The sequence below is a fragment of the Anaerophaga thermohalophila DSM 12881 genome (assembly GCF_000191885.1).
In the GTDB taxonomy this organism is placed as follows: Bacteria; Bacteroidota; Bacteroidia; order Bacteroidales; family Marinilabiliaceae; genus Anaerophaga; species Anaerophaga thermohalophila.
This window is the reverse complement of the sequence record NZ_AEWI01000028.1, coordinates 1-40,819: the sequence shown is the minus strand read 5'-3', so window position 1 is coordinate 40,819 and position 40,819 is coordinate 1. Positions and strand designations below refer to the sequence as shown.

The 40,819-nt window shown below is 41.9% G+C and carries 33 protein-coding genes and 1 pseudogene; 6 read left to right on the top strand and 28 right to left on the bottom strand.

All coding sequences use genetic code 11. The annotated features are described in order from the left end of the window. Positions 1 to 225: 225 nt before the first annotated feature. The 4 genes from ATH1_RS0109860 to ATH1_RS0109845 form a co-directional block, all read right to left on the bottom strand. Complete coding sequence (locus ATH1_RS0109860) at positions 226 to 849, bottom strand: hypothetical protein (RefSeq protein ID WP_139035344.1); 624 nt, start codon at positions 847 to 849, stop codon at positions 226 to 228. Between the two features lie 150 nt (positions 850 to 999). Further along, on the bottom strand, positions 1,000 to 1,653 hold the full coding sequence (locus ATH1_RS0109855) for a DUF4377 domain-containing protein (protein WP_010420890.1): 654 nt from the start codon (positions 1,651 to 1,653) through the stop codon (positions 1,000 to 1,002). Between the two features lie 222 nt (positions 1,654 to 1,875). Further along, positions 1,876 to 2,538, bottom strand: a complete 663-nt coding sequence (locus ATH1_RS0109850) for a hypothetical protein (protein WP_010420887.1) — start codon at positions 2,536 to 2,538, stop codon at positions 1,876 to 1,878. Between the two features lie 206 nt (positions 2,539 to 2,744). Further along, entirely contained in the window at positions 2,745 to 3,923 is a 1,179-nt protein-coding gene (locus ATH1_RS0109845) for a PDZ domain-containing protein (RefSeq protein WP_010420885.1), read from the bottom strand. Between the two features lie 659 nt (positions 3,924 to 4,582). Here ATH1_RS0109845 and ATH1_RS0109840 point away from each other — a divergent pair. Beyond that, a complete protein-coding gene (locus ATH1_RS0109840) occupies positions 4,583 to 4,885 on the top strand; it encodes a hypothetical protein (RefSeq protein ID WP_162096785.1) in 303 nt (100 codons plus the stop codon). A gap of 265 nt (positions 4,886 to 5,150) precedes the next feature. Here ATH1_RS0109840 and msrA read toward each other — a convergent pair whose 3' ends face one another. Then, positions 5,151 to 5,876: a peptide-methionine (S)-S-oxide reductase MsrA gene (gene msrA, locus ATH1_RS0109835; protein WP_010420879.1), complete on the bottom strand. Its 726-nt coding sequence runs from the start codon at positions 5,874 to 5,876 to the stop codon at positions 5,151 to 5,153. Between the two features lie 128 nt (positions 5,877 to 6,004). On the opposite strand from msrA, the gene ATH1_RS0109830 reads away from it, so the two are divergent. Next, positions 6,005 to 7,876, top strand: coding sequence for a YgiQ family radical SAM protein (locus ATH1_RS0109830; RefSeq protein ID WP_044115148.1), 1,872 nt, complete (start codon positions 6,005 to 6,007; stop codon positions 7,874 to 7,876). Positions 7,877 to 8,387: 511 nt separating this feature from the next. Here the strand turns inward: ATH1_RS0109830 and mnmL are convergent. The 9 genes from mnmL to sucD form a co-directional block, all read right to left on the bottom strand. Further along, on the bottom strand, positions 8,388 to 9,335 hold the full coding sequence (mnmL, locus tag ATH1_RS0109825; RefSeq protein ID WP_010420872.1) for a tRNA modification radical SAM protein MnmL/YtqA: 948 nt from the start codon (positions 9,333 to 9,335) through the stop codon (positions 8,388 to 8,390). Positions 9,336 to 9,641: 306 nt separating this feature from the next. After that, a complete protein-coding gene (locus ATH1_RS0109815; protein ID WP_010420870.1) occupies positions 9,642 to 11,591 on the bottom strand; it encodes an ATP-binding protein in 1,950 nt (649 codons plus the stop codon). A gap of 298 nt (positions 11,592 to 11,889) precedes the next feature. Beyond that, positions 11,890 to 12,687, bottom strand: coding sequence for an amidohydrolase (locus ATH1_RS0109810; protein WP_029164064.1), 798 nt, complete (start codon positions 12,685 to 12,687; stop codon positions 11,890 to 11,892). Further along, positions 12,663 to 14,099: a D-alanyl-D-alanine carboxypeptidase/D-alanyl-D-alanine endopeptidase gene (gene dacB / locus ATH1_RS0109805; protein WP_010420864.1), complete on the bottom strand. Its 1,437-nt coding sequence runs from the start codon at positions 14,097 to 14,099 to the stop codon at positions 12,663 to 12,665. The genes ATH1_RS0109810 and dacB overlap by 25 nt, the downstream gene beginning before the upstream one ends. Then, on the bottom strand, positions 14,074 to 15,129 hold the full coding sequence (locus ATH1_RS0109800) for a DUF6340 family protein (RefSeq protein ID WP_010420860.1): 1,056 nt from the start codon (positions 15,127 to 15,129) through the stop codon (positions 14,074 to 14,076). The genes dacB and ATH1_RS0109800 overlap by 26 nt, the downstream gene beginning before the upstream one ends. An 11-nt stretch (positions 15,130 to 15,140) precedes the next feature. Beyond that, on the bottom strand, positions 15,141 to 16,304 hold the full coding sequence (locus ATH1_RS0109795; RefSeq protein WP_010420857.1) for an iron-containing alcohol dehydrogenase: 1,164 nt from the start codon (positions 16,302 to 16,304) through the stop codon (positions 15,141 to 15,143). Positions 16,305 to 16,731: 427 nt separating this feature from the next. Next, positions 16,732 to 17,478, bottom strand: coding sequence for a 3-oxoacyl-[acyl-carrier-protein] reductase (fabG, locus tag ATH1_RS0109790; RefSeq protein ID WP_010420855.1), 747 nt, complete (start codon positions 17,476 to 17,478; stop codon positions 16,732 to 16,734). 117 nt (positions 17,479 to 17,595) lie between these two features. Then, complete coding sequence (locus ATH1_RS0109780; protein WP_010420849.1) at positions 17,596 to 18,336, bottom strand: SIR2 family NAD-dependent protein deacylase; 741 nt, start codon at positions 18,334 to 18,336, stop codon at positions 17,596 to 17,598. Positions 18,337 to 19,101: 765 nt separating this feature from the next. Next, positions 19,102 to 19,971, bottom strand: a complete 870-nt coding sequence (gene sucD, locus ATH1_RS0109775; RefSeq protein WP_010420846.1) for a succinate--CoA ligase subunit alpha — start codon at positions 19,969 to 19,971, stop codon at positions 19,102 to 19,104. Between the two features lie 122 nt (positions 19,972 to 20,093). Here sucD and ATH1_RS0109770 point away from each other — a divergent pair, with 122 nt between their 5' ends. Continuing rightward, positions 20,094 to 22,061, top strand: coding sequence for a methyl-accepting chemotaxis protein (locus ATH1_RS0109770; protein WP_010420843.1), 1,968 nt, complete (start codon positions 20,094 to 20,096; stop codon positions 22,059 to 22,061). Here the strand turns inward: ATH1_RS0109770 and hemH are convergent. From hemH to ATH1_RS0109750, 3 genes are all read right to left on the bottom strand, one after another. Beyond that, positions 22,042 to 23,049 carry a ferrochelatase gene (hemH, locus tag ATH1_RS0109765; RefSeq protein WP_010420840.1) on the bottom strand — a complete coding sequence of 336 codons (1,008 nt, stop codon included), beginning with the start codon at positions 23,047 to 23,049 and terminating at the stop codon, positions 22,042 to 22,044. The two genes, ATH1_RS0109770 and hemH, sit on opposite strands and share 20 nt — an antisense overlap. Positions 23,050 to 23,079: 30 nt before the next feature. Continuing rightward, entirely contained in the window at positions 23,080 to 24,318 is a 1,239-nt protein-coding gene (locus ATH1_RS0109760; RefSeq protein WP_010420839.1) for a M48 family metallopeptidase, read from the bottom strand. A gap of 288 nt (positions 24,319 to 24,606) precedes the next feature. Beyond that, positions 24,607 to 25,269 carry an LVIVD repeat-containing protein gene (locus ATH1_RS0109750; RefSeq protein WP_010420833.1) on the bottom strand — a complete coding sequence of 221 codons (663 nt, stop codon included), beginning with the start codon at positions 25,267 to 25,269 and terminating at the stop codon, positions 24,607 to 24,609. A 123-nt stretch (positions 25,270 to 25,392) separates the two neighbouring features. Here ATH1_RS0109750 and ATH1_RS0109745 point away from each other — a divergent pair, with 123 nt between their 5' ends. Beyond that, positions 25,393 to 25,755, top strand: coding sequence for a hypothetical protein (locus tag ATH1_RS0109745; RefSeq protein WP_010420832.1), 363 nt, complete (start codon positions 25,393 to 25,395; stop codon positions 25,753 to 25,755). Positions 25,756 to 25,825: 70 nt separating this feature from the next. Here ATH1_RS0109745 and lgt read toward each other — a convergent pair whose 3' ends face one another. From lgt to ATH1_RS19295, 4 genes are all read right to left on the bottom strand, one after another. Beyond that, complete coding sequence (gene lgt, locus ATH1_RS0109740) at positions 25,826 to 26,641, bottom strand: prolipoprotein diacylglyceryl transferase (RefSeq protein ID WP_010420829.1); 816 nt, start codon at positions 26,639 to 26,641, stop codon at positions 25,826 to 25,828. A 168-nt stretch (positions 26,642 to 26,809) separates the two neighbouring features. Beyond that, positions 26,810 to 30,148: a preprotein translocase subunit SecA gene (gene secA / locus ATH1_RS0109735; RefSeq protein ID WP_010420827.1), complete on the bottom strand. Its 3,339-nt coding sequence runs from the start codon at positions 30,146 to 30,148 to the stop codon at positions 26,810 to 26,812. A gap of 121 nt (positions 30,149 to 30,269) precedes the next feature. Continuing rightward, positions 30,270 to 30,713, bottom strand: a complete 444-nt coding sequence (locus ATH1_RS0109730) for a hypothetical protein (RefSeq protein WP_010420826.1) — start codon at positions 30,711 to 30,713, stop codon at positions 30,270 to 30,272. Between the two features lie 182 nt (positions 30,714 to 30,895). Continuing rightward, positions 30,896 to 32,626 (bottom strand): cellulase family glycosylhydrolase, encoded by a 1,731-nt coding sequence (locus tag ATH1_RS19295; RefSeq protein WP_010420824.1) that lies wholly within the window; start codon positions 32,624 to 32,626, stop codon positions 30,896 to 30,898. Between the two features lie 1,171 nt (positions 32,627 to 33,797). Between ATH1_RS19295 and ATH1_RS0109715 the strand changes: the two genes are divergently transcribed. Both ATH1_RS0109715 and ATH1_RS22790 read left to right on the top strand, forming a co-directional pair. Continuing rightward, positions 33,798 to 34,589: a copper resistance protein NlpE N-terminal domain-containing protein gene (locus tag ATH1_RS0109715; protein ID WP_010420820.1), complete on the top strand. Its 792-nt coding sequence runs from the start codon at positions 33,798 to 33,800 to the stop codon at positions 34,587 to 34,589. Positions 34,590 to 34,641: 52 nt separating this feature from the next. Next, positions 34,642 to 34,704, top strand: a pseudogene (locus tag ATH1_RS22790) (ammonia-forming cytochrome c nitrite reductase subunit c552); the annotation flags it as partial. Positions 34,705 to 34,734: 30 nt separating this feature from the next. Here the strand turns inward: ATH1_RS22790 and ATH1_RS0109710 are convergent. The 7 genes from ATH1_RS0109710 to ATH1_RS0109675 all read right to left on the bottom strand — a co-directional run bounded on the left by ATH1_RS0109710 (position 34,735) and on the right by ATH1_RS0109675 (position 40,775). Next, on the bottom strand, positions 34,735 to 35,127 hold the full coding sequence (locus tag ATH1_RS0109710; protein WP_010420818.1) for a methylglyoxal synthase: 393 nt from the start codon (positions 35,125 to 35,127) through the stop codon (positions 34,735 to 34,737). Positions 35,128 to 35,682: 555 nt separating this feature from the next. Next, positions 35,683 to 36,129 carry a 50S ribosomal protein L9 gene (rplI, locus tag ATH1_RS0109705; protein ID WP_010420813.1) on the bottom strand — a complete coding sequence of 149 codons (447 nt, stop codon included), beginning with the start codon at positions 36,127 to 36,129 and terminating at the stop codon, positions 35,683 to 35,685. 15 nt (positions 36,130 to 36,144) lie between these two features. Further along, positions 36,145 to 36,414, bottom strand: a complete 270-nt coding sequence (gene rpsR / locus ATH1_RS0109700; protein ID WP_010420812.1) for a 30S ribosomal protein S18 — start codon at positions 36,412 to 36,414, stop codon at positions 36,145 to 36,147. 3 nt (positions 36,415 to 36,417) lie between these two features. After that, positions 36,418 to 36,768, bottom strand: a complete 351-nt coding sequence (gene rpsF, locus ATH1_RS0109695) for a 30S ribosomal protein S6 (protein ID WP_010420809.1) — start codon at positions 36,766 to 36,768, stop codon at positions 36,418 to 36,420. A gap of 134 nt (positions 36,769 to 36,902) precedes the next feature. Then, a complete protein-coding gene (locus ATH1_RS0109690; protein ID WP_010420807.1) occupies positions 36,903 to 37,892 on the bottom strand; it encodes a dihydroorotate dehydrogenase-like protein in 990 nt (329 codons plus the stop codon). 553 nt (positions 37,893 to 38,445) lie between these two features. After that, positions 38,446 to 39,933, bottom strand: a complete 1,488-nt coding sequence (gltA, locus tag ATH1_RS0109680) for an NADPH-dependent glutamate synthase (RefSeq protein WP_010417483.1) — start codon at positions 39,931 to 39,933, stop codon at positions 38,446 to 38,448. A 14-nt stretch (positions 39,934 to 39,947) separates the two neighbouring features. Further along, the gene (locus ATH1_RS0109675) at positions 39,948 to 40,775 is read right to left on the bottom strand and encodes a sulfide/dihydroorotate dehydrogenase-like FAD/NAD-binding protein (RefSeq protein ID WP_010417486.1); all 828 of its coding nucleotides are present in this window, start codon (positions 40,773 to 40,775) and stop codon (positions 39,948 to 39,950) included. Positions 40,776 to 40,819: the final 44 nt, after the last annotated feature.

The following is a 40,819-nucleotide window of genomic DNA, read 5'->3' as shown; positions in this document are numbered from 1 at the left end:
CGTTGTCCCGGTAGGATACTATTGGAAGAACAATAGGTTTTATCAGGGCTATTGCCCTGTAAAACAATTATATAGAGCGACTTCGTGTCGCAATAACGGCCTCGGGTATGAAACGTAGGGCATTTCGGAGCTGTTTACTTATCCAAAGAGACAAAGCTTGCTACGAATCCCTAACTTGCGGAAACTACTGTCCGCCCTATGGTTTTATACCCATTGTTATGCGCTTTATTTTATTTTAATGATTAGCTTATTCAATTCTCCTTTGTCAATTATTCCGTTCAGGTTCTTATCAATTAGGAATGCTATATAAAACTCTGTCAATTCAGTATCAGTCATTTTGACTTCTTTATTGTCGTAGTATAGGGTATTGATTTCAAATTCAAGCTCGAATAGTCCGTCTGATTCTCTTAAAAGGGTTACTCTCTTGCTCTCTGAATTTTCGTATGGTGCATAGTGGTGCCCACTATTATTGAATATTAAGGCCTCGTACTTACCGCTTCTGCTCGGTGCCATCCCTGAGCCTGGTTCAAAGCAAGGCAAGTCTGACGTTGACAAACCTGATTCTATTTTATCAAATTCAGATTTATCAGTAAAAGCCGCAATTTGAGCTGAATAGAATTTCTTGTTCTCTGAATCGTACTTCTTATTGTAAAACCTTAATGAAAACTCTTTTCTGGCAATTTCAATCGTCATTATGGGCTTGTCGATATTGATTTCATTACCAGTTTGAAATACTATCAATTGTGTTTTGAAGCTTTCTTTATTTCCTTTTCCAATTTTTAGCGTCTTGCAGCCTTGTGTCAAACCGAAGAGAAGTATCAAAATAGAAATTAGTCTCAGTGTTTTCATTTTATTCATATTTCGCATAACGTTTCGCGTATATGACTTGTGGCGGTTTTCGAAGCACTTTTTTGTCGGCTTCCACCAAATTTACTGAAAAGCACAAAGCTTGCATTTACCACTTTTCCCGCCATAAGTTATATACGCTGTTATGCGCTGTTATTCAGTATTTTTAAGTGTTTTAGATTTTATGTCAAGTAGTATATATCTAATTAAATATGGTTCAGCTTGCGTAATCTTCTTAACATTTAAGAGATACTCATAACCTTCTTCAAAGTCAAATCCTTCAATTTCAACGATAGCCAACCAATTGTCTGTACCAGTCTTCTTTGTGTGTAAAGCATTATAAATCTTTGGTGAGGATTCTGTTCCTTCGTATTCACTTGGAAATTTAGGTGTAAACTTTACTGTTTTTGATGATACAAAGAGTTCAAAGTTTTCTTCACTATCTTCAGTAATAATTTTCTCCTTTGATAGCTGTTCTAAATAAACATACTTAATCGAAGAAACGTCTTGAGGTGGCTCGTGCATCCACACTTTTTTAGCCTTTAAGGTATATTTATATCCCCTTTCATAATCCAAATCCAAGTCTTCAAAAATAATATCAACTAGCATTCGTTTCTGATTGTCATCATTATCAGAAAAAATCAAAGGTTGAGTCCAAATATCACTCATAACACTTGCCCCAAATCCAGTCTCTGGGTAAATTGTTATTTCAACGATTTTTTCTTTATCATTTTCTTCATCTTTCAGACAACTAGAAAAAAAGAAGCAAAAAACAATGAAGGCAATAAATAAATTTAGCTTTCTCATTTCGTTTAAAATTTTAGTTATTACTAAATCATAGATGTTAAAATTTCGGATTAGTTGCGTCTCTCTCCTATAATGGCGCATAACGTTGACCTGTATGCGGTCGGCCGGGGCTTTCAAACCCCATAAGATTGTGTCAAGCCGTGAGCGGGTAGCAAGGAAAAACGATGCTTGCAATATGCTGTGGAGCCCCGGCTGGCGTATACAGATTGTTATGGGGCGTTATTATTCGAACTCTAATCTATTCAAATTATAAATACGTTTGGTTGTTTTATTTTCGTCTGTCTCAAAAATAATTTCAATACAGTCATTATCAATATAATGAACATTTTTTCTCCAAAACAACGATGATATTGACATGGAATAATCATTTAAAGGAAAGGGGCTTATTTCCTCAAGTTTATATGTCTTTCTTGCATTTCCTTTCTCGTCATAGACAACAAAAACATTTACTCCATATCCAGTCGAATACCAATTATCAAAGGTCGCAATTGAAGAACCATCATTTGCCACTATCGCATAAGTAGGACAAATATCATTTAATAATGTCCTTTCCCAAATTAAAACGCTATCAGTTGTTCCTTTTACCCTATATAACTCCCCTTTACATGGTATTAAAACAGTATCTTGGGCAGAAATGCTCTGCATAAACTTTTTCTTTTTCCGTAAAATCTTTTTGGTTTGGGGATGGTTGTTACTCTTGTAGTAATTCCATAGATAATACTTGTCAGAAGTCCGTTTAGGGGTAATAATTAATATAAATTCTTTATTATCTGAGTAATATGTCTTAACACTCGGATTAGCCCAAGTATCCGCTTTTGCAATCATTGAAACTAAAAGACCAAAAAGTATCAATAAATAAATCGGATGTCTTAAAAGTCGTTTCATTTTATCCTATTATTTTATGTAATCGGTTGTTTGTCAATTTGTCAGGGTTTTTGTAATGCCCCATAACGGCTGAGGCTAAAAGCTGGCGGGCATTTCGGAGCACTTCACTGTCAACCTGCGATAAAGTTTATTAGAGGTAATACCTTTCAAATTAGCACTTTTCGCCCGCTTGATTTTAGCCTTTGTTAGGTGTTCGTACTTTTGTGTTATAGCAGATATTTTAAATAAAACGAAATCTCTATCGGTTTTTTATTTCTCAATATAGTCAGTTTTACTTGTTTTCCTTCCTCCTTCATTTCATCTTTAAATTCTTGTTCGGATAAGTCTTTTACTTTTTTATTGTTGATTGAAACGATAGAGTCACCTAATCGAATACCGCTTTTATAGGCCTCAGATTGATAATAAATAGACATTACGGTGGCAATATCATTCTTTTTCATTGCATAAAAACCTGTTAAACTCGATTTGAACACCTTACCTGATTTTGAGTTTTCAATCAAATAAAGTTTTTGATTGTAATAGTCTATTGCATAGTTATATCTGTCTAAAACTTCATTTCCAATTAATCCATCATAATCAGTGTTTGAAAAAGCACCCAATGTATCCTCCGAGAAACTTATAATTGGATTGCTAATTAGACTATTACCTAATTTAAGTGAAGTAATACGAAAATCTCCTCCATTAAAATTTCCCCCTAATGCACCTCCAAACAAAATTGTATAATAAACAATATTTTGAGGTAAGATATTCTGTAATTTTAAAGAATTAAAATATGGGGTATTTAAAATAACGGCATCAGCACAACCTAAATCCATTAACAAATAAGCTGTAATAGCCTGATTATCTTTAATATTTAATTCCACGGGGAAATAAATTCTTTCGTCACTGTACTTAAATGGAATTATCGAATTATATTTCTTAGGATTTATCCCAGAATCAATTTTCAAAACCAATCGTTCATTATCAATAATTAGTATTTTGTTATTAATGAATTCGTTACCAATAATTCCTGCAATATTCTCTCCATTTATATCTGTTAGCTTCAAAATAGGAGAAACTGTAAAATTATGATTATAACTACCGACCATTACTCTAATCGTGTCTTTAATAAGTAAAACCTGCCTAAACCCTGTTGCGCCTGCACCACGCATTTTTGCAGTATCCAAGTTTGATTTAATTATTGAGCCATGTCGTTCAACAAATGCACTATCAAGATACAAGCCGCTTGCGCCAGTATCAAAAACAAATCGTCCTTTAATTGAGTCATTGATTATTGCGTAAATGTAAAAACTCCTGTCTTTTTCAAACTTCACTTCATTTTCCTGACTTATGCAAGAAAAAAATGTAAGCAAAACAAGCTGAATTAACAATAGTATTTTTTTCATATAAGTATTTTTTTTAATATGACACCTAACGTCCCCATAGCGTCATTGTTTTTATATCCCTTAAAAACACACTTAAAATATCATCGTAAGTTGCTGATTTAACGATATTATTGTTGTTTTTGCTATAAATCGTTATTTGCTATAAAAATCATTATACGGATGTTCGTTGATTTTTTCATTTTAACAAATATAATGAAAATTTCATATTTTCTGATTTCCGCAAAAGTTTTACAATTTAATGAAACGATTCATGGCTAAGTTTGTCACAACAAGAAATATGTATAAACACCATCTAACCTCTAATCATCTAAGAAACCAAAAACAGGGAACAGATTCTTCGTCGTTACCTCCTCAGAATGACAAGTGGCCCTCTGTCATTCTGAACGAAGTGAAGAATCTAAAAAAAGCAAACAGACTAAAATGTGATTTTTATTGTTGTTAATAAAAATAAAATAATCTATGTTCATCAGCGTCATCAGCGGTGAACTCTCAACCTCAACCTCTACCTAATCCAATGAATCAGAATATGTATAAGTTCTTGCATGCGAATTCCATCAGACCAATTACATAGATAAATTTTAAATTGATGAATGATGAAATTGATTTTGGTTTGCCTATAAATGATTGTTTTATGGATTGTTCCGACAATTGTATGGGGGATGGTTCCGCTGATTATTCCGCGGGATTATTCCGGGGGATTGTTCCGGGGGGATTATTCCGGGGGATTGTTCCGGGGGATTATTCCGGGGGATTATTCCGGGGGATTATTCCGGGGATTATTCCGGGGGATTATTCCGGGGGATTATTCCGGGGGATTGTTCCGGGGGATTGTTCCGGGGGATTGTTCCGGGGGATTGTTCCGGGGGATTGTTCCGGGGGATTATACCGGGGGATTATACCGGGGGATTGTTCCGGGGGATTGTTCCGGGGGATTGTTCCGGGGATTATTCCGGGGATTGTAGAGACGCACGGCCGTGCGTCTCTACGTGCGTTCTGTGCGTTCTGTGCGTTCTGTGCGAATTATTCGTTCTGTGCGTTCTGTGCGAATTATTCGTTCCGTGCGAATCATGGGAAATTATTCGTTCCGTTTTTTTCAATCCCATTTTTATCCAAAACAATAATGGCGTGCAAATGATTTGGCATGATGATATATTCATCCAACAACAATTCATTGCGAATTTTAAATGATTTATTCCATTCGTAGTCTATTGTCTATTTGAACCCCATCTACTGCCTCTTAAGTTTATCTCTGAACGCTTTTCTGAACTTGTCCATTTTGGGATTAATTACAACCTGGCAATAAGGCTGTGAAGGATTGTTTTCGAAATAATTCTGGTGATAGTCTTCAGCGATATAGAACGGGCCGGCAGGTACCAGTTCGGTTACAACAGGATTGTTGAAAACTTTCTTTTTTTCCAGCTCGGCAATTATCTGTTCGGCCGTTTTCTTCTGCTCCTCATCATGGTAAAAAATAACAGAACGGTATTGCGTTCCAACGTCGGCCCCCTGCCGGTTTAAGGTAGTGGGATCGTGAACCGAAAAAAAGATGGTGAGTATTTCTGCATAAGAAATTATTGCGGGATTAAAAAATATCCGCACCGCTTCGGCATGACCGGTAAGGCCGGAGCATACTGCACGATAAGTAGGATTGGCGGTTTTTCCGCCACTATACCCCGATTCAACTCTTTCAACACCTCTTACTTCTTTAAAAACAGCTTCAATACACCAAAAACAGCCGCCTCCAAGTGTGGCAACCTTTTGCAAATCAGACTTCCCGGTTTGTGCCATAACAGGATATACAATTAATAATGATAAAAAAATAATACGAATCTGTCTCATAATTAAATTAACAACTGCACTTATACGAATGTTGAGTAAAATTTCGATGAACCTCACCAAAAGAGCATCTTTGTTGGCAGACTCAATTTTGTTTTTAATTTTTTGAATCGTCATTAACAACTGATTAACTCCGGTACAAAAATTAAAGAAGCCTTGATTTTGAAAAACATACGCTTTTTATGTTGCACTCATCTCAATCATCTCCCCTTCTGCATCAAAAAGCCTATCTTTGCAAAAAAAATTTGACAAATCAATATCATATAACCGACTGGTTGCCCACTTCTGCGAAAGAAGTGAAAGAGCATGGCTGGAACCAACTGGATGTCATACTATTTTCGGGAGATGCTTACATTGATCATCCCTCGTTTGGAGCTGCTGTGATCGGCAGGGTACTGCTTGATATCGGACTCCGGGTAGCCATAGTTCCACAGCCCAACTGGAGAGACGATCTGCGTGATTTCAGAAAACTGGGCAGACCCAACCTGTTTTTTTGTGTCACCGCCGGTAACATGGACTCCATGGTAAATCATTACACGGCCGGTAAACGACTGAGATCAAACGATGCCTATACCCCGGGAGGTAAGGCAGGTTTCAGACCCGACTATGCATCGGTGGTTTATACCGGAATATTGAAGGAAATCTATCCCGACGTTCCGGTTATCCTGGGTGGAATTGAGGCCTCCATGCGACGTTTTACCCATTACGATTACTGGAGCGATCAATTAAAACCCAACATCTTATCATGGTCGGGCGCCGACATGATAATCTACGGGATGGGCGAACATCCTCTGAAAAATCTGGTATCCCTTCTTGAAAAAGGGGTCCCCTTCCGGAATCTGACAACACTGCCTCAAACGGCAATATTGCTGGATAAAAATAAAAAACTTCCCAAAAACAAGAGATGGACTGACATTGAACTTTACGCCCACGACGAATGCCTGAACAGCAAAGAAAAGTATGCTTTGAATTTCAGACACATCGAAGAAGAGTCCAATAAAATGTATCCTGCCAGGCTTCATCAGATTACAGGAAACCAAAGAATTGTTGTGAATCCGCCTCTCCCTCCGTTATCTGAAAAGGAGACCGACTATGCCTTTGATCTTCCTTACACACGTCTTCCGCATCCAAGATATAAAAGCAAAGGAGACATTCCGGCTTTCGGGATGATCAAACACTCGGTAAACCTTCACAGAGGTTGTTTCGGAGGATGTAGTTTTTGTACCATTTCGGCCCATCAGGGAAAATTCATTGCCTCACGTTCCGAAAAATCAATTCTTGCCGAAGTAGAAAAAATTACGAAAACCGATGGGTTCAAAGGATATCTTTCCGACCTGGGCGGGCCGAGTGCCAACATGTACAAAATGCAAGGTTTCGATTTATCCGTTTGTGAAAAATGCAAACGTCCCTCCTGTATTTTCCCGGCTGTTTGCACCAATTTAAATACATCGCATCAGCCAATGATTGAAATCTATCATAAAGTTGATACAACCGAAGGTATCAAAAAATCATTCATCGGAAGTGGAATCCGTTACGATATTCTGCTTGATCCAAAAGCAGGAGATGAAGCAAAAAGAAGTCATCAAAAATATATTGAAGAAATCATTACCCGTCATGTTTCGGGTCGGTTAAAGGTTGCTCCCGAACATACATCAGACCGTGTCCTGCGTAATATGCGCAAACCTTCGTTTAAGCTGTTCCGGAAATTCAACGACATCTTTAACCGGATAAACAAAAAGCACGGTCTTCACCAGCAGCTCGTTCCCTATTTCATTTCGGGGCATCCCGGCTGCGAAGAAAAAGACATGGCAGAACTTGCTGCAGAAACCAAAAACCTGAATTTTACACTGGAACAGGTACAGGATTTTACCCCAACCCCGATGACTCTTGCAACAGTTATGTACTATAGTGGCCTCAATCCGTATGGTTTAAAGAAAATTTATGTGCCGCGCTCAAAAGAAGAAAAACAGACTCAACGGCGATATTTTTTCTGGTATCAGCCCCAAAAAAGAGATCAACTGAAGGCACGAATAAAAAAGGCCGGATGGACTGACATTTACAACACCCTGTTTGGAAACGATGCCGGAAATATAACAAAACGGAACAAGATAAAATAGGGGTTGGGTTTTTTGATCTAAACATCAATCAGGCTGAAGGCAGATTTGGAAACCTTTGAGACTCGACATTACAAATATCAAATGAGCCCGGTTTAAAAAGCATCTTTGTTGCCAAACTCGTTGTTGTTTTAAATTTTTGCATTCTCATTAACAGCAAGTTAACTCCAGTACAAAAATTTAAAACGCCTGGATTTTGACAAAAATATGCTTTTTATACTGCACTCATCAGGCCAATAAAGTTCTCCGATGACTTGTTCTTCAATCCGGTTATGGAAGAAGAAAAAATACGCACCGATCGCGGCGGCAAGGGTAACTGAATTACTGCGTGTCTATAAAGTCAGAAAAAGTTGTAACAAATCATGTGTCTGTTCAGAAAGTGCAAGTTGCAAGGCTTGCGAAGCCGCCAAAAACGGAGTTCACTCTTCGTAAATGAGTATTTTGGCGGCAAGCGTAACGCAGCAAATGGTATTTTATGGACAGGCACGAATTACTAAGGCGTGTTTTCGGAGATTCATGATCCAAATAAACGACCCTGCCACGTATTTCTTTGTTTCATTCTTTTCCGAACCATTTCAACCAGTTGAAAGTTTTTCAGGCCCCATTTGGGCGCTATCAAAAGATCGAAAGGAGCCTGACTTGCCAGTCTTTCCATTACAATTGCCGGATTTAAGCGTTCCAAAAAGGCAATAACCAGATCAATGTACTCATCGACATCGAAAACCCTGAATTTTTCGGTATTTTTAAGATATTGGTGCCCCAGAACTGAACCCCGGACATATTGAAGCTGATGCAGTTTCAAATAGTTTAACGGCAGATGCGACAAGATTTTGGCATGTTCCAGTATCATCTCGTTGGTTTCATCCGGTAACCCCAGAATGAGGTGACCCCCGACAGGAATTCCGGCATTGCAGAGTCGTTCTATGGTTTCCTTTGTTTCCTGAAAAGTATGACCGCGATTGACTTTTTTAAGTGTTTCCTCATTTGTGGACTCTATCCCCAGTTCAACAACAATGTAGTACTGCTCCTGAAGTTCTTGAAAATACTCAATCAGATCATCAGGAATGCAGTCGGGACGAGTTCCCACGACCATACCTTTTATTCGCGGGTGTGACAGTGCTTCTTCATAAAGCGTTTTCAACCACGTCAATGTATCGTAGGTATTTGTATAAGCCTGAAAATAAGCAAGGTAATATTGGTCTGGATATCGCTCAGTGAAAAATGAAATCCCCTCATCAAGTTGTTCTGTGATGCTCAGACCCGGTTTACAGTATCCGGGATTGAAAGTATCGTTATTGCAAAAAGTACACCCCCCTCTCCCTTTTGTTCCGTCGCGGTTGGGGCATGTAAACCCGGCATTGAGAGATAATTTTTGCACTCTCCGGTTAAATTTACGCCGGGTGTAATTGCTGTAATCGTTGATTGGATTGTCGTGTCCCCAGGAAAATGCTTTTTCGGGCATGTTTTTTTTTGCAAAGATAAAACATTCGCAGAACTCATCTCTTTTTCATTAGCAGGGCAGCGATATGTTCAAGGGAGACGATCTTATCAACCGTTCCAGGTTTTATGAAATGATTAACACCCAGAGCAACCTTGCATGGTTATCCTCCACTGCTACTGCCAGCATTCCATACCCTGAATGGTTGTCCTTTGTTTGTACAGACAAATTCTGATAATACAACATCGGTCATAATCTGAAAATGTACAGGTTCAAAAAAATGATACACGCTAAGCGGTAATGAAAATTATCGAATGTTGATGATTTGACTCACCGGCCTGCCTGTTTTACACCAATATACCGGGATATTTTATCAACCAAAACCCGGCGGTCAAAAGGCCTGGACACAAAATCATCACAGTTTGCTTCGAGCAATTTATTGCGGTCAAAAGTAATACCGGAGGCAACCTGTGCAAGGATAGGAATATCGGGATATATGCTTTTAATCTGTTTTGCAGCTGTAATGCCATCCACATCCGGCATTTTCAGATTCATCAGAACAAGATCAATTTTGCTTTTGTTACGGCATATCTCAATGGCCTGATTTCCAGTGGACGCCTTTAAAATACTGATTATTTCTTCACCAAACTCCCTTATGAGGATTTCGCGAAGTAACATAAAATTTACCTCATCACTCTCAACAATGAGAATGCAAAATTTATTTCTGAACTTTTCCCCCACCACTGCAGTACTTTCATTGGTTACCAGCGAGTCAATATCACTGTGATCGGGCCAAAGGTCAAAATAGAACACAGAACCTTTGCCGGGTTCAGAATCAACATGAATCTGGCTTCCCATCTTTTCTATGATGCGGGAGGCTATTGTCAGTCCAAGTCCATTTCCGCCAAAAGCTCTGGTAGCTCCCATGTCGAGCTGATAAAACGGTTGAAAAATGAGGTTGTACATATCCGGTTGAATTCCGATGCCGGTATCTTCTACAAAAAAGCGAACGGCTCCGCCAATTTGGTGGCAGCCGAATTTAATATGTCCTTCTTTTGTGAATTTTACAGCATTGGAAAGGAGCTTTTCGAGAACCTGCCTCAGGTGCAACGAATCGACAGATATGGTGGCCTGTTGAAGAGATTCATCAACAAAGGGCAACTCAAGCTTTACAGAAGGAACCGTTTGTTTTTTGAAAGTTTCATGAAGTCCAAGCAGAAACCCTTTCAGCCTTATAGGGCTGCTTTTAAGTGTCAGATTACCTGTTTCAAGCTTACTGATATCAACAATATCGTCGACCACGCTAAGCAACCGATGGGTTGATTCAATAACTATGGACAGGTAGTATTCCTTTTTCTCGTCGCTCGTCTCCGGCATTTTTGCCAATTCCGAAAAGCCGAGAATAGCATTCATCGGGGTTCGTATTTCGTGCGACATGTTTTGCAAAAAAGCTGATTTCAGAATTTCACTTTCACGGGCCTTTTCACGGGCTTCAATTATTTCCTGCTCAAATTTTTTCTTTTCAGTTATATCCTGTTTTATTCCGACAAAATGGGTTATTTCTCCCCGAGGATTAACGATGGGTGCAATTGTGGCCCATTCGAAATAAAGCTCGCCGTCTTTTTTCTTATTGATGAATTCACCCCGCCAAATATTTCCCGATTTGATCGTGTTCCATAACTCTTCATAATCTCCTTCAGGCACAAGACCTGATTTTAAAATATTGGGATTCTTTCCGTCTATTTCTTTCCGGCTATAACCGGTAAGCTCACTAAAGGCGGGATTAATATATTCGACAGTTCCTTTGGTATCGGTAATTACAATGGAAACCGGGCTTTGTTCTACTGCCCTCAAAAGTTTCCGGATATCTTCTTTAGCCTTGCTGTAAGACAATACATTTTCATTAACACCAACAAACGGTTGATTGAAGGCAGATGAACCGGACTCTGAAAACCAGCAAACCACGAAGTCGTTTTCAACTCTCCGGGCAGTTATCAGCATCTGTCTGCCAACTTCAGCGAAATAGTATTCTTCCATTACTTCGGTTTCGGAATGCCACAAACCGGATAAAAACGAATGCCAGTTGAACCGCACTTCATCTTCTTCTTTAACAACGTGAGGTGGTTTTCCGAACATTTTTCTGTAGGCAGCGTTGCATTCTTCACATTCGAAAACCAAAGGCCGGCTTTCAGTGTTTAACCTGGCTCTGAACAGCATACAAGGCTGCGGATTATTTTCGAAAATGACTTTGTAAAGTGGCATCCTTTCCTTTCCCTTCATGTTGATATCTGTAAATAATAAAGGTCAAATCAGCTTGAATTATACGGGTGCATACTAAATTGGTTACGGTCAGAAATGAATTCATTTATAATAATTTTTAACAATATAATTAACAAATTGAGATAAACATTACATTTTGAGGGGATATTCTTCTGTTAGATAAAAGTAACCGGCAGGCAGAAGGCAGAGAGTAAGGAGCATAGGGCATGGGGCCAGTGGTTGAACCCTTTCGGTGGTCGGTGAACCTAAAAGTGGCAGAAGAGGGTGGAAAGGTAAAAGAATAGAAGGGAGAAATTTGTCATGGTCGATCCTTCTTTATTTCAAAATCATCAGCATCCCTCCAGGCAGGAAATTTTTCTCTGAAATTCCGGAGTTTTGTCAGATCAATATCCGCATAAATAACAAAGGTATTAGCTTCTGAAGCATGGCTCACGAGCTCGCCTTTGGGAGAAAAAACCACTGAACCGCCTGAATAGGTAACCCGTGGATCTTCGCCAATGCGGTTAACCCCCACAACATAACACTGGTTTTCAATGGCGCGTGCCTTCAGGAGTGTTATCCATGCATCCTGGCGAACAGCCGGCCAATTAGCCACGTAAACCAGCAAATCATAATCGTTGCGGTTTCGGCTCCAAACAGGAAAGCGCAAATCGTAGCAAACCTGTGGAAGAATCCGCCAGTCAGCATAGTTAAATATTTTCCGTTCGTTCCCGGGTAAATAATGGTACTGCTCCTCTCCCATCCTGAAGAGATGGCGCTTGTCGTAAAAGTCGATACCGCCATCGGGCCTGGCAAAGCAGAAACGATTAAAAAAACCCTTCCCGGCACTGGTTACAGAACTGCCGCCAATGGCCATTCCATACTTTACAGACATCTTCTTTAACCACTCCGGAACGTTTTTCAGTTCCTGTTCATCCAGTTTTTCGGGATGCATGGTAAAACCAGTCGAAAACATTTCGGGCAGGAAAATCATTTTGCAATCGGGAGAGACGGCATCGAACAAAAATTCAAAGTGATCAAGATTGTCCCGGATGTTCTCCCAGTGTAAAACAGTTTCGATAAGTGCAATTCTCATTGATACAATTCCTCCAGCCATTTTTCCAATATATCACGAATATCACTATTCTTTTTCCCATGATGATTAACCATAACCGCAAAAACCAGCGGACTTTTGTTTTCCTGAAGAATATAACCCGCATACCCCAACACATCTTTCATAGAGCCGCTTTTGCCGTAGACAGCCCCTGCCAAATGAGATTTGCGCCACATATATTTTAAAGTTCCGGAACGACCGCTAACAGAAAGTGAATTTTTATAGGTCGCGAAAAGCGTTTCTTCTTCATAGATTTTTGTCAACATTTCAACCAGGAAAGCCGGCGACAAAGTGCTAAAAGGGGCAAGCCCGCTACCGTCATTGAGGCCCAGGTAGTAGTAGTCACCGGTTTTTTCTTTCCAATAATCCCTGATTACCCGGATACCCCTGTCCCATTCGGATTCTCTGGTATTGTTTTCAGATTTTCCCAATGCAATCAACAAATGGTCGGCTGCCAGGTTAAGACTGTGCCGATTGACTTCCATGATTATTTCTGACAAGGGAGGAGATTCAATTTGACCGATTAATTGTGCATTATCTCTCCACTCAGCATTGCCGGCTTTAACAATGTCAATTCCATTATTTCCCGGCAGGAGTCCGGCCACTTCCGACGCAAATGTAAGACCAGGCTCGGGTAAAGCCCCTTTGATCTCAAACCGGTCACGTCCGGCAGGAATTGAACCGCGTATTTCCCACTCATCGAGTCCCGGAAGACCGTAAATATACGCGCTGTCGCGGTTATGTGAAGCCGATAATACCCTGCAGTTGAATGTCAGATCAGAAGTATAAGGAACGACAGAAACGACACGGCACGTTTCGCCAACTTCTTCAGGTGATTGCAATACCAAAGCAAAAGAATTGTCGCGCCACGATAAAGCAGCAGGCGGAGCACCATAATAATTTCCCATGTCTTCCCAAAGTCGTTGTGAGGGGAATCGGGAACCTTGCAAATAGCTTTCGTCAACAACGATCCTGCCATTAATCCGTTCTATCCCCTTCTTTTTCAGGAATTCATCAACATTCACCAGAACAGAATCGGGAGACTGACCGGGAAAATAATGTGACCCGAGTGTAGGGTCACCGCCTCCTTCTATAATCAAATCGCCATTTAATATGCCATTGGTAATTTCTCCCGAAATCCGGAATTGAGTGGTGAACTTATAGTTTTTGCCCAAAACATCGAGGGCAGTGGCCGTGGTTACCAGTTTCATCAAGCTGGCAGTTATGAGGTTTTCATTCGGATTCTGTTTGAAGATAACCCTGCCGGTATTTAAATCTTTCACAAGGGCCGAAACCGAGGCATGCTGCGGGACACCTTGCAATGACTGAGACCGGGATGTCAAACTGAAAAGGGGAAATATCAATAAACAAAAAAGTAAACCCCTCCGTCTATTCTTCAATTCCGTATTGTTCATCAAGCTTTTTCTTTTCCTGTATGCGAACTGCCAGTTGGGTATAATACTGAACAGAAATATCTTTCTCCTTTTGCGAAACCGACAACGCTCCCAGTTCCTGATAAGCTTCCATCGAACGATAAGCCCAGGCGGCCGCTTCACGAAACTCTCCAAGTACTTCCTTCCCGAGGGCCAGGTTAAAAGCTGCTCTGGCTCTTTGTTTGTCCGACCCGTTCTCGTAAACATAATAACAAATTCTGTTGGCCTCTTCCCATTTTCCCCCGGCAATTAACTCCGAAGCTCTGGAAAACAAAGGATGTCCGTGTGTATAGTACCGTCTGATTTCGTTTTTCCATCCCGGCGCAACGTAATCGGCATATTCTTCGCCTGCATGCTGAGCAGCCATCTCCAGTGCTTTTCTGATAGGCGGAAGCTTATTGGCAACCTCCATCAAAGAAGCGCCTGCGCCTTCCCAGAAAATAGTATCCCGCAGGAAATGGACATCCATGATTTCTCCGGTTAATCCATTATGTATTCTCCAATAAGAATTGCTGCGCGCATCCAGGGTAGAATAATAAAAATCCGGTGTATCGGTAATACGAAGCGTTGTTCCGTAATCGAAATAATCAAGGGATATCACGGCCTGTGCATTATAATGCCGGAGCAGTGAGTCAATTTCGAATGATGACAAGGGAGATAAAAGATTTTCCCTTGCCGGATTCTTAAAGGAACCTTTAGCAACATGTACCGAATCAAAAAATTGTTTGCTTTCCAATGTCCCGGAAAAGGACTCAACGACTCTTTTTCCGAAATCTTCAACCCGGATTGTGTCAATCGAATAGTTACGATCGGGCAGAATAATCTTATGAACCGCACTATCTGAACTGATAAAGGGTCTTGCATTGTCAACAACCACAACGGAAGCGATCTCGACAGGTATTTCTATATCAGCAGGCTTGAGTACATCCAATTCAATGGTTGAATAAGATGCACAACCACTAAAAAATACAATAAGGATAATACCAAATATCCATTTCTTGACTCGGTACATGAATAAAAGATTTATAAGGCCCTCTTCAAAATTTCCACCACATCATCGACATCGAGGCGTTTAAAACTACCTATTTTACCAAAGATGCATGCTTTTTTGGCCATTTCTTCAAAATGATCGCCGGGGATATCAACATCAGAAAGACTGGCCGGCATATCAAGCGAATTAAAGAAATTACGGACGGCCTCAATGCCTTTCTCTGCGGCAGTCATATCATCGGCCTCATTTATATTCCAGACATTTCGTGCCATTTGGGCAAACTTTGGTGCGGTTTTCTCATCCAGGACATAGCGCATCCAAACGGGATGGATAATTGCCAGTCCGGCACCATGTGTCAGGTCGTAAATGGCGCTTACTTCATGCTCAATTCCGTGGGTAGCCCAGTCGCCCATTGATTTCCCGGTAAGGGTCAGGCCATTCAGGGCCAGACTTCCAGCCCACAGCAAGTTGGCACGAGCTTCGTAATTTTCAGGTTCTTCAAGAGCAACCGGACCGTACTTGATACAGGTTTTCAGAATTGACTCGGCAATGGAATCCTGCAGAAAAGTCCCCTCGCCGGGTGCAAAATAATTTTCAAAAATATGGCTCATGATATCTACTGTACCTGCAGCAGTATGGTAACGGTTTACAGTGAAGGTATAGGTCGGATCAAGAACAGAAAATACGGGCCGCAGCAAATCGCTCCCCATTCCCCTCTTTTCCTGTGTTTCCTCATTGGTAATCACGGCATTCCCGTTCATTTCGGAACCTGTAGCCGCAAGTGTGAGGACAGTGCCCAAAGGCAAAGGATTGGTGACTTTGGCCTTTTGCATGGGAAAATCCCAGGCGTCTCCCTCATAATTCACTCCGGCAGCAATGGCCTTGGCAGCATCAATTACGCTCCCACCACCAATGGGAAGAACAAAATCGAGATTGTGTTCACGGCAAAGTCGTATGCCCTCTCGCACCGAAGTTATCCGTGGATTGGGCTGAATACCGCTCAACTCGACAAAAAACAGATCATTATTACGGAGCTGTTCCACAACCTGATCATAAAGTCCGGTTTTTTTCACCGAACCTCCGCCATAAGCCAGGAGCACCCTGGAACCATACTGTTTAATCTCCTGTCCCAATTCATTTACTTTGTTTTTGCCAAACAGGATCTTTGTTGGTAAATGAAAATTGAAGTTCTCCATAATTTTTTTTTTTGATACAATGAAATTACACAATAGATCGATAACAGATCGATAGATTTTTAGATGTAAGATGATTCATACAACCTTGATATACTGTATTTTAATACACAAACCTCATTAAACACGAACAATTGATTTGCAGCATATTACAAAAGTTTAGCGAACTATGGCGCCTATATACCGCATTTTTCTTCACAGGATGTATCAATCTGACACCATTCATCCGTGTAAAATTTATTTATTATGGTCGGATAGAACTCGAATGCAAGAACTTATACATATTCTTTTGTGGTCATCTTTGCCATGCCCGTTTCATCTGATTATAAATGTGGCTGCTGCAAAATACCTGCCAAGCTCGTTTCATTTTAAACAACAAAAGGTGCCTTCGGTTGAAAGCACCTCCTAATATAACAAAAAACGGTTTTTTTCAGGTATTCATTCCACCACAAACATGGATCACCTGTCCCGTAACATACGAGGAAAGATCTGAAGCGAGGAATACACAAGTATTGGCAACATCTTCAGGTGTACCGCCACGTTTTAGAGGAATTTTACTTTCCCAGTCTTTTCTGACCTCATCGGGCAAAACACCTGTCATCTCGGTAATAATGAATCCAGGAGCAACGGCGTTACTGCGAATGCCTCTCGAGCCCAGTTCCTTAGCAATTGATTTGGTAAAACCAATCAAGCCGGCTTTTGAAGCACTATAGTTGGCCTGACCGGCATTTCCACTGACACCCACCACCGAACTCATATTAATAATAGAACCTGAACGCTGTTTAAGCATTGTCTTCTGAACGGCTTTTGTAAAATTGAAAGCCGATTTCAGATTGACTGTAATAACGGCATCCCACTGTTCTTCTGTCATTCGCATCAGCAAGGTATCTTTGGTAATACCTGCATTGTTAACCAGGATATCCACCTGTCCGAAATCCTTAACAATCTCTTCAACCACCTGTTGGGTTTCATCGAATTTTGCAGCATTGGAAGCATAGGCTTTAACTTTTACACCCAATCCGGCCACTTCTTTCTCTGTTGCCCTGGCTGCATCGTTGTATTCAAGATCGGTAAAAGCGATGTTACACCCCTCGGCGGCAAAGCGTAAAGCTATAGCCTTACCGATACCCCGGGCAGCCCCGGTTACAATTGCAGTTTTTCCTTCTAATAACTTCATTTCAAAATTTGGTTTATGTTTCCCAATAATTTAATGAATCAATTTTTGGAGCGTAAAGATGTTAAAAGTTTTGTAAATATGAGCGTTTTTACCTCTTTTAATTTTGTTGCCACATCATCACGATAATCTTTCGTCTAACGCGACAAGGGCTTCGGAAGCCTTTGCCACGAGGTGAACATCCACTATCGAACCGGTAAAGCCAGACGGTTTGGGATTGATCTCGATAATTGAGGCGCCGTTTCTTTTGGCTTCCCACGGTATCATGGCCGCCGGCATAACTTCACCTGTACTTCCTATCACTAAACAGACCTCTGCTTTTCGCGCTGCTTCCAGGCTTCCCGCGTAGGCCCCGGATGGAATGGCCTCTCCGAAAAAGATAAAGGCGGGTTTTACAAGACCGCCACATTCAGGACACGTGACGGGTAACTTTTCAAAATCTGCTTCGGATGCAGGAAACCGATGAGAACAGACGGTACATTCCATAGTCTGTGCATTCCCGTGGAATTCATAAACGGTTTTGCTGCCCCCCGCCTGATGCAGGTTGTCAATATTCTGGGTTATTACACACTTGAGCAGTCCCTTTTGCTCCCATTTTCCCAGCACTTTATGCGCATCGTTGGGCTGTGCCTTACCGAAGTAATCATAAAATATTTCACGAATTACCTTCCATGAATCCAGCGGGTTGGAATGAAAATAATCCAGGTCAAGTACCTGGGGATCGTACTTCGACCAGATACCGTTTTCGCCACGAAAAGGGGGAACACCACTCTCCACCGAAATGCCGGCACCGGTAAAAGCGATGGTGTACTCCGATTGGCGTAAAAGACTGACTGCTTTATCTATTTGAGCCTCTCTCATAAAAAAATAAGTTTGCTCTAAAATACAATAAAGCTGTTAAAAGACAATAGTCAGTTAAAAAAGCCTAAACGCAGAGACGCAATGACGCAATTATGAGAGGTTGAGGCTGAGGCTGAGATTGAGGCAAAGATTGAGGTTGAGAATGAGGTTGAGGTTGAGAATGCACCACGGAGAATCAGGCAGAAGTTTAACAGGCAGAAGGCAGAAGTTATAAATTTTAGAAACGCAGGAGGCCTCTTTTGTCATTCTGAGGAGGAACGACGAAGAATCTCTTCAATTATCAATTACCAATTATTAGTTGACAAAACACGAAATCCGAAACCCGGATTGAGGTTGAGGCTGAGGCTGAGGTTGAGGCTGAGGCTGAGGCTGAGGTTGAGGTTGAGGCTGAGGTTGAGGTTGAGGCTGAGATTGAGATTGAGAATGCACCACGGAGAATCAGGCAGAAGTTTGACAGGCAGAAGGCAGAAGTTATAAATTTTAGAAACGCAGGAGGCCTCTTTTGTCATTCTGAGGAGGAACGACGAAGAATCTCTTCAATTATCAATTACCAATTATTAGTTGACAAAACACGAAATCCGAAACCCGGATTGAGGTTGAGGCTGAGGCTGAGGTTGAAATGGGAGGAGCTACATATTATTTTGAAATGCCGGTAAAATTTTCCATGCAAAAGCCGCAAAACATTATCACCCAAAGGAAGCAAAGACTATAAATTGTTAACCACTCTGAGGAGATTACCTCGCGGATATCGGGTGAAATAAAAAATTATTTCAATGCACGCTTCATAGTGGCACCAATTTCGGCGGGCGATTCAACCACATGGATACCACACTCACGCATTACTTTCATTTTTGCAGCAGCAGTATCGTCTTTTCCGCCAATAATGGCCCCGGCATGCCCCATTCTACGACCTTTGGGCGCAGTTTGTCCGGCAATAAACCCGACTACAGGTTTCGAGCCATGGTCTTTGATCCACCGGGCTGCTTCAGTTTCCATATCGCCGCCTATTTCACCAATGATTACAATGCCTTCGGTATCATTATCCGCCATCAGCAATTGAACGGCTTCAAGGGTGGAAGTACCAATAACCGGGTCGCCGCCAATACCGATACAGGTGCTCTGTCCCAATCCCAGCTTGGTCAGCTGGTCAACAGCCTCGTAAGTCAACGTGCCGGAGCGACTTACAACACCTATGCTTCCTTCTTTGTGGATAAATCCGGGCATAATTCCTGCTTTGGCCTTGCCGGGTGAAATTACTCCGGGACAGTTGGGGCCAATCAATCTGCTTTTTCGCGATGCCAAATAATGCTTTACTTTAATCATGTCGGAAGTAGGTATCCCTTCACTAATCGTAACAATCAGCTGAATACCGGCATCGGCTGCTTCCATTATGGCATCGGCTGCAAACCGGGGTGGCACAAAAATAACCGATGTGTCGGCTTCAGTGGCTTCAACAGCATCGGCAACAGTATTAAAAACAGGCAATCCCAGATGAGTGGTTCCTCCTTTTCCCGGGGTAACACCTCCAACAACCGGGGTACCGTAATCTATCATCTGGCCGGCATGAAACGTTCCTTCTTTGCCGGTAAAGCCTTGTACAATGATTTTCGAGTTTTGGTCAATCAATACGCTCATAGATACTATTTTAAAAAATCTGAATCCAATACAAAAAATATTTCAATAATGTTTAATTAACATCCGAAAAGGGGAAAGGGTTTAATTTTGTGTAAGTAATAACGAAAAAACCCAAATTACTGATGAAATGGCAATCTTTAAAAATCAAGCACAAACTATTCCTTGGCTTTGGAATTGTTCTTATGGTTACAATAATCTTCGGCGGTATTCTGTTGACCGGATTATTTGCAATAAACAAATCATCACGTGCTCTTTATCACGAAAATATCCCTGCCCTGTCGAAAACCTACAAATTACAAAATCATTGGCAACAGGCTATTTTTAATCTTAGAAGTTTTTCGTCCCTGAAACAGGAACAATTTTTCGTTATGGCCAACCACCACATCGAAGAAGCAGAAAAGGTGCTTCAATCCATCACGTCGGAAGTAAAATCGTCGGGCTGGCAAACCATTGAGGATGAATTAGCCCTGTTTAAAACTCAGGCTGAAAAATCGTTTAAGTCAGCTTTGGCCGTAGAACGTTCTTATGAAATTCTTGATTCGGCCCAGCAAAAACTTCAGAAGTTATCGGATAATTATCTTCATCTTCAATACCAAAAGCTCAAACAAGATGTAGATAAGGGCGCTGCCAAATACATTATTAAACGACGCGCCGATAAAATAGACCTGATGAATGAAATTGTCAACACGGCCGAAAATCTGAAAATAGCAGTCGGCGAAACCAATTTTAAAAATGATCCGGAATTATTGAACAATTTATCTCCATCTTTTGATATAATACGAAGGAATGTCCATACCATATTGCCCATGACTACCAAACAATATGATATTGTCGCGCTCAACGAAATACTGGAACAAAACAAAATATGCAAATCGGCTTTGGATACTCTGAAAAGTAACTGGAAAATCTACAACCAGCTCAATAATCATGATTTCCTGGAAAGAGGACTGTCATTAACCATGGACATGGCCGAAAAACAAGAAGATTATCTTATCAGCAGCGCACGAAATAATTTACAACATGCTACTAATGCCCGCAATACATGGTGGTGGAGCTTGTCATTATCACTGATTGCAGGGATTATTCTGGCATGGCGCATCAGCCGTTCTCTTTCCGATCCGCTTCTTGAACTAACAAACCTTGCAGAATTACAGGGAAATGGTGTTCTGATTTCTATCCCGGATTCCGACAGAAAAGATGAAATCGGGCTTCTTATGCGTTCGATGAAATCACAGCAAGAGCAAACAAAAACCATGGTAAAAGCTTTAACCGGACTTGGTAATTCATTGAATGACCTGATGCAGCGGTTAAAAAAACGGGCCGAAAACCTCATGCAATATACTGCATCACAGGCCTCTTCAACCGAAGAAATTACAGCTTCTGTCGAAGAAATTCAAGCTCTCACCGAAAACAGCAGTTCACAAACCCAAAGTGCAACAACAAAACTAAAAACGGCAAAAGCAGAGGTCGACCAATACATCAATCAAAATAAAGAAGCCATCGGACTCATGCAGTCAATCATTAATCGTTCCAACATAATTTCAGAGCTGGCATCACAAACTTATATTCTTTCACTCAACGCATCAATAGAAGCTTCGCGAGACAATAATGCCAGCAACAGAGGTTTTGCCACCATCGCCAGGTCCATGCGCGAACTGGCCGAAAGGGTCAAAGCAGCTTCGGATGAACTAAATAGTATCTCAGGAAAAGGAAGAGAAAGCTCGGATGAAGCCATTCACAATCTCGACAGTATCAAAGAGATAATCAGCTACAACACGGAGGTACTCCAAAATCAGGTCGAAATGATTTTGCAGCAATCTTCTGAAATGAGTCAGATATCAAGTGCCATACAACATCTGAACAGTGAAACCCAAAACACTTCACAAATGGCAGAAATGTTGAATGCTGAAGCTGAACGGATGCATATTCATAGTGAAGAATTGTCTGAATTGCTCTCTTTTTACAAAGACGAAGAGCAGGATACCGGAAAACTGCCTAAGGTAAAACAATGGGAATGGGCTGAGCTCCTCTCCCGCGAAGAAGATGAAGAATCCGTGCAACAGGAAGAAACTATAATAACTCAGCAATAGTTTTCACCCAGTCGTCGTTCAGATTAAGGCAGGGAACGTGCCGGAATGTTTCTCCGCCGGCTTTTAAAAATGTTTCCCTGCCTTCCATGCGAATTTCCTCAAGAGTCTCCAGACAATCGCTTACAAAAGCGGGAGTAACTACCAAGAGGTTCTTTATGCCCTTTTCGGGAAGTTGTGCCAGTACACCGGCGGTTGCAGGACCTAACCACTTATCGTTGCCAAGACGCGACTGAAAAGATATACTGTATTTTTCAGAGGGAATATCCAGATTTTCTGCAACCAGACGAGTGGTTTCGAACACCTGATGCCGGTAACAGAACCGATGCGCTTCGGACGGTAGCCGGCAGCAATCGTCCCGCTTAAGACAGTGATTTCCGGTAGGATCACTTTTCAGAATTTGTCGCTCAGGAACACCATGATAACTAAACAGGATATGATCATATTTCTTACCGGTAAACGGCCTTATTGAATTACTCAAAGACTGAATATAAGAAGGATGATTGTAGTAGGGTTCAATCACTTTCAGATTGAACGAATAATTCCCCTGCTCCCATAATTTTCTCACATGCTCCACAGCCGTTTCGTAACTACTCATTGCATAATGGGGATAAAGCGGAAACAATACTACTTCATCGATTCCGGGATTTTCTTCACGAATCTTCTTCAAAGCCCGTTGAGGAGTCGGGTTCCCATACCGCATGCACATATACACGGGTAGTTTGGTTTCGGCGGCTACTTTGTCAACCAGCTTTTGTGTCAACACAATTAACGGAGAACCTTCTTCCGTCCAGATGCTTTTGTATTTCTTTGCACTACGAGGCGCCCGAAAAGGCGCAATTATACCATTTACCAATAAGCAGCGGGAGAAAAAAGGAATGTCGATAACCCGTCCGTCCATTAAAAACTCCCGCAGATATCTTCGCACATCGCTTACGTCAGTAGAGTCGGGCGATCCAAGATTGGCAAGAAGAACAGCTTTTTTGGTCATAAACAGAATTATTTGAACGTTTGTGGCGAACTAATCAAGAAACCTGTCCAATGCCTCCAACCGTTTTAACAGAGGTGGATGCGAATAATTAAAAAACACATACCACGGATGCGGAGTGGGATTACTAAGTGCGTTGGCCGAAATTTTCTTAAGGGCCGATTGCAGTGCCCGGGCATCGGCATATTTCGCGGCAAAAGCATCGGCCTGATATTCGTTACGGCGCGAAAAGATGGTCATCCCCAATCCCAGGATTTCACTCACAGGACTGTACAAGATAGCAAACCCAATCAGTCCGATATGGAAAACGGGCGCATCAACACCTAATGCCCGCGAAAGAGACGGTTCGCTGACAAACCAGCCTAAAAGAAACAGTGTTAGTCCGGTTTGTAAAACACTCAAAACAGTGCTCCAAATGATGTGTCTGAGTCTGAAATGTCCGATTTCATGGGCAAGTACAGCAACGATTTCACGGGTTTCAAGATCATTGATAAGGGTGTCGAACAGAACAATTCGCTTGTTTTTACCAAAGCCGCTAAAAAATGCGTTGGCCTTGGTAGATCGTTTGGAACTATCCATCACGTAAACATTTTCGAGCGTAAAACCGGCCCTTTTGCTCATCGCTTCAATGGCAGTTCTCAGCTCTCCTTCTTCAAGCGGGGTTTGCTTGTTGAAAAGCGGGAGTATCAGTGTTGTATAAAACTTGCTGAAAAAGATCATGAACAACGAGAGGCCCGCCCATGCATATAACCAGAACCAACGGCCGGCAAACTCATAAAACCAGACAACCAGCCCCAACAATACGCCTCCTATTATGGCGCCCAGTAATAATCCTTTGATCTGATCAAGAACAAATGTTTTTGGTGTTGTTTTATTGAACCCAAACCGTTCTTCAATAACAAAAGTTTGATATACAGAAAAAGGCAAGCTAATGATGAATGAAGCCAATCCCATGACCCCGAAAAAGAATAACGGACGCCACAACCAATGAACGGTAAATTGCTGCACCATTCCATCAACCCAGGCAAAGCCGTGATACCACAAAAACACAAGTAAAATAACCAGACTGAATGTAGAAGATATTTCCCCGAACCGGTGGTTAATTTTACGGTATTGCTTTTGCTTCTCAAATTTTTCCTGAGGGTAAACATCGGCCAGTCTTTCGGGAACTTTATGAGCCCAACTTCTCCGGTTCAGCTCTTCAAGTATCCAGCTCCAAACGGCATCGGCCAGCAAAATAGCTATAATGATGTAAAATAGTGTTGTATGCATTTTTTCAATGTTCAATTATATGAGCAAATCAGGTTAAGACTGAGGTTGAGGTTGAGGTTGAGAATTCACCACAGATTTGATTTGGATCATTGTTCAATTAACCTAACGACCCAACCAGCCATCACTGCTCCATCCCAAACTGTGGTGTGACGACAGAAGATGCAAACTTAATCCATAAGCTGTTTATAACCAAAAAAAGATGCTTTTAAAAAAAGTGTCGCCACCCGGGTGCATGGTTATACATCCTCAGAGTGACGACAACAGGGTCAAAAAAGGGGGGCCGGTAAATCAGTTTGAGTAGACCGGTATATAACTCAGTTGCTTAATATCATCAAGCGAAGAATAATCGTATTGATACAATCCATCCTCTCCGATCAGAAGCAAGACATTCCCCAAAGGGATGACATCAAAAGCATCTATTCCTTTGTAATGAGCAATCATATTCTTATCGATGCCAAAAGGATCCGAAGTATTGAAAATTTTCAAACCGTCCTTGCCATCGCAAACAAAGAGCACTTCATCATCAATGCCCAGGCCATAGGGTTCTGTCATGAGATAGGATTCCAGCAGTTCCGGTGCTTCTATTACGGATATATCAATTACATTCAACTGGCTTTCAATGGCGCCACACAAATTCCCGCTGCGCAATGTAACGTAAGCATAATCACCTTCCACCACCACAGGGTCGCAGGCGGTAGCATGCCTGAATTGTGAAATAAACTGCGGATTTGACGGGTCCGAATTATTGATGACGTGAATACCCTTTTGATATTCATTGATGAAGATAAAATCGTCTTTAAAATAAATTTTACCGGGTTGTTTTATGACTTCGGCGCTTTTTACTGAAAAAGAGGTTCTGAGATCGGTGTAGCTGAGATAAACCGGAGTATTAACAACATAGGTTTCTTCCACCTTATCGCTACATGAAAAATGACTGAACGCAAGGCTCATCAGTACGATGGTGAATAATGTTTTGTCTCGTATGGAAAGCTCATAGGCTCGGAGAGTGATGAAGAACCATACGTTAACTCATTTCATATTGAGCAAAATTACCGGTTTAATAAGTACCTCACTGTGGGGTTAATAACCGGGGTCGACTGGTTTGATGTTACATTGGTCCCCGTAGGACCCGATATTAAGCTGATACATCAATTAAAGAAGACCGCTTTTTACGCAGGTGGTGCTGTAGGCCATTCATTTCCACTTGAAAATATGGAGCTTGAAAATATTAACGTTCTTGATACGAAAGGCGGCCCGTTTGTAAATGCGCATCTGGGTTACATGCTTTCTACCGGCAGAAAAATCAATTTTTATGTAGCCGTAGGTTACCGTTATCAGTCATTTTCCTTTATACGTGAAGATTTTTTCCTGTCCGAAGTAGAACGTAAAATAACCTACAACCGCTTCTCTGCAAGGATTGGAGTGAAGCTGTTTTAACCTTTTAAGCAGACAACTGTTAAAAACCGTGTGCGCTAGAAAATCCACATGGTTTTAATACGGTTCCGGTTTATTGTTTTGTTACCGGTCCTCTTTTAATGGCTTTGTTAACGTAATACAGTCCGGCAATGATGAAAGGAATGCTAAGAATTTGTCCCATATTCAATAACATGCCTTCTTCAAAGGCTTCCTGATTCTCTTTCATAAATTCAATAATGAACCGGGCGGTAAAAATTCCAAGCAGGAAAATACCAAATAAAAGTCCCTGGCGCAATCGCGCATTGGTTCGCCAGTAAAGAAACAACAGGTATATAAAAACCACGAGGTATGACAGGGCTTCATATATCTGAGTGGGATGACGAGGCATCTCAGGATTATCCACGGCAGCCCGGAGAAACCGAAACCCCCACGGAACATCGGTGACACGCCCCACTATTTCCGAATTCATCAGATTCCCCAACCGAATAAAAACAGCTGCCAGTGCCACGGGAACAACCAGCCGGTCGAGTACCCACAGCATCGGTTTTTTGGTTACCTTTTTTGAATACAACCAAATGGCTATCAATATCCCAATTGCACCGCCGTGACTGGCCAGCCCGCCATGCCAAATCGCAAATATTTCGCCCGGATGCTGAGAATAATAGTCCCAGCCGTAAAAAATAACATGCCCCAGTCGTGCCCCGATTACCGTGGCAACAACCACGTAAATAAACAATTTGTCCAGCCACTGTTCGGGCACTTGTTCACGCTTGAACATACGTTCCATAATATAATAACCGATCAAAAACGCGATGGCAAAAAAGAGACCGTAATACCTTACCGACAAAGGCCCGAGAGAAAATATCTCGGGGTCGGGATTCCATGTAATGTAGTTAAGTATGAACATACCGGACAGATTGTTAGATTGTTAGATTGTTATAATGTTAGGGGTGTTAGGGGTGTTAGGTTGTTGTTTAATGGCGGCCCTGGCTGTCGTATTAAAAGCGACAGCCAGGACAGGTAAGATACTGACAATTCGTGCAACACGGTGTTATTTAAAATTTTAGTATCTGACTCATGCGTTATTACCGTGACAATGCTTATACTTTTTACCGCTTCCACAGGGGCAAGGATCGTTTCGTCCCACCTTTTTCTCGACACGTACCGGCTGAACCTTTTGCTTTTCTTTTGTAGCAGTGCCCTGCTGTGCGCCACCGGGAATTCCACCGGGAATACCGGCACCCGGCACATCATCCTTTTGCATCTTCAGTCGACCCAAATCCTGACGTTTGCGCTCTTCGGCCTGTCTAACCTGACTGGCATCGTGAATGGGAATATGAGCCTTGGCAAGAGCCGATACAACCTTGCGATTGATCTGATCAATCATACTTTTAAAAAGATTGAACGATTCAAACTTGTATATCAGCAATGGGTCCTTTTGTTCGTATGACGCATTTTGAACGGCCTGCTTCAGGTCGTCCAACTCACGAAGATGCTCTTTCCAGGCCTCGTCGATGGTCAACAGCAAAATGGCCTTGGAAAAGGATTTGGCCAGACCGGCGCCTTCACTTTCATACGCTTCCTTAAGATTGGTTGTTATCTGATAAACACGTTGACCATCCGAAATGGGAACAACAATATTTTCATATATCTGTCCTTTGTTTTCATACACATCCTTAATCACAGGATAAGCCTGTCGTGAAATTGTCTCCATCCGACGCTGATAGCTGTCCCAAACTTTTCTGTGCAGACGATCGGCCAGGTCTTCAATTTTAGCGTTCATGAATTCTTCATTTTCGAAGGGAGAATCGGCCGAAAAGGTACGAACCAGTTCCATCTTAAAGCCTTCGAAATCATTGTTTTGCTGATATTCAGCTACAATCGCATCGCAGGTATCCGTCATCATATTGGAAATATCAACCTGGATTCGCTCCCCGTAAAGAGCATGACGACGTTTGGTATAAATAACCTCACGCTGGGAATTCATCACATCGTCGTATTCGAGCAACCGTTTACGAATACCGAAATTGTTTTCTTCCACTTTCTTTTGTGCCCGTTCAATACTCCGGGTAATCATACGATGCTGAATCACTTCGCCCTCTTTAATCCCCAGGCGGTCCATGTATTTCACGATACGGTCGGAACCAAACAAGCGCATCAGGTTGTCTTCGAGCGAAACAAAAAATTGTGAAGACCCCGGGTCACCCTGGCGACCGGCACGACCACGTAACTGGCGGTCAACTCTTCGCGACTCGTGCCGCTCAGTACCCACGATAGCCAGACCACCGGCTTCACGTACTTCCTGCGACAGCTTGATATCAGTACCCCGACCGGCCATATTCGTAGCAATGGTGACAACGCCTTTTTTACCGGCATCAGCCACAATTTCGGCCTCGCGCTGATGCTGTTTGGCATTCAAAACATTGTGCTTAATACCCCGAATCTTGAGCATCCGGCTCAGCAACTCCGAAACTTCAACCGAAGTAGTACCAACCAATACAGGACGGCCGGCATTAACGAGGTTCATTATTTCTTCGATGACAGCACTATACTTTTCGCGCGTTGTTTTATAAACCAGGTCTTCATAATCCTTGCGGATAACCGGCTTGTTTGTAGGAATAACCACCACATCGAGTTTGTAAATATCCCAGAATTCTCCGGCTTCTGTTTCGGCAGTACCGGTCATACCGGCCAGCTTATTGTACATCCGGAAATAGTTCTGTAAAGTTATGGTGGCGTAAGTCTGGGTGGCAGCCTCAACCTTAACACGCTCCTTAGCCTCAATGGCCTGGTGCAAACCGTCCGAATAACGACGACCTTCCATGATACGGCCGGTCTGTTCGTCGACAATCTTTACCTTATTGTCCATCACCACATATTCCACATCCTTTTCGAACATGGCATAAGCCTTCAAAAGCTGGTTAACGGTGTGAACACGTTCCGATTTTACCGCGTAGCTCCGAAGAATTTCATCCTTTTTGGCAACTTTTTCCTGATCACTGAGTGAAGCATCCTTTTCAATTGCAGCAATTTCAGAACCTATATCGGGCAATACAAAAAAGTTGGAATCGTCGCTGGTACCTGTAATCAGGTCGATTCCCTTTTCGGTCATCTGCACCGAATTGGTTTTCTCATCGATCACGAAATAAAGGGGATCGGTAACGATGTGCATATTTTTGTTGTTCTCCTGCATGTAGAAGTTTTCTGTCTTCAGCATGCGGGCTTTTACCCCCTGCTCACTCAGAAATTTGATGAGCGGCTTGTTTTTAGGAAGACCTTTATAGGCACGCAGTAATAACAGCGCCCCTTCGTCCTGCACTTTTGAGTCGTCCGATTTGAGTTTCTGTTTAGCCTCGGCAAGAATTTTGGTCACCAACGACCTTTGAGCTTCGAAAAGTTTTTCAACCTTGGGTCTGAATTCCATAAACAGTTCGTCGCCACCCTTATCGGGGACCGGACCGGAAATGATCAAAGGCGTACGGGCATCGTCGATCAATACGGAGTCGACCTCATCGACAATGGCGTAGTTATGTGTTCGTTGCACCAAATCTTTTGGCGAAATGGCCATATTATCGCGCAGGTAATCAAAACCAAACTCATTGTTGGTTCCATAAGTAACATCCGCTTTGTAGGCCTTCCTGCGTTCTTCGGAATTGGGCTGATGTTTATCAATGCAATCCACGCTCAATCCGTGAAACTGGTAGATGGGTCCCATCCATTCGGAGTCCCTTTTTGCCAGGTAATCATTCACAGTTACCAGATGCACACCTCGCCCGGTCAGTGCATTGAGGAATACCGGCAAAGTAGCAACAAGCGTTTTCCCTTCACCGGTAGCCATCTCAGCAATTTTTCCCTGATGTAGTACCACTCCTCCGAAAAGCTGCACATCGTAGTGCACCATATCCCAGACGATTTCAGTCCCGCCTGCCTGCCACGAATTGTGATAGATGGCTTTTTCTCCTTTTATCTCAACAAAATCTTTTACAGCAGCCAGTTCCCGATCGAAATCAGTGGCAGTAACTTCAATGGTTTCATTTTCTTTAAATCGCCGGGCTGTATCTTTCACAATAGCAAAAGCTTCAGGAAGGATATCATCGAGAACGCCCTTGAGTTTTTCGGTAATTTCGTCTTCTATCTTGTCAACTTCATCGTAGATGGCCTCTCGCTCATCAATTGTGAGCTTTTCAGTTTCGGCCCGTTGTTTCAGTTCATCAATTTTGGCCTGCTCCGGCTTAACAGCATCCTGTATAATTGCTTTAAGTTTAAGTGTACGAGCGCGGAGTTCATCATTCGAAAGTTTCTCCAACTCGGGAGTAACAGCTTTTATCTGTTCAACAACAGGGAGTATCTCTTTTTGGTCCCGTTCATATTTGCTGCCGAACAGTTTTGTCATTATCTGGTTAAATGCAGACATATATTATTAATAATTAATTTTTTACAATAAAAAAACATGAATCAAACTTCCGTGGACATGCAGAATCTATGCCATAAATACCAGCCACAATTCTGATAGCGGAAGCATCAGGAAAGAACAATCATGCCAGACGGGGTCCTGCCCGTATTTCGCGAGAGATATATAATGCGGCATTATGGTAATCCGGCTCGGGTGATAAGTAGTTTTTATCGCCGGAACCTGTCAAAAACAGTCCTGATCCGTATCGTTCAGGAAGCGTAAACAATACCGGATCAGTTAAATTTTCGGGCAAAACTGATATTTCTGACAATGCAGAAATGTTGATGGTAGAAAACCCGGCAAATGATTTTTTGCATTCTCCGGGCAAAACAGACGGAGTGGAAACCTTTACAAAATAATGCTTCCCGCTTCCCGCTTTGATGGCTTTGAACACCTCTTCGGCTGAAATCTTTTTCTCCGGCCTCCGGTTTGAGTCTTCATGAAACTGATAAGTACCCACGGCCACATAAACCGTAAGCGTTACCCCCAGAAGGGTCAAACATCCTATTTCCGAATAGTTTCGCACAAAAGTTTTTCTTTGTTTCGAAGCGTAAAGATGTTAATTTTTTTACAATTACGGGGGGTATTCAGCGAATTTTAACATCGGAAGGCATGATGGATTCCTTCCACCAGTTAGTGCAATACTACAAGTTGGATTATTGTGTTGCAAAAATACTAAAAAGAAATAATTTAGGATAAAATTATCTTTTATAAAACAATGATTTTTTGGACGGCAGTTTGTCCGTTTTCTAAATAAATGAAAGCGAAGTAATAACCAGGTAAGAAATCAGTCATATTTAAATCGCCCCGTCGGTCAGAAAAAGATTCCTGCAATAAAACACGTGCGGAGATATCCAATATCTCGACTCTTTTCACAGGATTATCAGAGACAAAAAAAAGGAAATCATGAACCGGATTCGGAAAAACACTGATCCCGGCTTCTTTGGGGGAATGAACAGCCAGATTAATTGACACTTTTTCCAGCTTCACTTGCTCCAGCTCAATTCGTCCGTTGACAAGTCCCAAATCCATAACAATTCTGCTGTCAGGATCGGATGGTTCTGACATAGTAAAAGAAAAGGAACTCCATGCCGGGCTGTCATTCAGATTCAACTGAAAAGTTCCGCTGTAGGAATTCCAGGGTGATGAAGCCTTCCCTGCATAGACCGGAATACTTATTGAAGAACCCGCACTTGCAAGAATTGAGAGCCGGTACATCTCTCCTTTCTTTAGATTTATTCCGTTTCGAACCACCTGCGCATGCCATGCTTCAGTTCCGGTTGTTTCTATCTCGGCCACCAATTTCTGATTCTCATGAACCATGTTACCGGCTGCCCCCTCCTGGACATAGAAATTCCATCCATCTGCATCTTCCGAAAAATCGGCTTCATAGACACCGTAATACTGAACCGGGGTTGGCTCAGGCATCGGATTGTGCAGCAAGGCATCCACCAACGGTTGATAGAATTCTTCAGTATCCGGATTATATATGCCAAAACCAGCACTAAACTCCCAATAGGCCCAACTAAATCCCTGTTGCTCAAACCATCGGGCCAGAAAATTGGTCCAACGGGCTCGCGATTCCATATCGGCTGCACTATAAGCACCAAATTCGCCAATATGAACCGGAATATTATTGGTTTCCGAAAAATTGAGCAATGCCTGGAATTCATTTTCAACGGTTTGCCGTTCAGCTTCAGTATCATACCATTGGGTTCCCAGCCAGTTCTTCGATTCTTCGCCAGCCCAATCGGCCCCTTGGTGAGTAAACTGAAAAGGGTTGTAATAATGTACCGTCAGTATGATGTTTTCGTCATCTGGCAGTTGTATGTATGGCAAACCTCCCAAGCCACCATAATCGGCAGTTCCCATCAATACCATCCGGTCGGGATTGGTTTCACGAATCACTTCAAGCGCATCGGAAAAAAAGGAATTCCATAATTGCGGCGTCAAATTCCCATGAGGCTCGTTCAAGACCTCGAACAGTAACTCTGCCGGATAATCCTTGAAATATTCGGCAATTTGAGACCACTGGGAAAGAAACCGTTCTTTTTGTCCTTCAGGATCGGAATACAAAGCTTCGTGATGGTGCATATTAATAATGATCATCAGCCCCTCTTCGAGTGCTTTGTCAACCACGGTTTTAATCCTCTCCAAAAAGTCGGCCGAAATGGTATAAGGAGCTTCTGACATGCTGCGATCCTGGGGTTCCCACCGAACAGGCAATCTGACGTGATCGAACCCTAAATCGGCCATGATCCTGAAATATTCAGGCTTCCACGGATTTCCCCAGGCCTCTTCGGAAGGCGCCTCAAACGTGTTCCCCATGTTTATCCCACGTCCCAGACGTTGATTTATTTCAAACGCGGTCGGTTGCTCCTGAGCAAAAAGTGATATACAATTGCCCATCAGAAGCACCATCAGAATTAATCGTGACATAGGCTGATACATTTATGAGCCGGGTCTAAAAAGCCTTTTGACCTCTAAATCCCCTAAAGGGGACTTTTTCAAACTGCTGATTTTTAGCAGTTCCCTTTAGGGGTCAGGGGTAAAAATGGTAAAAATCAGCAGTTTGAAGGCTTTTTATACTGCACTCATTTATTTTTAAATCATTGCGTCCACTCAAAAATAGCTCTTTTCAGAAATGAAACGAGCATGGCAACGTTTTCCACAACAGAACATGTATAAGTTCTTGCATGCGAGTTCCATCCGACCTTAATAAATAAATTTTATACGGATAAAAACGCACTATAAAATTAAAAATAAGCTGACAATAAATGAACAATTATCATTCAAATTCTGAAAATCCAGTACTCTTTTTTGCTTCTGCCTGTCAAACTTCTGCCTTTGGGCTGTTTACATCTAAAAACTAACGATCTGTTGATCATGATGCCAAGTACCTACTTCCTGCAATCAAGTTTATAAAAAATGAAGTAACCGAATTCTTGTCAAAAGCCGGCAACAATGCCTGCCACAAAAAGGCATAAAAATTGTGTTGCGATGCCTGAAAAGATATTTTTACTTTGCTGACATGGGTCATCTGTTTCTTACCATTCTTTGTGGTTCTGCTTTGAGGAACAATTTACGAAAATAAGAGTTCTTTAACTTTTCCATGAAGCAACCTTTTATCAAAAATTACTTCTATCATTTAAACCATCTGAAAAGATCAACGCCCGGAATTAGTACCGGTTTAGAGTGGCAGGATGTCAGGTTGTTAGATTGTTAGATTGTTAAGAGTGTTAGGGTTGTTAGGGTTGTTAGGATTGTAAGGATTGTAAGGTTGTTAGGGCTGTTAGAGTGTTAGGGCTGTTAGAGTGTTAGAGTGTTAGGGTTGTTAAATTGTTAGATACGGGATTTTAAATATCTTTAATCTCAAACAATTGAATTGCAATTCATTGTGAAATATAACAGCGTATTGATTTCTTGTAAGAGCCCAGTCTAAAAAGCATCTTTGTTGCCAAACTCGTTGTTGTTTTAAATTTTTGCATCCTCATTAACAACAAGTTAACTCCGGTACAAAAATTTAAAACGCCTTGATTTTGACAAAAATATGCTTTTTATACTGCACTCTTGTAATAAACAAGTAAAAACATTCAAATACAAGATATTTATGAAAAGCAAAATGATTCTTATTTTACCCGTTTCACTCATTCTTGTTTTATCAGGATGTTCTCAAAGAACTTCAGGTGCCGTTAGTTCGCAAAAAAACACAGACTTTCCTGAAGGTATTTATTCAGGGACCCTTCCTTGTCTGGATTGTCCCGGAATAGAAACTACCATTGTTATCAACAGCGACGGAACCTATCATTTGTCGCGCACCTATATCGACAAAAGAATTTCTCCCATCGAGGAAAGTGGAAATATATACAAAACGGAAAAAAATGGAAAATACCTTTTGGAAAGCAATAATTACAACAAAACTTATATTCTAATCCATAAAGAGGGATTGATGTTGCTTGACCAGAACGGAGATAAAATAAAATCACAACCGAATGATCAATACATTCTCTATCGAAAGCAAAGTAGTGAAAAGCAAATTCAGAATATTCAAGGACAGTTAACAGGCCGGATATGGCAATTAGAGGAACTGATTATGCTTCCTGACGAAAAGGTTAAAACTGTCGAAAAAGAAAAAATCTTTCTGGAATTTTCTTCCGAAGAAAAGAAAATATCAGGATTTGCCGGATGCAACAATTTTTTCGGGAAATATGAAATCCCTGAAGAAGGAAAGATCACGCTTTCACTACTTGGTTCAACCAAGAAGTTTTGCAGTGAAACGATGGAAATAGAAACATTATTTATGGATATGCTAAACAACTGCAAACACTACACACTCAGTCAGGACACCCTTGTTTTATTGAACCAAAACAAAGAACAACTGGGGATTTTCACAATTCAATAATAGCACGATTTACCAGAAGTCAGGAGCTGTGTATAAGAGACAAAATAGAAAAATGTTTTCCGGGAGAATCCATGCATCACGTGGCGTTGCATGTGCCGACTGCCACATGCCATATATATTACCCCAATATAACACGACTCTCGCGCTACTTTTTCTTTGGTTGCTGACTTCTTCCAACCAATCCCATCAGAACCATTTCAGCCGTAGCGGGGTTGGTTGCCAGCGGGACATTGTGAACATCGCAGATGCGCATCAACATGTTGATGTCCGGCTCATGCGGATGTTTATCCAATGGATCACGAAAGAAAAATACGGCATGAATTTTTTTTTCTGCCACCTGTGCAGCAATCTGAGCGTCCCCGCCATGCGGGCCCGACAACATTCGCTGAACTTTCAGGCCCGCATTCTGAGCATGAGTACCGGTAGTTCCGGTAGCTACAATATCAATATTTGCCTGATGAAGAAAATCGTAATGTTTATTCAAAAAGGAAACCATTTCGGCCTTCTTCCCATCATGGGCTATAACTGCTAATTTCATGATTTAATTCTATTTAGTGTTTGTCATCTGCAAGGATGTAAAAATATTAAAAATCCTTGACCTACAATTTTATTTAAATATTATTATATGTTGGTTAATTGATTAATTAGTCATTGGTCATTGGTCATTGGTCATTGTAGAGATTCTTCGTCGTTCCCTCCTCAGAATGACAAGAGAGACCATCCTGTCATTCTGAGCTGTGCGAAAAATCTCATCGGGTCATTGGTTTATTAAACAATGATCCAAATCAAATCTGTGTCATCTGTGGTGAATTCTCAACCTCAACCTCAACCTGCTTTCCTCATTGATCTTTCCCCGACATTGGTGTCATTGTAAAGATTCTTCGTCGTTATCTCCTCAGAATGACATAAAACTGCCTGTTATCCTGAAATTTATCACTTCTGCCCTATGCCTGTCAAACTTCAGCCTGCGGGCTACTTTTATCCGACACCAGGGGACATATCTTATAAAACAAAAAGACCTGACCCTGGTTAAAGATCAGATCCTCATGTTGTTTGAAAACGTATCGTAAATTAATAATGTACGAGTGGTCGATTATTCTGAAACCACTTCAAAATCAATTTCCACCTTAACATCTCTGTGCAGTTTGATTTCTGCCTTGTAGTTTCCTACTTCCTTAACGGCATCATCAGCAATTGAGATGTTTTTGCGTTCAATGGTAAAACCTTCTTTCTCGAGGGCTTCGGCAATCTGAATGTTATTCACAGAACCGAATATCTTCCCTGTAGAACTGGTCTTGGCTCCGATGGTGACCTTTTTACCTTCGAGTTGCCTGGCCAGTTCGAGCGCCTCGTTACGGATTTTTTCCTCCTTATGGGCCTGTTGCTTTTTATTCTCAGCAAACACTTTTTTGGCCGATTCGGTAGCCAGGATGGCGATTCCGCGAGGAATAAGATAATTGCGGCCATATCCGGGACGCACCGTCACAATATCGTTTTTATGGCCGAGATTGGCCACATCTTCTTTTAAAATTACTTCCATCTTGTCCTCCTTGGTTTATTTCATCAAATCGGTTACATAAGGCAGCAAAGCCAAATGGCGTGCTCTCTTCACTGCTGTTGAAACTTTTCTCTGGAACTTAAGCGAAGTACCGGTAATTCGCCGTGGCAGAATTTTACCCTGTTCGTTCAGAAACTTTTTCAGGAACTCGGGGTCTTTATAATCCACGTACTTGATGCCGTTTCTTTTAAATCGGCAGTACTTCTTTTTTTTGATCTCAACCGACGGAGGAGTCAGATATCTGATTTCGCTTTGATTTTGTGCCATGGTTTAATTCTCCTTTCCTTCTTTTTGTTTTTTACTTCTTCTCTTTTCGCTGTATTCAATGGCATACTTATCCAATTTAAAGGTGAGGAACCTGATCACACGCTCATCGCGGCGATAGTTCACCTCCAGCGTCTCAATAAAAGAGGGATCGGCTTTAAACTCAAACAACTGGTAAAAACCGGTTGACTTTTTCTGGATGGGGTAAGCCAGCTTTCGGAGACCCCAGTTCTCCTCATGCACAATTTCTGCCCCCTGTTCAAGGATCATTTTCCTGAACTTCTCCACCGTTTCCTTCATCTGAGCATCAGACAAAACGGGAGTTAAAATGAAAACGGTTTCATAATGGTTTTGCATAAACTCTGTTTAATTTTAATTGAACATTAATACTTTACGCTAATGCGCCGCAAAAGTAGTATATTTTTTCAATTCTGGCAAGCGGTTTTAGGCTTTGTTCGTGATAGTTGTTGCTGCCTTCTACCCGTAATGCACTATCCATGATCTCCGAAGTACTTCATAAACTGAACCCTTTCAAACACTTCACCATGATTTGGAACCATGGATCTGCCCAGTTTACGTATGTCCTCAATGGTATCAAGGCCCTTCTTCTCCATCCACGACTGAACACCAAAAAGAAGATCACGCACATAAGCAGCACCGTTCTTATACAAGGCTGAGACCACCTGTACACTGTCGGCCCCAGCCAGAAGCATTTTAAACATAGTATCGGGCGAATGGACACCGCCCGAAGCACCAAGATCACAGGTCACCTGTTCCTTCAACATGGCAATCCAGCGAAGTACATTTGCATAATCTGACTGTGATGAGTAAACAGGCCCTGATATAATCCGGTCGTTCTCCAAATCAAAATCCGGCGAATAGTAACGGTTGAACATTACAACACCATCAACACCGAGCATATCAAACCTGGAAACCACATTTCCAAGATCGGTAAAATAGGGACTAATCTTTACTGAAACGGGAATAGTAACATGCTCCTTTACACGTCGAACAATTTCATAGTAACCATTCAATATGTCCGCAGCTTCAACATTTATATTTGAAGGTATGCGGTACAGGTTCAGTTCCAATGCATCGGCACCGGCATCCTGCAATAGTTTGGCATACGAAAACCATTCGCCTACCGAATAACAATTAATACTTGCTATCAACGGTACATCGGTTTGGCTTTTTATCTCATCGATTAACTTTCGCTGACGGCTGAAATTATCCTCTTTCAGCTGATAATCGAAATAATCGAGAAACTCCAGATTACTATCCAGACGTTCCACTTTTTCCTTCATATTCTTCTCATGCTCGCGGATAATTTCTTCCTCGAAAAGGGACTTGAGCACTATGCCGCCAACACCGTAATCAACCAGCTTCAGGATAGAATTGGCCGAACCGGTAAGCCCGCTGCTGCCGACCAACAACGGATTTTTTAGCTCCAGCCCCAGATATTTGGTTTTTAAATCACTCATATTAATAGATCATTAGATTTTTAGACCATTAGATTTTTAGATTTTTAGATGAGTGCAGTCTAAAAAGCCTTTTGACCCCAAAATCCCCTAAAGGGGACTTTTTCAAACTGCTGATTTTTAGCAGTTCCCTTTAGGGGTCAGGGGTAAAAATGGTAAAAATCAGCAGTTTGAAGGCTTTTTATACTACACTCATTTTTAGATATAAAATGTAAGACGATTCGTAGAATCTTGATATACTTTGTTCTATAAACTTATGACTCACTTCCGGGTCCCGCCTTTTTGTTTGAGGAATACGGAGCCTGAAGGGCTCTTATGTTTATAGATTATGTAAAATATAAAAGAGTGCGGTATAAAAAGCATATTTTTGTCAAAATCAAGGCGTTTTAAATTGTATACCAGAGTTAACTTATTGTTAATGAGGCTACAAAAATTTAAAACAGCAACGAGTTTGGCAACAAAGATGCTTTTTAGGCCGGGCTCATAAATTCTTTTTTTAAAATCTGATGGAACTCGTCCCGAATAACCGGGACTTGCTTCATACCTTTTTTCAGCACTATACAGCATTCTCAACCTGCTTCGATAATTGCCGGTCCATGGCCTCGGCAGCTTTTCGTCCGTCACCCATGGCAAGGATTACCGTAGCTCCGCCACGAACAATGTCACCTCCTGCAAACATAAACGGAACCGATGTCTGAAGATTTTCCTCATCCACCACCAAAGTGTGCCAGTCGGTTGTTTTCAGTTCAGGCAACGATTGGGGAATCAAGGGATTGGGCGAAACACCAACACTAACCACGACTGTATCTGCATCAAGCAGATATTCGGAACCGGGGATGGGTACAGGCCGACGACGACCGCTGGCATCGGGTTCACCCAGTTGCATCCGTTGAACCCTTATCTGGCGAACATATCCTTTTTCGTCACCAATATATTCGATGGGGTTCTGTAAAGTAAGGAACTCAACCCCCTCCTCTTTGGCATGTTTAATCTCTTCAATTCTTGCAGGCATCTCCTGTTCAGAACGACGGTAAATGATCATTGCCTTTTCGGCGCCAAGACGGAGGGCAGTACGTACCGAATCCATAGCGGTATTACCGCCACCAATAACAGCTACGCGTTTCCCTTTCAGAATAGGTGTATCGGTGTCTTCTTTGTTAGCACCCATAAGGTTAACCCGCGTAAGATACTCGTTAGAGCTCAGAACGCCCACAAGGTTTTCGCCCGGAATACCCATAAATCTTGGTAAACCTGCACCACTACCAACAAAAAAGCCTTCGAAGCCCTCTGACTTCAAATCGTCAATGGTTGCCGTTTTACCAACGATAAAATTGGTTTCAAACTTAACTCCCATTTCTTTAAGACTGTTAATCTCCACATCCACAATGCTGTTCGGAAGCCGGAATTCGGGAATGCCATATTTCAGGACGCCGCCTATTTCATGTAGTGCTTCAAACACCGTAACATCATATCCGCGCTTAGCCATCTCACCGGCAAATGATAATCCTGCAGGCCCGGAACCAATGCATGCAATTTTCTTGTTTTTAGAAGGTGCCCGTTCAGGGATGGAAATATTTCCTGTTTCTCTTTCATAGTCGGCTGCAAACCGTTCAAGGTAACCGATAGCAACAGCCGGCTTTTTCAATTTCCGGGTATAAAAACAATTTGCTTCACATTGTTTCTCCTGTGGACAGACCCTCCCGCATACGGCAGGCAACGAGCTGGTTTCTTTAAGCACGTGCGCAGCTTCAAGAAATTCGCCCCGTTCAATATTTTTAATAAACTTTGGTATATTAATTTCCACGGGACATCCCTCAATGCAGGTTGGATTGGCGCAATCGATACAGCGGCTGGCCTCAATCATGGCGGCTTCAGCAGAAAGCCCCCTGTTAACTTCGATAAAAGAACGGCTGCGTTCCATCGGGTCCGCCTCGGGCATTTTAACCCTTTCGATATTCGTGCGTTCTTTGTTTTTTATCTTTCTAAGAAGCTCTTTTCGCCAGGGGGCATTACGCTCTTGTTTCAGTATATCTTTTTTATCCATAAAAACTTCAGGGTTTATTGATGCTCTTTGAGGTAACGTTCGTTGGCATCTTTCTCAAAATCTTTATATCCGTTAAGACGCATAAGCATCTCATCAAAATCAACTTTATGGGCGTCAAATTCGGGGCCGTCTACGCAAACAAACCTGGTTTTCCCGTCAACAGTGACCCGGCAGGCACCGCACATGCCGGTACCATCCACCATAATGGTATTCAAACTGGCAATAGTGGGTATCTGATGTTTACGCGTAACCTCTGAAGCGAATTTCATCATGATGGCAGGACCAATAATGACAGCCTCATCAATTTTTTCGCGGGCAATAACTTTTTCCATTCCTTCAGTGATCAGTCCCTTTTCACCATACGAACCATCATCGGTCATCACGATTACTTCGTCGGAAAATTCGCGAATCTGGTCTTCAAGTATAATTAAATCCCTGGTGCGGGCAGCTATTATGGAAATCACTTTGTTGCCGGCCTTTTTGTTGGCCTCTACAATGGGTAACAGGGGTGCCACCCCAACACCGCCACCACATGCCAAAACAGTACCCACCTTCTTCACATCGGTTGCCTGCCCCAGCGGGCCCACCAAATCGGCAACGGTATCTCCGACTTCCAGTTCAGCCAGTTTGCCCGATGTAACGCCCACACGCTGAACTACCAGGGTTATTGTTCCTTTTGAGGTATCTGCCGATGAAATGGTAAGGGGTATACGTTCTCCTTTCTCATCAACCCGCACAATCACAAAATGACCGGCGCGACGGGCTTTTGCTATGCGTGGCGCTTCAATCTCAAGACGAACCACATTTTCTGAGAAGAATTCTTTACTAACAATTTTATTCATCCGTATAAAATTTATTTTTAAGGTCGGATGGAACTCGCATGCAA

Coding starts and splice junctions, on each gene's coding strand:
- ATH1_RS0109860 (WP_139035344.1), bottom strand. CDS start 849: ATGAAAACACTGAGACTAATTTCTATTTTGATACTTCTCTTCGGTTTG.
- ATH1_RS0109855 (WP_010420890.1), bottom strand. CDS start 1,653: ATGAGAAAGCTAAATTTATTTATTGCCTTCATTGTTTTTTGCTTCTTT.
- ATH1_RS0109850 (WP_010420887.1), bottom strand. CDS start 2,538: ATGAAACGACTTTTAAGACATCCGATTTATTTATTGATACTTTTTGGT.
- ATH1_RS0109845 (WP_010420885.1), bottom strand. CDS start 3,923: ATGAAAAAAATACTATTGTTAATTCAGCTTGTTTTGCTTACATTTTTT.
- ATH1_RS0109840 (WP_162096785.1), top strand. CDS start 4,583: ATGGTTCCGCTGATTATTCCGCGGGATTATTCCGGGGGATTGTTCCGG.
- msrA (WP_010420879.1), bottom strand. CDS start 5,876: ATGACGATTCAAAAAATTAAAAACAAAATTGAGTCTGCCAACAAAGAT.
- mnmL (WP_010420872.1), bottom strand. CDS start 9,335: ATGCCCGAAAAAGCATTTTCCTGGGGACACGACAATCCAATCAACGAT.
- ATH1_RS0109815 (WP_010420870.1), bottom strand. CDS start 11,591: ATGAAGGGAAAGGAAAGGATGCCACTTTACAAAGTCATTTTCGAAAAT.
- ATH1_RS0109810 (WP_029164064.1), bottom strand. CDS start 12,687: ATGGCTGGAGGAATTGTATCAATGAGAATTGCACTTATCGAAACTGTT.
- dacB (WP_010420864.1), bottom strand. CDS start 14,099: ATGAACAATACGGAATTGAAGAATAGACGGAGGGGTTTACTTTTTTGT.
- ATH1_RS0109800 (WP_010420860.1), bottom strand. CDS start 15,129: ATGTACCGAGTCAAGAAATGGATATTTGGTATTATCCTTATTGTATTT.
- ATH1_RS0109795 (WP_010420857.1), bottom strand. CDS start 16,304: ATGGAGAACTTCAATTTTCATTTACCAACAAAGATCCTGTTTGGCAAA.
- fabG (WP_010420855.1), bottom strand. CDS start 17,478: ATGAAGTTATTAGAAGGAAAAACTGCAATTGTAACCGGGGCTGCCCGG.
- ATH1_RS0109780 (WP_010420849.1), bottom strand. CDS start 18,336: ATGAGAGAGGCTCAAATAGATAAAGCAGTCAGTCTTTTACGCCAATCG.
- sucD (WP_010420846.1), bottom strand. CDS start 19,971: ATGAGCGTATTGATTGACCAAAACTCGAAAATCATTGTACAAGGCTTT.
- ATH1_RS0109770 (WP_010420843.1), top strand. CDS start 20,094: ATGAAATGGCAATCTTTAAAAATCAAGCACAAACTATTCCTTGGCTTT.
- hemH (WP_010420840.1), bottom strand. CDS start 23,049: ATGACCAAAAAAGCTGTTCTTCTTGCCAATCTTGGATCGCCCGACTCT.
- ATH1_RS0109760 (WP_010420839.1), bottom strand. CDS start 24,318: ATGCATACAACACTATTTTACATCATTATAGCTATTTTGCTGGCCGAT.
- ATH1_RS0109750 (WP_010420833.1), bottom strand. CDS start 25,269: ATGAGCCTTGCGTTCAGTCATTTTTCATGTAGCGATAAGGTGGAAGAA.
- lgt (WP_010420829.1), bottom strand. CDS start 26,641: ATGTTCATACTTAACTACATTACATGGAATCCCGACCCCGAGATATTT.
- secA (WP_010420827.1), bottom strand. CDS start 30,148: ATGTCTGCATTTAACCAGATAATGACAAAACTGTTCGGCAGCAAATAT.
- ATH1_RS19295 (WP_010420824.1), bottom strand. CDS start 32,626: ATGTCACGATTAATTCTGATGGTGCTTCTGATGGGCAATTGTATATCA.
- ATH1_RS0109715 (WP_010420820.1), top strand. CDS start 33,798: ATGAAAAGCAAAATGATTCTTATTTTACCCGTTTCACTCATTCTTGTT.
- ATH1_RS0109710 (WP_010420818.1), bottom strand. CDS start 35,127: ATGAAATTAGCAGTTATAGCCCATGATGGGAAGAAGGCCGAAATGGTT.
- rplI (WP_010420813.1), bottom strand. CDS start 36,129: ATGGAAGTAATTTTAAAAGAAGATGTGGCCAATCTCGGCCATAAAAAC.
- rpsR (WP_010420812.1), bottom strand. CDS start 36,414: ATGGCACAAAATCAAAGCGAAATCAGATATCTGACTCCTCCGTCGGTT.
- rpsF (WP_010420809.1), bottom strand. CDS start 36,768: ATGCAAAACCATTATGAAACCGTTTTCATTTTAACTCCCGTTTTGTCT.
- ATH1_RS0109690 (WP_010420807.1), bottom strand. CDS start 37,892: ATGAGTGATTTAAAAACCAAATATCTGGGGCTGGAGCTAAAAAATCCG.
- gltA (WP_010417483.1), bottom strand. CDS start 39,933: ATGGATAAAAAAGATATACTGAAACAAGAGCGTAATGCCCCCTGGCGA.
- ATH1_RS0109675 (WP_010417486.1), bottom strand. CDS start 40,775: ATGAATAAAATTGTTAGTAAAGAATTCTTCTCAGAAAATGTGGTTCGT.